Below are 55514 nucleotides of genomic sequence, written 5' to 3' on the forward strand. Positions count from 1 at the left end.
GGTCCCTATCTGCCGTGGGCGTAGGAAAATTGAGAGGAGCTGCTCCTAGTACGAGAGGACCGGAGTGGACGAACCTCTGGTGTACCGGTTGTCACGCCAGTGGCATTGCCGGGTAGCTAAGTTCGGACGGGATAACCGCTGAAAGCATCTAAGCGGGAAGCCTCCCTCAAGATGAGTTTTCCCATGAAGCCCGTTGAAGACTACGACGTTGATAGGCGAGGTGTGGAAGCGCAGTAATGTGTGAAGCTAACTCGTACTAATTGGCTGATTGTCTTGACCATATAACCTGAGTAACTTCAGGTTATCCTGAATGTAGATGATTGAATCGTGCTCTTTCTTTACCCGGTCTGTTTAATACAGACTATAACCGTTTTTCCTGGCGACCATAGCGGTCTGGAACCACCTGATACCTTACCGAACTCAGCAGTGAAACAGACTTGCGCCAATGATAGTGTGGGGTCTCCCCATGTGAAAGTAGGGCATCGCCAGGACTTTATTCATTACAAAGTAAAGTAAAATTATTGCCTTGTAATAATTTTGTAGCAATGAGTTATATGGCTCACTAGGGTTTTAAGAAACCCATTTAAAAAATAGTAATGCTGGCGTAGCTCAGTTGGTAGAGCAACTGACTTGTAATCAGTAGGTCCCGGGTTCGATTCCTGGTGCCAGCACCATCTAAATGCTAGTCCTCATACAAAGCTATTGACTTTAAGTATATCATGAAAGAAAATGGCGTTCTTTTGGGAGGGGTTCCCGAGCGGCCAAAGGGATCAGACTGTAAATCTGACGGCTCTGCCTTCGAAGGTTCGAATCCTTCCCCCTCCACCAGTACTATGCAGAAGATGTAATTAAGTAAGCGGGTGTAGTTCAATGGTAGAACTTCAGCCTTCCAAGCTGATAGCGTGGGTTCGATTCCCATCACCCGCTCCAACTTTGTATAGAAAGTTAAGGACGTAATGGTGTAGGTCTTAAGTAAGGCCCACATAGCTCAGGCGGTAGAGCACTTCCTTGGTAAGGAAGAGGTCGTTGGTTCGAGTCCAGTTGTGGGCACCACATAGTTATCAACTTTTAAATGGGGAGATTTTCCGATGGCGAAGGAAAAATTTGAGCGAAAGAAGCCACACGTAAACGTGGGGACGATAGGACACGTAGATCATGGAAAGACGACGCTAACGGCAGCAATAACGACGATTATGGCGAAGAAATTTGGTGGAGAGGCGAAAGCGTATGACCAAATTGATGCGGCACCGGAAGAGCGAGAGCGAGGAATAACGATATCGACGGCCCATGTTGAATATGAATCATCGAATCGCCACTATGCTCACGTTGACTGCCCTGGCCATGCGGACTATGTAAAGAACATGATTACAGGAGCCGCTCAAATGGATGGAGCCATTCTGGTAGTATCGGCAGCGGATGGCCCTATGCCTCAGACAAGAGAGCACATTCTGTTATCTCGCCAGGTTGGAGTTCCTTACATTGTAGTATTTCTTAATAAAGCAGACATGGTAGATGATGCGGAGCTTCTGGAGTTAGTAGAAATGGAAGTTCGAGATTTGTTAAGCAGTTATGAATTTCCTGGAGACGATATACCGATTATCACGGGTTCAGCATTAAAAGCGTTAGAAGGTGATACGAGTGAGATTGGTGTTCCAGCGATAGAGAAATTGGTTGAGACGATGGATTCTTACATTCCTGAGCCAGTTCGGAATATTGATAAAAGCTTCTTGTTGCCGATTGAAGATGTGTTTTCTATTTCAGGCCGAGGCACGGTAGTAACTGGGCGGGTTGAAAGCGGGATAGTCAAAGTTGGTGAAGAGGTAGAGATTGTAGGTATACGGGATACGCAGAAAACGACCTGTACAGGGGTTGAAATGTTCCGTAAGCTTCTTGACGAAGGTCGTGCGGGAGATAACGTTGGAGTCCTGTTACGAGGAACGAAGCGTGATGAGGTTGAACGAGGTCAGGTGTTAGCTAAACCTGGTACAATCAAGCCACATACGAAATTTGAAGCAGAAGTTTATGTTCTGTCTAAAGATGAGGGAGGTCGTCATACACCATTTTTTAATGGTTACCGCCCCCAGTTTTATTTCAGAACTACTGATGTAACAGGCTCCTGTGACTTGCCAGAAGGTATAGAGATGGTTATGCCCGGTGATAATGTTAAGATGGTAGTTAATCTGCATTCACCGATTGCTATGGATGAGGGGTTGCGTTTCGCGATTCGTGAAGGTGGTCGCACTGTCGGTGCTGGTGTAGTAGCTAAAATTATTGAGTAAAAATAATGAGCAACAATCAAAATATTAAAATTCGTCTTAAATCGTTTGATCACCGCTTAATTGATTTATCGATTCGTGAGATTGTCGAAACAGCAAAGCGAACGGGAGCACAAATTCGTGGTCCCATACCTTTGCCAATAAGAAAAGAAAAATTTACTGTATTGATATCACCGCATGTCAATAAAGATGCTCGTGATCAATATGAATTACGTACTCATATGCGCTTAGTCATTATTGTACATCCTACGGAAAAAACTGTAGATGCACTGATGAAACTTGATTTGGCTGCAGGGGTTGATGTACAGATTAGCCTTGATGACGACGAATAATAGTCTTAAGGTAAGGTTATTAACGAGGTGTTAGAATGACGATTGGGTTATTAGGCCGTAAAATCGGTATGACACGGGTATTTACTGACGATGGTATTTCTATACCTGTTTCAGTAATTGAAGTATTACCTAACCGTGTTTCACAGATAAAAACCATTGATGTTGATGGTTATACTGCAGTTCAGCTTACTGGTGGTGAAAAAAAAGCCAGTCATGTTAATAAACCACAGGCTGGGCATTTTGCTAAGGCGCAAATTGATGCAGGTGATGTGCTTTGTGAATTTCGTGTCGACTCCGTTGAAGCGTTCAGTGCAGGACAAGTCATTTCGGTCAGTGATGTGTTTAACGAAGGTGATCTGGTCGATGTTGCAGCCAATTCTAAAGGTAAAGGTTTTGCTGGTACTGTAAAACGTTATAATTTCCGGACACAGGATGCGACTCATGGTAACTCACGCTCACATCGCGTAGTAGGATCAATTGGGCAAAATCAAACGCCTGGACGTGTATTTAAAGGGAAAAAAATGGCGGGGCAGATGGGTAATGTACGATGTACAACTCAAAGTCTGGAATTAGTAAGGGTTGATAAAGAGCGTAATTTACTTTTAATTAAAGGTGCTGTGCCTGGTTACCCTGGTGCAAAAGTTGAAGTAAGGCCCGCTGTTAAAAAGAAAGTAGAGGGCAAATAATGGAACTTGTAATTAAAGATACTGAAGCTCAATTAAAAGTTAACCAAAATGTGTTTGGTTACGAATATAATGAGGGTCTTATTCATCAGGCCATTGTTACATTTATGAACAATGCTCGTAGTGGGAATAGTGCTCAAAAAACTCGCGCTGAAGTTAGAGGTGGCGGGAAAAAGCCTTGGCGGCAAAAAGGAACAGGTAGAGCTAGAGCTGGAACCATTCGTAGCCCAATCTGGCGTTCAGGAGGAGTTACTTTTGCTTCCAAGAAACGTGATTATAGCCAGAAAATTAACAAAAAAATGTACAAACGAGCATTACGTAGTATAATCTCTGAGCTTTATCGTACCGGAAATCTGGTTATAATAAGTAATTTTGAGTGTCAATCACATAAAACAAAAGATTTTCTCGCTAAAATGCATGAGTTTGAGTTACAAAATGCTCTGATTGTTATGAATGAAGTGGGAGAAAACGAGTATTTGGCCTCACGTAATTTGCACCAATATGATCTATGTGATGTGACTTGTTTAGATCCTGTTAGCTTACTCCGTTTTGAAAAGGTGCTTATGACGGAAGATGCCGTTAAGAATTTGGAGGAGCAGTTACAATGAATGCTGAACGTTTATTAATGATACTGCGTGAGCCGCATACTTCCGAAAAAACAACAGTTATGGCTGACAAGTTTAAGCAGTTTACATTTAAAGTATTAAAGACAGCTACTAAACAAGAAGTTAAGTTGGCTGTAGAGCAGATGTTCAATGTTAAAGTTAAAGGCGTGTCCATTGTAAATGTAAAAGGTAAAAGAAAACGTTTTAAACAGTTGAGTGGTAAACGCTCTGACTGGAAAAAAGCTTTCGTTTCTTTGCATGAAAATTATGACATCGACTTTAGCGTGACAGAATAAGGCAGATTAAGATGGCATTATTAAAATCGAAACCCACTTCACCTGGAAAACGTGGTGAAATACGTGTTATTCATCATCATATTCACAAAGGCAAACCACATGCTGCTTTGGTTGAAAAATTAAATAAAACAGGTGGAAGGAATAACCAAGGTCGAATTACTGTTCGTCATATTGGCGGTGGTGTTCGCTCTAAATATCGTTTAATTGATTTTAAACGTAATAAAGATGGTATAGAAGCCAAAGTTGAACGGATTGAATATGATCCAAATCGCTCTGCATTAATTGCATTGATAGTTTACAAAGATGGTGAACGGCGTTACATTATTGCACCTTCCGGCTTAGAAGCAGGTAACATTGTTATTAGTGGTGAAGACTCACCAATAAGTACTGGAAATTGTTTACCTTTAAGAAATATCCCTGTTGGTACAACTATTCATTGTGTTGAACTTAAACCTGGTAAAGGCGCTCAAATGCTGCGTAGTGCCGGATGTAGTGGACAAATTGTTGCAAAAGAAGGTGCCTACGCTACTTTAAAACTTCGTTCTGGTGAGATGCGTAAAGTTTTGACTGCCTGTAAAGCTGTTATTGGTGAAGTAAGTAACAGTGAACATAGTTTACGCGCTCTTGGAAAAGCGGGTGCGAAACGTTGGCGTGGTGTGAGGCCGACAGTTCGTGGTGTTGCGATGAATCCTGTCGATCATCCACATGGTGGAGGAGAAGGGCGAACGTCAGGCGGACGTCATCCGGTTTCCCCATGGGGCGTACCGACTAAAGGTTATAAAACAAGAAGTAATAAACGTACGGATCGTTTTATTGTCAGACGCCGTAAGAAAAAATAATTAGTTAGAGGATATTAAAGTGGCACGTTCTATTAGAAAAGGTCCTTTTATTGATCAGCATTTATTAAATAAAGTAGAAGCGGCGATCGAGACCAAATCCAAAAAACCAATTAAAACCTGGTCTAGGCGCTCAACAATTGTGCCTGAGATGATTGATCTCACAATTGCAGTCCATAATGGGAAAGACCATGTTCCAGTATATATTACTGACAATATGGTTGGCCATAAGTTAGGTGAGTTCGCTATGACTCGTACATTCAAAGGTCATTCTGGCGACAGAAAAGCCAAAGGTAAGTAGAGGCAATGATGGAAGTTACAGCAAAGTTAAGAAATGCACCACTTTCTGCTCAAAAAGGCAGGCTTGTTGCCAATATGATAAGAAAGATGGATGTTTCTAAGGCAATCGATGTCCTGAAGTATACTCCTAAAAAAGGTGCTCATCTGATGTTGAAGTTACTGGAGTCAGCTATTGCGAGTGCGGAAAATAATAATGGTGCTGATGTCGATGAATTGAAGGTGTGGATGGTTTGTGTCGATGAAGCAGCAACCTTAAAACGAATTAGTCCTCGAGCTAAAGGTCGTGCTAATCGCATTTGTAAACGCAATTGCCATATCACAATTAAAGTATCTGATGAGGAATAGCAATGGGACAGAAAGTAAACCCGATAGGCATACGATTAGGCATAACTCAGGATTGGAATTCGAAATGGTTTGCAAGCAAACATTATGCACAACTTTTAAATGAAGATATTAATCTGCGTAAAGATTTAAAAAAGAAATTATTTGCCGCAGCAATAAGTAAGATCAGGATTGAGCGTCCGGCAAATAACGCTGTTGTAACCATTCATACCGCGAGACCTGGTGTTATTATCGGAAAAAAAGGTGGCGGCATTGAAGCATTGAGAAATGAGATTGCAACTACTTTAGGTGTGCCGGTACATTTAAATATTGAAGAAGTTAGAAAACCTGAACTTGATTCAACGTTAGTTGCAGAAGGTATTGCTCAACAATTGGAACAGCGCGTTATGTTTCGAAGGGCAATGAAGCGCGCTGTTACATCTGCTATGAAAGCCGGCGCAAAAGGAATTAAAATTTGTGTTAGTGGCCGCTTGGGTGGTGCAGAAATCGCTCGTAGTGAATGGTATCGAGAAGGACGGGTTCCTTTACACACTTTCCGTGCTGATGTTGATTATGGTACTGCTGAAGCAAAAACAACCTATGGAATCATAGGAGTTAAAGTTTGGATTTTCAAAGGAGAAATTCTCCCTCAGAAAAGACGAAATACTGACAGCAGTAAGTGAGTGAGGAATTATCATGTTACAGCCAAAACGTACGAAATATCGTAAACAAATGAAAGGGCGAAACCGTGGTTTAGCTCAAAGAGGTTCAAAAATTAGCTTTGGTGAATTTGGTTTGAAAGCACTGGAACGGGGCCGTCTTACCGCTCGTCAAATTGAAGCGGCACGTCGTGCCATGACTCGACATATTAAACGTGGCGGAAAAATCTGGATCAGAGTTTTTCCTGATAAACCGATCACTCAAAAACCGCTTGAAGTCCGTCAAGGTAAAGGTAAGGGTAGTGTGGAATACTGGGTTGCACAAATTCAGCCAGGCAAAGTTCTGTTCGAAATGGAAGGTGTCAGTAGAGAGTTGGCAATAGAAGCATTTGACCTTGCCAAAGCGAAGTTACCTTTCAAAGTTATATTTGAAGAGCGCAAGGTGATGTGATGAAAGAGATTGATGAATTAAGAAATTTGACTCCAAAGGAGTTACAAACTAAGTTGCTTTCATTAAGAGATAAGCAATTCAAGTTGAGAATGAAAAGGGCAAATGGTTCTTTAGATAAGCCACACTCTATCCGTCATACCAGGAAGACTATCGCTCGGATTAAAACAATTATGTCTGAAAAAGTAGGAAAGAGCCATGTCGAATAATGAAACAAATGGTAGAACAGTAGTTGGTAAAGTTGTAAGTGATAAAATGCAGAAAACTATTGTTGTGATGGTTGAACGTACTGTTAAACATCCTAAATATGGAAAAATTATGAAGCGAAGGACAAAACTTCATGCTCATGATGAGAATCAAGTGGGTAAAATTGGGAATATGGTAAAAATACGTGAATCTCGTCCACTCTCCAAAATGAAAAGTTGGGTGTTAGTTGAAGTAATTTCCTAATGACCGTTAGATTTACTTTTAAAATTCCGAGAGGGCTGATATAATCAGCAGCCTTTTTCTGGTCGTATTTAGAGCTGGAGAATAGAATGATACAAATGCAGACTGTGCTCGATGTTGCAGATAATAGTGGAGCACGCAAAGTGATGTGTATCAAAGTGCTGGGCGGATCTCATAGACGTTACGCCCGCGTTGGTGATGTTATTAAAGTTAGTATTAAAGATGCAATACCGCGCAGTAAAGTAAAAAAAGGTGCTGTGATGAAAGCGGTTGTAGTCAGGACCAGTCAAGGTGTTCGTCGTGATGATGGTTCGCTGATTCGTTTTGATGGTAATGCAGCTGTACTTTTAAATAATCAAAATGAGCCTATAGGAACTCGTATATTTGGACCTGTAACTCGTGAGCTAAGAGAGCGGTTTATGAAAATTATTTCTCTAGCAGCTGAAGTATTGTGAGAAGGATTAGTTATGAAGCGCATAAAGTCAGGTGATACTGGTATAGTGATTACCGGAAAAAGTAAAGGTTTTGTCGGCAAAGTACTCCGAGTTGAAGGAGAAAGTGTGGTTATTGAAGGAGCAAATTTAATTAAGAAACACGTTAAGCCTAATCCACAATTGGAACAACGCGGCGGTATAATTAGCCGCGAAGCGCCTTTGCATGTTTCTAACGTTGCACTTTACGATCCAATAACAAAAAAAGCGGGTAAAGTTGGATTTAAATTTATTGAAAAAGATGGAAAAAAGCACAAGGTTAGATACTTTAAATCAAATAATGAAGTAATTGACTTGATCTAATTTAGGTGGCGGAAATGGCAAGACTTAAAGAGTTTTATAAGAAAGATGTAGTTGAAATGATGATGAAAAAATTCGGCTACAAAACTACAATGGAAGTCCCCAAAATTTTAAAGATTACTTTGAATATGGGTGTTGGGGAAGCTGTTGGTGATAAGAAAGTTATGAATCATGCTGTTGAAGATATGACTTTAATATCGGGGCAAAAGCCTATTATAACCAAAGCAAAAAAATCGATAGCGGGTTTTAAAATTCGTGAAGGTTGGCCTATTGGCTGTAAGGTAACCTTGAGACGTGAGCGTATGTATGAGTTTTTAGATAGACTTATTAATATTACTTTGCCACGAGTGAGAGATTTTCGTGGTTTGAATCCAAAATCTTTTGACGGCACAGGCAATTACAGTATGGGTATTCATGAGCAAATCGTGTTTCCTGAAATTGATTTTGATAAAACAGATGGTATTCGTGGTTTAGATATTTGTATTACTACCAGTGCCAAGACCAATGAAGAAGCAAAGGCTTTACTGGAAGCCTTTAACTTGCCTTTGAAAGATAGAGATAAACACTAAGAAGGGTAATATTGTGGCTAAAAAATCAATGCTTGCTCGCGAAGCAAAACGAGCAAATCTAGTTAAAAAGTATGCAGAGCGAAGAAAAGCGTTAAAGGTAATAATTAAGTCGTCCAATGATTTTGAAGCAATTATGGAAGCACAGGTAAAACTGGCTAAGTTACCAATCAATTCAAATCCTGTACGACATAGTACACGTTGCCAGCAATGTGGTCGACCCCATGCCGTTTATCGGAAATTTGGGCTTTGCAGGATTTGTTTAAGACAGCAACTAATGACTGGTAATGTCACTGGTGGCCGCAAGTCCAGCTGGTAAATTTTATTCTATGGAGAACAACTGTGAGTATGCATGATCCTGTTGCTGACATGTTGACTAGAATTCGTAATGGTCAGCAAGCTAAACATCAGAGTGTTACCCTGCATTCATCTAAATTAAAAGAAGAAATAGCAAGGGTATTAAAAGAAGAAGGTTATATATTAGATTATGATGTCCAACTTCTTGAAAATAATTTTAAATCGATCACGATAAATTTGAAATATTATCATGGTAGACCTGTTATTGAGCGTATTTTACGTATCAGCCGCCCAGGTTTAAGAGTATATAAATCATCCAAAGAACTACGTTCAATACCCGGTTTTGGCGTTGCTATTTTATCTACCTCAAAAGGGGTAATGACTCATATAGCTGCTAAATCAAACGGTATTGGTGGCGAAGTAATTTGTGAAGTAGCTTGATATTGGAGAGGAACAATATGTCTAGAGTAGCAAAAGCCCCTATCCGATTACCAGCTAATGTCGAGCTTAATGTTGGCAAAGAAGTATTAACGGTCAAAGGGCCAAAGGGTTCCTTGGAGCAACATTATAATAAACATGTCAGCATTAGTAAGAGCAAAGACGATGATAACGTAATATTGTTTAAGCCTGCTTCCAAGGAACCTAATGCCTGGGCTCATGCTGGAACTGTACGCGCGTTAGTTAACAACATGATTAAAGGTGTTACTAATGGTTTTGAGAGAACCTTGGAATTGGTGGGTGTTGGTTATAGAGCACAGACTGGTAATAAAGAATTGGTTTTGTCAGTAGGCTATTCTCATCCAATTCATTACCCCTTGCCTCAAGGTGTTACAGTTGAAACACCGAACAATACAACCGTTATCATTCGGAGTATTGATAAGCAGCTTTTAGGTCAGGTTGCATCTGAGATTCGTAGTTTCAGACCACCAGAACCTTATAAAGGCAAAGGTATAAAATATGCGGGCGAAGTTATTGCTCGTAAAGAAGCCAAAAAGAAATAAGGTGTAAATTATGAATAAACATAAGGCCCGTATTCGACGTGGTTTAAAAGCCAAGGCAAGATTGCGCCATTCAAATAGACCAAGATTAGTGGTTTATAGAAGTGGTGTGCATATATATTCCCAAATTACAATTAGTGGAGATAAAGGTGATATAGTTCTTGTTTCTTCATCTACCCTGGATAAGGAACTTAAACCTGGCTTAACAGGTACAAAAGTAGAGCAAGCTTACCAAGTAGGTAAATTACTTGGGGAACGAGCGAAGGCTAAAGAACTTGTCGATGTTTCCTTTGATCGTGCAGGTTACAAATATCATGGCCGTATTAAAGCTTTGGCAGATGGTGCACGTGAAGCTGGTTTGAATTTTTAAGGAACGGTTATGGCATTTGATGAATCTACAAAAAATGAAGGATACCAGGAAAAATTAGTATCCGTAACACGTACCGCCAAAGTGGTTAAAGGTGGACGTGTATTTGGTTTCGCAGTATTAGTAGTTATCGGAGATGGAAAAGGCAAGGTAGGTTATGGACGAGGTAAAGCTCGGGAAGTTCCTATTGCTATTCAAAAAGCTATGGAACAGGCAAGAAAAAATATGACTTATATTCCATTAGCAGGCACTACTATTCATCATGAAATTACTTGGAATTATGGTGCTTCGAAAGTCTTTATGAAGCCTGCAAGCGATGGTACCGGAATTATTGCAGGTGGCGCAATGCGTGCGGTACTGGAAGTGCTTGGGGTGCAAAATATTTTAGCAAAAAGTATTGGTTCAACTAATCCCAGTAATATCGTACGAGCTACTATTGGAGCATTGACTAATATTGGAACACCTGATTATGTTGCTGCCAAGCGTGGCAAGTCAGTTGAAGAAGTAATGGCGGGCGAATAATGAGTAAAAAATTAAAAATAACTTTGGTAAAAAGTACCATCGGTCGTAAGCCAAAACATATTGAAATTGCTAAACAGCTAGGTTTAGGTAAACTAAATTCCAGTGTTATTCATAATGACAATCCGGCTATCCGGGGTCTGATTAATACAATTGTTTACCTGTTACAAGTTGAGGAGTGTGCCTAATGAATTTAAATACGCTGTCTCCAGAGCCAGGTTCAAGACCCAATAAGAAACGTCTTGGAAGAGGTATCGGTTCTGGCTTAGGTAAAACAAGTGGTAAAGGTCATAAAGGACAAAAGGCCAGAGCTGGTGGTTACCACAAAATTAACTTTGAAGGCGGACAAATGCCTATTCAACGTCGTTTGCCAAAAATGGGTTTTAAATCTCGTGTTTGCAAAACGGTTGATCAGGTTACTTTAAGCGAATTAGCCAAATTAAATTCGGAAGAAGTTGATCTTGTCGCTTTAAAATCTGCAGGTTTAATTAATCATTCAATACGTGATGTTAAAGTTATTCTCTCTGGAGAAATTAACGTTCCACGAAAACTTAAAGGTTTACGTGTCACAAAAGGTGCTCGCTTGGCTATTGAGCAAGCAGGTGGCAGTGTTGAAGAGTAATTATGAATAATCAAAGGCACGCTACTGGCCAATCTAAAAGTGGATTGGCTGAACTTAAATCAAGGCTACTTTTTGTTATTTTGGGGATATTAGTTTATAGATTGGGTGCGCATATTCCTGTACCTGGCCTTGATCCTCAAAAACTGGCTAATTTTTTTGGCGAACAGCAAAACACTATATTTGGTCTTTTTAATATGTTTTCAGGCGGGGCCTTATCGCGGGTAACTGTTTTTGCTATAGGTATAATGCCCTACATTTCGGCATCTATTATCATACAGCTATTTTCAGTAGTATCACCCAAGTTAGAACAGCTGAAAAAAGAAGGTGAATCTGGCCGCAGAAAAATAAACCAATATACCCGTTATTTGACGTTGGTTCTTGCTGTTTTTCAATCGTTGGGAATGGCGAGGTGGTTGGCTGGTCAACAAATTGCTTTAAACTCAGATCTATTTTTCTATTTTACCGCAGTGGTTACCTTGGTTACCGGAACAATGTTTTTAATGTGGTTAGGTGAACAGATTACTGAGAAAGGCGTTGGTAATGGTATCTCACTAATTATTTTTTCTGGAATCGTGTCAAGCATGCCGAGTGCGATAGCGTCTGTCTTTCAACAAGTTAAGGAAGGTCAAATGCAAGCGCTTACTCTGATACTTGTTGCGGTTATCGTTGCGGTGGTTACTGGTTTTGTTGTATTTATGGAGCGAGCGCAACGTCGCATAAGAGTTAATTATGCCCAACGAACTCATGGACGAAAAGTTTATGCTGCTCAAACGAGCCATTTACCGTTAAAAATTAATATGTCTGGGGTGATACCGCCAATTTTTGCATCAAGTATTATTCTGTTGCCAGCAACATTAGCTCAGTTTTTTGGCAAGGGAAAAGGTATGGACTGGTTGGCAGATATTGGGATGGCTTTGTCTCCAGGGCAACCACTTTATTTGATTGTTTATGCTGCCTCTATACTGTTTTTTGCATTTTTTTATGCAGCTTTAGTGTTTAATCCTAAAGATACAGCGGACAATTTGAAAAAATCGGGTGCTTATATTCCAGGCATTCGACCCGGAGAACAAACGACCAAATACATTGATTCGGTAATGACCCGCTTAACTTTAGTTGGTGCTATTTATTTGGTGCTGGTTTGTTTACTACCACAAATTTTAATGTATACCTGGCATGTGCCTTTTTATTTTGGTGGAACTTCTTTGTTGATCATAGTGGTTGTAATTATGGATTTTGTAGCTCAGGTGCAAGCCCATTTTATGACGCAACAATATGATTCTTTGATGAAGAAAGCCAATTTTAAAGGGACTAAATTGCCTGGTCTTTTATGATTTATTAGCGGAGTTATTAATGAAAGTTAGAGCATCAGTAAAACGACTTTGTCGTAACTGCAAAATTATTAAGCGCAATGGAACCATTCGCGTTATATGTAAAGATGCAAGACATAAACAAAAACAAGGTTAGATCCCTGCTTGATTTTGGATCATTATAATAGTATTCTTCTGTCCCTTTCTGGCAGAGCAAAATAACGTTCGGAGAGAATATGGCTCGTATTGCAGGTGTTAATATCCCGGATCACAAACATATCGTGATTGCTTTGACGTCGATTTATGGAATTGGCAAAACAACATCTATTAAATTATGTAAGCTGGTTGGCATTGATACAACAACAAAAGTATCCCAGATATCTGAAGATAAACTGGAAGCTTTGCGTACAGAAATCGCCAAGATGACAGTTGAAGGCGATTTGCGTCGTGTTATTACTATGAATATTAAGCGGCTTATGGATCTTGGCTGTTATCGAGGTCTTAGACATCGTCGCGGCTTACCTTTGCGTGGTCAACGTACAAAGACGAATGCGCGTACTCGAAAAGGCCGCCGAAAAGGTAATAACTAATTTATACGTAGGAAAAGAAAATGGCTATAACTAAGGCAAAACAACAAAAAGTAAGAAAAAAGGTAAAACGTGTCGTCTCTGATGGGATAGTTCATGTTCATGCCTCTTTTAATAATACCATTGTTACCTTTACGGATCGTCAGGGTAATGCTTTGTGTTGGGCAACGGCAGGAGGTTCTGGTTTCCGAGGTTCCAGAAAAAGTACACCTTATGCTGCACAAATTGCTACTGAAAGAGCTTCCAGTGTTGCAAAAGAATATGGTATGAAATCTGTTGCTGTATTTGTTCATGGCCCTGGTCCAGGACGCGAATCAACTATTCGTGAATTGATATCACAGGATTTTAAGATTGTAGAAATAACCGATGTTACCGGTATACCTCACAATGGATGTAAACCACCTAAAAAACGTCGTGTTTAAGAGATTCAGGAGTATTTAATGGCTAGATATTTAGGTCCAAAGTGTAAATTGTCCCGCCGAGAAGGCACCGATCTGTATTTAAAAAGCGGGGTGCGTGATCATAAATCAAAATGTAAAGCTGAAAAATTACCTGGACAGCATGGTGATAAACGTCCCCGTCTAAGTGATTATGGTATACAGTTACGTGAAAAACAAAAAATTAAACGCCTTTATGGTGTACTGGAAAAACAATTTAGAAATTATTATAAAAAAGCTGCAAGACAGAAAGGTTCTACAGGTGAAAACCTGATGATATTGCTTGAGCGACGTCTGGATAATGTAGTCTACCGTATGGGGTTTGCCAGCACTCGTGCTGAAGCAAGGCAATTAGTAGCTCATAAAGCTATTTTAGTTAATGATAAAGTTGTTAATATATCTTCTTATCTGGTTAGCCCCGGTGATGTTGTATCTATTCGTCAAAAAGCAAAGGCACAAGGTCGTGTACAAGCTGCTATTGCTCTCTCTGAGCAACGTGCTGCTTGCGATTGGTTAACTGTTGACTCATCGTCTTTAAGAGGAACGTATACAACAGTGCCAACGCTAAATGATTTATCTTCGCTTTATAACGTTAATTTAGTTGTTGAACTTTACTCTAAGTAAGCTCGGAGACATAGCCGAATGTATACTGAAATAAATGAAATGTTGACACCGTCTGTACTCAAAGTACATGCTGAGACGCCTAATCACTCAAGAATTGTACTTGAGCCATTGGAGCGAGGGTATGGGCACACGCTAGGTAATGCATTAAGGCGGATTCTTTTATCGTCAATGCCGGGTTGTGCTATTACAGAAGTGTCTATTGATGGTGTTTTACATGAATATAGCACTATTGAAGGTGTACAGGAGGATGTTGTTGATATTCTCTTAAACCTTAAACAAGTTGCAATTAAGATAACTGCCGGCGAAGAAGCAGTTTTGACCTTGAGCAAACAGGGACCTTGTCAGGTGACAGCCGGAGATATTCAGTTAACTCACGGTCAGGAAATTATTAATCCCGAGTTGGTTATTGCAACTTTAAATGAAAATGGTAAGTTGAATATGACATTGAAAGTTGAAAAAGGCGTTGGGTTTCATTCAACTGATTCCTTTATTCGTGCTTTTGATGATGAGCTGGAGAAAAAGTCCGTTGGTAAACTGAAAATTGATAATACATTTTCACCGGTGATTAAAGTGGCTTATTCAGTAGATAGTGCTCGTGTTGAGAATCGTACCGATCTTGATAAGCTTACTATTGATTTACAAACGAATGGTACATTGGATCCAGAAGAGGCTATTCGGATCGCTGCTTCTATTTTGCAACGTCAGCTCCATGCTTTTGTTGATATGAAATTCGAAGAATCACGAGCTGATAATAAAGAGCGTAATGATTTTGATCCAGTTCTCTTAAGACCCGTTGATGATTTGGAGCTTACTGTTCGCTCAGCAAATTGTTTAAAAGCTGAAAATATTTACTATATTGGTGATTTGGTACAGAAATCTGAAAATGAATTGTTAAAAACACCCAATTTAGGTAAGAAATCGCTAACAGAAATTAAAGATGTATTAGCTTCACGTTCCTTATCTTTAGGAATGAAGCTTGAGAATTGGCCGCCTGCGAATCTAGGCGAGTAATATTAGGAGTTTTAATTATGCGTCACCGTAATACAGGCCGTAAATTGAGCCGTACTAGCAGCCATAGAAAAGCAATGTTTTCAAACATGTGTACTTCTCTTATTGAGCATGAGTTGATCAAAACAACTCTACCAAAAGCTAAAGAATTGCGTCGTTATATCGAGCCTCTAATTACTGTTAGTAAATCTGACTCGGTTGCTTCTCGTCGACATGTGTTTAATAAGCTACGCTCCAAGAGTGCAGTTGGTAAATTATTTACTACGCTTGGTCCTCGCTATGTTGAACGTCCTGGTGGTTACGTTCGTGTGTTAAAGTGTGGTTACCGTGCAGGAGATAATGCTCCTATGGCTATTATAGAGCTTGTTGATAGACCTATTGCAACAAATAATCAAGAATAATTGATACATGAAAACCCGCTATTAAGCGGGTTTGATTTAATTAAAGTGATAAATACTTCGGTTTTTCTCGTGAAGAGGAAGCACAATAAGCTGAACTTTCCAACCAATTAGAAATTCTTTCGATTTTCCATAAACGTTCTCTTAACTTTGCCTTAAATTCTTAAGCTTTCATCGTAATTCTTACTTTTTGAAATAAATTGGCATGGATATGTCGTACCATGACTCTTATGAATAATTGTTCTTAATTCGCATTTAAGTTGACGCCATTGCTTGAACATTTACAAAATGGCTAATAATTAGCCAGTTATAATTTAATAAGATTTCATTGTAATTTATTGTAATTTTTATTCCATTTTGTGTAAATATTGCTAGAATGAGCGGGATATGTCGAAACTTAAATTTAAAAAAGAGTTAAATAGTCCTTATTTCTAGACATAGAGGCAAAATGAGAGAAAAAATTGAAAATTTAGAAATAAATCAAACTATTCGCAGCATAGTTGATCTTGTTAGTTTTGGGAGTGATGAAGAGTCTTTCGATAAAATAGCAGTATCTGTTTGTAAAATTCTAAAATATAAGGTTGATAATTTTCCTACTGAAGAAAAAGTGCTTCTCTTAATACGAATTGGATTTATATTATTGATCCCGGGAATTAATTTTTTGCCTGAAATACAGGGGCATAAAACAGAAGCGCTTTATGAAAGAGCAACTTCTTATTTTAAAAAAGTAGAAACATTATTACCTTTACTGTCAGAAAATCTAGTTAGTTTATATACGGATTTAATAGAGGTTGCAAATTTTTTTATAAGCAGCACCGAGAAACAATATCATCTATTAATACAAGAAAAATATAAACAAGTAACTTCTCGATTACGAAAATCTGATTCGAAATATTCAAAATCTAATTTATTAGAAGAAACCTTAGATAAACTTATTGATAACCATCAAAAAATACTCCCTCAAGAAGTATTAATACCGACATTACTTTGGAATCATTACGCATGCAAAAAAATATTAAACCATAATAATATATTTAAAGATTACGATTTAACAAGTGAGATACTTAATATTCACTTTGAAATATTGGCTATTAAGGTATGTGACCACCACCAATTTATAGAGGGTAGTTTGCTTTCTGCTATAGAAAAACCCTTATCACCTGAAGCAACAAATTTAAAATGTTTTTTAAATTTTAGTATTGATGTTCTAGAAATAAGCTGGCATTTTCCCTCGAATTTAAAATCCGACCTGTATAAAGATAGCCTATTAAGGTTTATGGTAACGTATAAATTACAACAAGAATATTTGCAACAATTGAATGACGCCATAGAAAGTGCAAAATTACAAGCGGAACGTTTAAGTGAAGAATTATTGCGAATTGAACGAATCAAAGAGCAATGTTTAAAGCGACGTGCACCAGTAACACTTAAGAAGAACAATATAACTCAAAAAGGAAAAAAAGCATCCTCCAGCAAAAAAAGCTCAGTGAAATCTCATGAGAAGAAAGAGAAGAGCAAACTCACACCTATAGAAAAAAAAGACCTTGCTTATGCTTTGTATAAACAAGGTCAATTTCAGGAGGCTATCAAACTTTGTGAGGATGCGCGAATTCCTCAAGAAAAAATAAGTAAAAAAAACCGACTAGAGCAAGTTGAAATATTAGGATGTTTAGGTGATCAATATAAAGCCTGGTCTCAAAATCTAAAAAATAAAAATAATAAGTTAATTTCTACTTTAGAAAAGAAAGCCTTGTCTTATTATAATTTAGCAATTGAGCAAATCACGCTCGGTTTAGTTGAGCATCAAGATGATTCAAGTTTATATGAATGGTTAGCCTTATCAGACTTTTTTCAATTGGCAGTTAATTCTCTTCAATCCTGTCATTATATTCATAACTTAAAAAAAGAAGCAGAAGAGGATAAACCCGTTTATAACGAACCAGTAAAACTTGAATCAACTTCTCATGATGCTAATTTATTGAGAGAAATTAAAGTTAAAAACGATGTTAAAACTAAACTGGATCTACTCCTTACTGAAAAAAAACAGACTCTTCTAAAGGAGCTTTACGAGCATGGTCATGAGAGTTTTTTCATTGGTGGTGCAGTGAGAAATAGTTATCTCAATCAACCTAGTATAGGAGATACTGACATAGTTACCTCAGCTCACCCACAATTAGTTAAAGATATAGCAAAAAAAATATGGGGGGAAACAGCAACAATTATGTTAGTTGGGCTATATAATCCTGTCGTCCGTATAATAATACCATCATCCAATGAAGCATTAGATATTGCACCCTTGCAAGGTTTATCACCTTCAAATGTAGTACCAGTTCAACTCGACAATGGAACAATAGTTTATATTAACCAAACAAATTCTCTTATAGAGGATTGTCAGCGTAGGGATTTTAATTTTAATTGTGTGTACTATAATCCTCGAACCCAATCCATTATCGATCCAACAGGACGAGGTTTACACGAGCTAGATAAAAAAATATTAAATACCGTCATTAATCCGTATGATAGTTTTACAGAAGATGAACTAAGAAAGTATCGAGCAATCCGCTTTGCAATAAAATATAACTTTAAAATATCAGAAGGTACTGAGAGGGCATTACAACAACATGCTGCTCAATCAAAAGGAGCTGCTCCACCAAGGTTATTAATTGAACTTCATAAGTCATTATTTAATGACAAAGGATTAGAGGCTTTTTCTTTACTAGAGAGGTATGGTTTATTAGATTTATTTAAGAAAACTGAAAAGGAAAAAACAAATAAATCTTCTCATAATTTTGAGCTTGTGAGCTCTCTTTTAAAGATAATAATATCCAATAAAAAACTTTCGGAAAATAATGCTTGGTTATTATTTCTTGCTGGTTTATTATGGCCTCATATTCAATACGCCTCTCAAAATAAAGAAGTAATAAAATCAAATATTAATAATACCATTTTACTGTTTTATCCTTTTTTACGGTTTGATAATATTCACTTGAAAATTAAACAAATTTGGTTACAAACTGTAGATAATAACTTGCCTATTACAGATTTAGCTGTGGAGGAGGTTGAACTTATTGATATTTTCAAACAAGCTGTGCAACCTTTATCTGCACAGGCTTTAAAGTTTTTTACTCACCAAAAAACTATAGCTGAAAATACAATACTGGAAGCATGTAGCCCTTTTACATTGTAATATAGGAGAGCAAACTCACTTGATTTGTGTGCTATTATCATTAATGTATACGAAATAATTGAATTTCTTCAAAGCTTTCTATATTACAAAACCCCTTTATTATTAAAGGGGTTTTATTTACAAAATGTCTGAGGTGATCTCTAAAAAGGAATGTCATCATCCAATTCTTCAAAAGCATCTTGTGCTGATTGAACAGGCTGGGCTTTACGTGTCTGATGTTGCTGTGGTGGCTGGTGTTGAGAAGAGGAAGGCATTTCTTCGTAATTCGATGAGCTTCCTTTGCTATCCAGCATCTGTATGTCATTCGCCACAATTTCTGTAGTATAGCGGTCTTGTCCCTGCTGATCCTGCCACTTACGTGTACGTAAACTACCTTCAACATAGAGTTTGGACCCTTTACGAACATATTCACCGGCAATTTCTCCAAGACGGTTAAAACATACAACACGGTGCCATTCTGTACGTTCCTGCTTGTCACCGGTTTGCTTGTCCTTCCATGTTTCACTGGTAGCAATTGATAGCGTAGTTACAGCGTTACCATTAGGCAGGTACCTTACGTCAGGATCAACACCAACGTTACCTACCAGGATAACTTTATTAATTCCACGAGCCATTTTATTCTCCTGCATGCGAAAGTTAGGGCTGAATTATAACGAATTTAAACGTCATTGCGTAGCCATATTCTAATGATTACCCTGCCGTAGAGCAAATACTGAAAACTACCCTGTCCAATGCTCATTTTCCGGGTTAAGTGTTTGTAATACCTGTGTCATGTGTTTGTGCTCTATTGATCTAAAATATTACAGGTTGTTTTGACAAATACAGAGTATTGACTATACTAAGGATGTAGGGTGTCACTCGGTATACTTACCGTAGAGAACCCACAACAGAAGCCACTTCAGGTGGCTTCTGGCATTTTACTACTCCTGTTTCTGTCTATATTGTTCTATTATTTTTTGGGCACTACCTGGTTCATACTTTGCTTTGTCTATACGAATATAGATAACCTTTTCTTCAGAAGCAATAAAAACATCCTTAATACCTGTAAGCGCTTTGAGGTTTTTTAATAAAGGCTTGTTATTTTTTAAATCCCATGAATAACTTATTAGCAGACTAGTCAGGTAAGATTCAGGTTTCATATAAAATACAATAAGCAGCCAGATGACGCTTATTAAGGCATTTCCCAAAAAAATACCATAATGACCTGCCATCTGATACAACAAACCAGCGGCTACCCCACCACTGAAAATGCCTAAAAACTGGCTGCTGGAGTATATTCCCATTGCTGTCCCCTTGGACGTTGGCGCTGCCTGTTTGGATACCAGAGAAGGTAAAATAGCCTCCAGGATATTAAAAGCAACAAAATAGAATAACATCAACACCCCGAGGCTACGCCAATTTTGACTTACCCAAGCCAACAATAACTGGCTGAGGCAAGTAATTAGAACAGCCATAAAAAAGACCGTTTTCATCCGTTGTTTTCTTTCCGCCATGATAATAAAAGGCAGCATGAGAAGGAAAGACAGCAGCATCAATGGTAAGTAAAAATGCCATTGTTGGGTTAAATGAGATTGCTTGATTTGTTGCTGTAAAAGAAGAGGAATCACATAAAAAGTAGAGGTCAGAATAAAATGTTGAAAGAAAATACCAATATTTAAGCGTTGCAAGTGCCTATTACGAATCACTGTTTTAAAAAGAGAGGTTTTTGACTCACTATCTGCATGAAAACACTCTTTTTGCGGTGTAGGGATAACAAGATGCAGCAATAGCAGGCCAGTGAAAGCCAACAAAGCTGTCAAGTAAAAAATACCGGCCAAACCATAATGAGCGGTAATAAAGGGACTTAAAACCATCGCCAGGCTAAACGATAAACCAATCGTCATGCCGATTACCGCCATGGCCTTGGTACGTTCCTCATCAGGAGTAAGATCAGCAAGAAGTGCTATCAGCACACTGCCAATAGCACCAGTGCCTTGCAGCGTCCGCGCCAGGATCATAGTATAAATCGAATGGCTTAAAGCGCCCAGTAAGGAACCACAGGCAAAAAGCAGCAAACCAATGGTGAGCATCGATTTTCTGCCAAAACGATCAGACAACAGGCCGAAAGGAATTTGTAAAATGCCTTGACTTAGGCCATAACCACCCAATGCTATCCCTATCAGAGTGGGAGTAGCACCATCAAGATGGCCTGCAAAAACGGTGAACACGGGGATTAACATAAATAATCCCAGCATACGAAAAGAAAAAATAGCAGCAATCGGAAAGACGCTGTTAAACCAGGAGTGTTTCATCAGCAATCGCGTACTTCTTGAGGTGGTATGTAATGGTACAAAGTTAGAGGTTAATAGACAAGCAAATCGTTTAGATCTGTTAAGTTTACAGTGTATATATCCTAAAATCAGATAGTATAAAATAGAAACCTCTGGGTGCTGTCATTGACAGGATCTGCGATTCACTGTAGTTTTGATGCTTTTTTATCGAGAAGGATCAGTGAATGGTTTTGCAATTTGCTAATAAAGTGGCCTTAATTACAGGTGGTGCTCGTGGCATTGGCAAGGCTACGGCGTTAAAACTAGCTCGCGCAGGATGCGATATAGCCATTGTTTATTATAACAGTTCGGATGAAGCACAAACGTTAGTTGCAGAGATTCAACATTCAGGACGCGAGGCTGTCGCTATACAGGCTAACGTTGCGGATCAGCAATCTGTCAAAGAAATGTATGAGCGATTTCGCGAAAAATTTGACAGACTTGATTTTCTCATTAGTAATGCGGCAAGTGGTGTGTTGAAACCTGCCTTAAAAATGACGACCAAACACTGGCGCTGGTGTATGGAAACTAATGCCCTGGCTTTGAATCATCTTGCTTCTCAAGGTCTTGACGTGATGAAAGCAGGTGGTCGTGTAATTGCCTTGTCAAGTCTGGGGGCGCATAGGGCAATTCCTAATTACGGCTTTATTGGTGCTTCAAAAGCGGCGCTGGAAGCTTTGGTACGTTCTTTGAGTCTTGAATTAGCAGAATATGATATTACCGTAAATACGGTCTCAGCAGGTGTTGTTGATACGGATGCGCTTAAATATTTCCCCAATCGTGAGCAATTACTTACCGAGTATCAGGCTCACGCCTTGTCGGCTCAGCCTTTAACTCCAGAAGATGTTGCAGATACCATTTATCTGCTTTGTTTGCCTGAAGCTAAAATGATTAATGCGCATACGTTGTTTGTAGATGCTGGTTATAGTCGGGTAGGTTGATGTTCTTTAAGAGTCTTTGCTTAAAGAAGCAAAGACTTTTGCCAAATCCTGTGTCAGATGAGTTAAATTTGCGTTCATACTCGTCACTAATGCTGCTATAGTCGCGTGAGGAACGTGGAGATGATAATAAAGAGTTCCCTTTCTCTTTAAATGGTTTGCAGAATAAATCAGATAATCGGCGCGCAATATACTATTGCCATCAATATCGACATCAAATTGAGAAATATTGAGCTGTAACTGGTAATTGGGCTTGAACAAAAGATCCCACGGTTTGGTTGCAATAGCAGCACCCGGTAACAATGTGATCAGATTGGCTTCAATAACACGTTGGATGTTTTTATCTAATGATTCTGCCCAGCGATGAAATTCTTCTAATTTAACCTGATGGGCATTGCAGTGGATAATGACTTGTGGTTTTAAAGTGTAATCCGGGCTTGTTATACTGACAATCCCTATACGTAACTGATTATAATGCTTAATGGTTTTGGATGATAAAGGAATGGGATTAAGCACATAAAACTGTGAGTCAGGACTACGGCCACAGCCAGTAGAAATTAATCCCATCACGAGCAGAACTGTAATTTTACTTAAGCTCACTTTTTTCCTCGTAATAATGATTCTGGATAGCGTGATAAATAATCTGCCAAATTTTGCGTTGCATTAGCAGCACTTGAGACCTGTTTAAATCCCTGATTTACAGCAGCAATCATGGGTGGTACTTGCTCATTAAGGTCATGAGTTAAATGTTCAAAGCCTTTTAAACTGTCACTAAACTTAATTAACATGGGGGGCATTTCATGGTTTAAGTTGTTTGCCAGGCGATCAAAATTCTTTAAGCTCACATTAAATGCAGTGAGGGTAGGGGGAATTTGTTGACCAAGATTGCTAGCCAGGTGCTCAAAGCTATCAGCCATTGTTTTCATTGCATTAATGGTTTCATTTATTTTGGGCGCCCGGAAAAAATCACTTATATCTTGAAAGGCTTGTTTTGCAGTTTGTAATGTTTCTTGAAAACTCATTGGGTTTTCACTTTGAGCATTGGTAGGAAAAACAGGATAACCATGATAACTTTGTTGTTGGAATTCTATCGGTGTCGTAGAGGGGATGAGTTCAATTGAAGCAATGCCTGTAAGAAAATTGGGATTTTTTATATTGGCAACAAATCCTTTATTAATTAGTTGCTGGATAGGATTGTGTTTGATGCCATATTTTTTTTCAACGAAAAACTGAGTATAGACAGGGATTTTTATGTTGTTTTCTTCATCTTCAGTGACTTCAATGAGTTTCACTTCTCCGATTTTAACGCCACGGTAAGTCACTGCTGAGGTAATATCCAGACCTGTTAAAGAACCTTTAAAGAACATCACATACGTTTCTACTTTTTCACGTGCGTATTCGTCATAAAAAAAGAGAGCGGTAAGAACCGTCAGGCAGACTGCGCCACCTACAAACAACCCAACTAAGGTATAAAGTCGCTCTTGACGCATATCTATCCTTAATAGTCGAGAAATTTAAAATAAATACTACTTACTATTAATACCATGAAGCTGCGCGTCATGATACGTGATATTGCCTGCTTTAAAGAAAGATAACCTTCGGTTGCCTCATAATAGTAATAGCCTACGATGAGACTCACCATAGTACAATAGACAAAGGTTTTTAAAATCGAATAAAGGATCGCTGTACCGGAGATTGTGTTGGTTAAATGAAAAATGTATTCGTGAAGATCAAAACTGAAAAAGTAACGGAAGCAGAAATAAATACTGATAAGAACGGTATTAAGCGCATAAGCATACAGAATTAGACCATTAAAGTTCGTGCCAATCATTATGGGAATGATATGCACTACAATAACATCTTGCGGTGTTTTCTGATGTTCCTTAATGCGCGCGGTAATTAGATTTAAAGCAGATTGAACTGATAACATCAGACCAATTAAAAAAGGGAGCAAATCATAAAATAAAACATATTGTGCGATAATTAGTACATTATGTTGTAAATTATAACGACTTAAAATGTGAAAAATATTCAAGACTAATGATATTCCTATTAAGGAACTAAGTAGTATGAGGGGAATGGCGATCTTCGCCCCTGAATGGAAAACCGTATCCAGGAGATGAGACCAGGAAAGTGTCAGGCGTCGTAAGAAAATTTCCTTAAGGCTATAAAATACATGGCCTATAAAGCGAAAGAATAAAATAACAGATTCAATACGGCGTTTTCCATAGAAATGGAACCGTCGTGATAGATGCATACTCTAGTCCTCATGACTTTAATGCAGTTAATCCATTCCATGCTTAAACAGCCTAACATTAGTTATTATTCGAAGCCAGTTTTAATCAAGAAGCTACTTCGAATACAAAGAATTAGCTGGCTGCTGGGGTGGCATTTTTATTTTTGACAGGCGTGTACCCAGTAAATTAATACCAAGCCCGATCAAGACTAATAAGCAGGCGATAATTTTCCAGGGTTGCAAGGGCTCTTCCAATATTAAGACGGAGCTTAACAGACCAACCACAGGAACCAGCAAGGTAAATGGAACAATGGTTCCTACCGAATGGTGGCTAAGAAGCCAGTTCCATACGCCGTAACCGACCCAGGTTGAAGCGTATACAATATAAAATAAGGCAGTAATACCTTGCCCACTTAGGTGATGATAACTGGCAACCATACGGCTTGGGCCTTCAAAAAGTAAAGAGAGCAGAAGCATGGGGAAAGCTGCGATAAAACTTCCCCAGACAACAAGGGCTATCATATTAGCCCCACGAGTTTTTTTAGTAATCAGATTACCCAGTCCCCAGCTTGCTGCTGCAGCAAGAATAAAGATAAAACCCATAAGGGATATATTTTTATCCACATGAAGACCTACCAGACCAATACCGGCAAAGGAGACTAAAGCGCCTGTAATTTGCCAGATACTAGGTGGTTCATTTAATAATAATGCTGTAAAAAGCATGCTAAAAAATACTTGTACTTGCATGATAAGAGAAGCCATGCCGGGAGTCATACCGACGTCCATGCCAATAAAAAAGAAAGAAAACTGTAAAGCAAAGGTAACAAAGCCATATAACGCGACCAGTTTAAAAGGAACAGCGGGCGGTTTAATAAAGAAAATGGCTGGTATACTGGCCAGGATAAAGCGCATGGCACCCAGTAAAAGGGGCGAAATTTCTTCTAGTCCCAATTTGACAAAAAGAAAATTTGTGCCCCAGATAACTGCAACTAAAATAGCTAGTAGCATATGAGAAATTGGCATTTTTACAGGATTAATGGGTAATTGGGAAAGATAGCTATTTTATCTTAAAATTATCCGCATAGCTTGCAAAAATTGCAGTTAAAAGTGTAAATTTTACGCAAAACCGATGTTATCCTGGCTCTGCCGCCCCTATACGCAATAAACCTATCGTCTCGGCAAAAGGTCTTTCTGCCAAAGTGACGAGTGATTGGTAGTCAGGCCCTAAAATTGTCATTAAATTGACTAAACTGTTTACACCATGGCAAACGGCATCAGTACGTACTGATTGGCTAAGGAAATTGCGCATAAAGCCACCAATGGCCTGCGAGGGATTTTTAAGGTCATAACTATTTGTTGTCGTATAGGCATTTTGTAATAGCCAGCGACTAGTTAAAATAATAGCTTCGCGATATTTAGTGCAGCCTGACCTATTTTGGCTTTTACAAAATGGGTAAAGTTCACTCAGAACCTCATTAATCCAGCCATTACCACTCGTCGTCATTGTGTCGAGATAACGACCGTGGTTATAGGCATCCTCCGGATTAGTAATTTGCCTTGCTAAAATTTCTGCAGCGGCTTTATTAATTACATCCTTATAAAGTGGTGCTTTGTTAACCTTGGCGTAGTCTATTAAAGCCATAGTAACCCAACTTGTCGAGATAGTATTTGGCGCTCGAAAATCATCGCCTACAAAATAATTTTGCCGCGTGGTTTCTTTAACTATACGCCGGGCAATTAAACTTGCCGTTTTATAGTATCGCGGCTCTTTTGTTACCAAAGCTAAACGAGATAAGGCGGAAAGTACCTGTCCTGAATAAAGAAAAGATTGATTATGGTTGTATTGCCAATGATCTTTACTATAAATTGCTTCCGATGTTACTCGCCCATCAGATTTTACCATAGTGATTAGCCAGTCACCGGCTCGTTTGGCCGCAGTTAAATAGAGTTGTTCACCGGAGAAACGGTGTAATTCAAGCAAGGTAAAAATTGTTTTGGATGCAGTGCCTACCACTGCACGCAAGGTTTTTTTATGGGTTTTAACGTGATAAGCATAATAAAAACCCCCGGTGTTTTCACCATCAGGAATTTGCATGGATAACAAAAATTGAGCAATAGGTTTAAAATGTTTCTTTAACTCAGGATCTTTATTAAATTGATAGAGTTTTAATAGACTATATAAGCTGGAAGCGCTGTAAATGGTACGAAGATTATCACTGCGTTCATCTCGGGAGGCATCATATCGTTTAAAAAAGCCATGAATTTCCGGATGCATGACGCCTAGTAAATAATATTGGCTTGCCGTAATTTGTTTTTTAATTGAGTCAGTATCCATCTGTCTTAAGGCAGCGCGATTTCCCAAAAGTTCCACACCCTTATTACCTTCCTCGATGAAAGTATAATAGCTGTTGGGTGGATAATTAAACGTGATATGAAATCTGAAAGTAGACAGTTCGTTTGCTGTTATTTCAGGAAGCGTGGTATGGCTTAAAGCCTGTTCAGTCGCTTGCTGGATTGTTTTTGCCAGACTGGATTGATTCTTCGTTTGTCCCTGACCAATTTTCTTGCCTTGATAATAAATCGAAATAATAGCAGACCAGTAAGTATGACTATACTGATTATTCCATGATGTATCTAACAGTTCCAATTGAGGTGAAGGAGTATGTAAAACAAGGTGTTCTGCCAGATGGCGCACATAAGAAGTAACCGTGTTGCGAAATTCGTTGTTCTGTTGTATTGATTCAGTGTTTACAGAGGCGCAGGAGCTTTGAAGCGGCAAAAAAGCCAGGCAGAGCAGAGAGATTATTATTTTATGCATTAATACCAGATCCTTTAAAATAATATTATATGTTTTAAAAAGCGCGAACGAATTATGCGCTATTACCTGAGTTTTTGCATACTCTTTTTTTGTATATTTTTTTGCACAAATTTAACGTGGATCCTTCTTTATGGTGGTTGCCTCGATAGGCGTTATTGTTAAAAATAACTGTCGATCATTTGTTTTTCTTTAGTGATGTTAACGTAGCTGAGCGTCAGAACTTTGTGATATAATCTGAAGTTTTGTGAATCAGGTGAGTTCTAAGGATAAAAAACATGAATGTAGATAGCGTTTACCCTAAGGTAAGGGAGATTATCGCTGATGTATTGGTTATTGATGAAGAAGAAGTTTCTTTAAATAGTCGTTTGATTAGTGATTTAGGGGCTGAATCAATTGATTTTCTTGATTTGGTTTTCCAATTGGAAAAGGAATTCAGTATTAAAATTCCTCGTGGTCAATTAGAAAAAAATGCACGTGGCGATTTGGCGGAAGATGAGTTTGAAAAAGGGGGCGTATTGACTACGAAGGGAATGCAAGCCCTTAAAGCCTATTTATGCGAAGTGCCTGCAGAATATTTCAAATCTAACATGAAGGTCAATGAAATTCCGATGCTATTTACAGTGGAAACCTTTTGCAAACTGGTTATTACTGCGGTTAGTGAACAAAAAGTCTGTGAAATTGTGGCCTGATGCGGTTTTTATTTGTAGACAGAATATTGGAGCTGGTTCCCAATAAGTTGATTCGGGGGCTAAAACATATCACGAGTGAGGATGTTTATCTCTGTTATGATGAGACAGGAAAGCCCTGCTTTATTCCTTCGTTGATAGGTGAGACTTTGGGTCAATTAGCAGCCTGGAATGTCATGGTTGTTAATGATTTCACTTTAAGACCTGTCGCCGGCGTGGTTGCCAGTGCGCGATTACACAGGCCAGCGTATGTAGGTGAGACGCTATTGCTGGAGTCTGTCATTGAAGTACTTGATGAGAGGGCCGTACAGTATCGTAGCGTTGCTCATGTGCAGGGAGAAGTGGTGTTTACTATTGATGGCGCTTTAGGCCCTTTGCTGCCGATGGATGATTTCATCAATGAACAAGAGGTGCGGAGCCAGTTTGCTGAAATAAATCGGCCGGGTGACTGGCCACAAGACCTGCGTGCGACAACTCAGGATTATGAATTGATCATCCAGCCTGAATCCTTTGCTCGTGTTTCTATGTTTTCTTTTGATCGTATTCTTGCTTTTCAACCTGGTTGTAGTTTAATTGCAGAGAAGTGTATTACTCGGGCAGCACCTTATTTCCCTGATCATTTTCCGAACAAGCCTGTTTTACCAATGACTGTTTTATTGGAGTGCAAGCTAAATCTGGCGCGAGAGTTTTTGGCACGTTCTGCATTAGAGTTCCATTATCAAATCAGTGAATTGCGTAAAATCAAAATGAGTGAATTTGTATACCCCGGTGATGTGATTACCTGTTATGTTAAGGTCAAACAGCGGGATGCACAGCAATTGATTTTAAGTTATCGCAGTGAGGTCGATGGCAAACGGGTGTGTGTGTTAGACATAGTAATGATTGCACAAGGTAACTCAATATGAAAAAAAGACGAATTGCAATTACTGGCCTGGGTGTTGTGTCTCCTTTGGGCAATAATGTTCAGTCTACCTGGCATAATTTATTGGCAGGTCAATCCGGTATTGCAGAAATAGCCCATTTTGATGCAAGCGCTTTCCCTGCGCGCATTGCAGCAGAAATTAAAAATTTTATACCTGATCCTTTAATTACCTCTGGGAAACAGAGTCGTTTTGCCATGCCTTTTACCCATTACGCTCTTGATGCTGCCCACCAGGCTTTTCAGGATGCGGGAGTCAGACCTGATAAACAAACTGCGGCGCGCTGGGGTGTGGTCGCGGGTAGCGGAATGATGACTGCTGAATTTGATTATTTATATCGGTTTCAACAAAACTGTACTACTGATGGGCATCCCGATTGGCAAAAATTGCAAGCTAAAGCTCAGGAATTTTATAAATTGTCCGATTTTGGTAAAACCACATCAAATTCAGGGCTATCCTTACTGATTCAGCAATTTGGTATTGAGGGCTATGCTTCTTCAGTACATACTGCCTGTGCATCGGGGGGGCAGGCTTTAGGTTTGGCCATGCAGGTTATCCGCCGTAATGAAGCTGATTTTATGCTGGCGGGCGGTTTTGATTCAATGATAAATCCGCTGGGTTTATCGAGTTTTTGTCTCTTGGGCGCTTTATCGACATATAATGAAACGCCCTCAACGGCGAGTAGACCTTTTGATGGTACCCGAAATGGTTTTGTTCTTGGTGAAGGGGCTGCTTTTTTAATTCTTGAAGAATGGACAAAAGCCCAGGCCCGAGGCGCCCGGATTTATGCAGAACTTGCAGGAGAGGGTAATTCACTCAGTTCGTATCGCATTACTGATTCTCACCCAAATGGTGATGGGGCTATTCAGGCAATCGAAGGTGCTTTGCGAAGCGCAGGACTTAAGGCAAGTGATGTTGATTATATTAATGCGCATGGAACTTCAACAAAAATGAATGATCTGAGCGAGACGAATGCCATTAAAGCAGTTTTTGGCAAACAAGCTTATCAACTTCCTGTAAGCTCAACAAAAAGCCAAACTGGCCATTTAATCGCAGCAGCAGGCGCACTTGAAGCAGTATTATCCGTTCTTTCTATTCACCATGCGCAAGTGCCGGGAACGGCTAATTTAATAACCCCGGATCCTGAATGTGATTTGGATTATGTGACGGATGGGCCACGGGAAAAATCGCTTGGTGTCGTTTTATCAAATTCGTTTGGTTTCGGGGGCAGTAATAGCTGCTTACTTTTTAAGCATCCTGAATTAGGAGATCGAGACGAATGAGTAACGCCAATCGTGTTTTTATTACCGGGTTAGGTGCCTTAACGGCTTGTGGCGAGACCTCGCTACAAACCTGGGATGCCCTGCTCGCCGGTCGAAGCGGGCTTGCTGAAATCAATCAATGGGATTTGTCTTCCTGGCCCCATCGTTCAGGCGGGGAGCTTAAAAACTTTCAGCCCGCAAAAATGTTGCCTGACCGTAAATTGATAAAAGTAATTTCCCGTCAGGATGTAATGGGTATTAATGCCGCAATGCAGGCAGTCAATCATAGTCAGTTACTTCCTTATCGGGAAACGCTGGATAATGCAGTCGCTTTTAATGAGCAAACAGCGATTTATGTGGGTTCTCCTGGTAACAAGTATTTTCAACAAGACGATTTTTTACCTCTTATTAATAAAACTGGCGATGATATGCAGGCTTTTGCCAGTCATTTATTTAGCGAAGTACATCCTATGTGGTTGTTACGTATTTTACCTAATAATGTATTGGCTTACACGGGTATTCATTATGGATTTAAAGGGCTAAACCACAATATTGTTAATCATGCGGTGGGTGGGATGCAAGCTATTATCGAAGCTTTTCATGCCATCAAAGAAGGTCTGGCTGAGCGTGCTATTGTGGTAGCTTATGATGTCATTGAGCCGCAATCGTTATTTTACTACGATAAAATCGGAGTACTTGCTTCGCGTCATTTAAAGCCTTTTGACAAAGACCATGATGGGACTCTTCTTGCAGACGGCGCTGCGGCGCTGGTTCTGGAAAGCGAAGCAAGTGTACAAGCACGTTCCGCATCCTGTTATGGTGAAATTTTAGGCGGAAGGTCTGCTACAGAGTCATCGGGCTTATTTTCAATTGAAGCGGAAGGTGAGCATTTGACTTCCTTATTAGATGAGACACTTGGCGCTCAGCAAATACACCCCTCTGAGATAGGGTTATTGGTGGCTCATGGAAACGGAAATAGCAAATCAGATGACAGTGAGGCTCATGCGATTCAAACTGTTTTTGCTGATCATAAGGTTCCAGTAACTGCGTTTAAATGGGCCATGGGACATACCATATGTGCTTCTGGTATTCTCGATACGGTTCTGGCCTCTTATGCTTTATCAAATAAATGTATTCCTGGTATTGCCAATTTTAATCAGGCCGCTTCCGCCTGTGCAGGTTTAAATCTGAGCGCTGAGCACTGCTCCTTAGAGTCAGGTAAAAAGACTGCCGTAGTCATTAATCGAGGATTTGCCAGCATGAATGCCTGTTTGGTGATGAAAGCCTGTGATTAAGTTAAATGAGCAAATCAATAATATGCGAGTGTCCTTTATGGGACGCTTTTTATATCACTGTTTACCTTATCGGCGCGCTGTTGTCAGAGCTAATATCAATCAGGTTTTTGGTGAGAAGCTCTCTGTAAAGCAAAAAATTCGCTTGACTAAAGCATTTTACTCCCACCTGGTAACGTCACTTAAAGAAACTGTTCAATTGCGGTTTATGAGTGAGAAAACCCTCTGTGAGAAAGTAGAGGTGCGTGGTTATGAACGTTTGTTGGCGGTTGCGGCTAATAATCGTGGCGTGTTGGTGTTGACGGGGCATTTTGGTAATTGGGAGTTTGCTCCTCTTGGCGGTATTTTAAATTTTAAACAGTTTCAAGGACAATTTCATTTTATTCGCCGCACATTAGGCAATAAAACAATCGAAAGGATTTTATTTAAACGTTACTACCAGGCTGGTTTGAACGTTATTCCGAAGAAAAATTCTCTGGATAAAGTTTGTGCTGCTTTGGAGCAAAATCATGCTGTAGTTTTTGTTTTGGATCAGCATGCTTCACTTGCCAATAGAGATGGCGTTGCGGTTGAATTTTTTGGCAGGAAAGCAGGTACTTATCGCAGCCTGGCAAGTTTAGCCCGTCATACGGGGGTGCCTGTGGTTCCCGCAGCAGGCTATCGATTGCCTGATGGACGTCATGTTCTGGAGTTCTATGAACCTATTTTTTGGCAGGAATATGAGAGTGTTCAGGAGTCAATTTATCGTAACACGCTGGCTTATAATCAAGCCCTGGAGCAAATCATTCTGGCTCATCCAGAGCAATGGTCCTGGTTACATAAGCGTTGGAAATTGAAAAAATAAAGTTAAAAAATCGAATAGTACATTTTTTTTGCCTAATTTAGTCTAAAATTAATCCAGAATGTATTGTTAATTTTTACCAAAAGTTGTGCTGATAGCTAGTAAGATGTCATGAAAGCTTTTCTACATAGAAATATCAGCATTCTGAATGCTCTATTATGGAGTAGTTATATGGAAGGGCATAAGCTGGGTTTGAGGTTTTTTCAGCAAATGGTTCTCTCTGTGGAGGAAATAAGTTTTACCAGGCTTGTGCTCGGTTTAATCGACGAAATAAGATTTTTCAAATCTGCTTTTGAAGATGAATTAGAGCGGGCGCTGTCGGATGATGATAAAAAGAAGTTACAGACCACTATTGAAGAGCACACTTCACGTTTAAAAACCTTGGAGAAAATTAAAAATAGCGCTCCCATTTCTTCAGACGACCTCGATTTATTATTACAATATGGAAATAATAAGAAGCATCCAGAATTGGTAAATTATCCTAATGTGTTGAATTTCTCTAAAAACCAGACTCCTTAGTCAATTAGATTATAAAAAATCCAGTTTTGCCAATAAAATACGTTGTGCCGGCCAAAAAATAGCTATTAACGCGAATTGCCGACGAAAGGCGGGGATCTGCTCTTAAGCAAAGTGATGAGGCAAGTGGAGAATGGATTTTCTCAGGAGCAAGCCGCAGTATGTAGGCATCAATTGGAAGTGCCGATTTTCGTTGGTAATTCAATACATTTGAATTTTTTGTCCGATACAAAAGGTAGTTGTTCATCTACTCTTAACGTAAGTACCTCATGCCCATCATCGGTTACTAAAATGGTATGCTCCCATTGCGCTGATAATTTGTGATCTTTCGTGACAACAGTCCAACCATCGCCTAACGTTTTAACTTCTCTACTACCCAAATTAAGCATTGGTTCAATAGTAAAAGTCATTCCTGCTTGTAATTGTAATCCGGTATTGGGTTTGCCAAAATGCATAATGTCAGGTTTCTCCCACATTGATTGCCCAATTCCATGACCACCATACTCTCGTACGATTGAATATCCATGCTGCTCTGCATGATTTTGAATTATGCTTCCTATGTCTCCCAGATAAACCCCTGGACGAACTATTGAAATGGCTTTATATAGGCATTGTTGGGCTATATCCACTAATTTTTTGGCAAAGGGCTTTACATTACCAACGAGAAACATTTTGCTTGTATCTCCAATGAAACCGTCTTTTTTTATAGTTACATCGATATTAATGATATCGCCGTTTTTAAGCTTTTTATCGGAAGGTATACCATGACAGACCACATGATTGATGGATGTGCAAATACAGGCCGGGAACCCGTAATGGTTTAATGTGGAGGGAATGGCCTCTAAGTCTTTGAGAATATACTGACGGCAAATTTGTTCAAGCTCATTGGTACTTGTACCTTCAGTCACATAAGGTTCTATCATTTGAAGGACTGAGGCTGCTAAATGACCAGCAACTCGCATTTTTTCTATTTCTTCAGAAGTCTTCACTAACATCCCGTATTTCTCCTTGTGAGGCTTGATTGACCAGAATTTTGAGAATTTCGGAGTAAGTAATTGATGGATTTTCTTCTGCCAGTTTTCCTATCCTGATCCAATATTCTGCCTGCGAATTGATTGAACGACTCATTGCTCTTGCCATTAATTTAGTGGCTTCGTGCAATTCGTCAGAAATTTTTACTATGCCCATATTTTCTCCAAAACACAAATAATATAGCATTATGATATAAAATGCTATATTTTGTTGTTATTCATATGAAGGCGTCTGCATTTGTCTGGTAAAAAACGCGTATCGGCTTTATCGATAGGGCTTTCATTATAATTTTGGGAGAGGAGTCCTGTCTTGTGAGAGAAGGCATTTTTTATGTAGAATCTCTCCTATATTCGGAGAGATTCTTTATTTTTTGATAACAACAGAAGCGCTATTTTCATGAATGGTTTGTTTCGGGTGAATTACCGGGGTTTTCAGTCGTATTAATTTCCTGATTTTCTAAGACTTTCTTCCCTTTTTCGTTCAATTTCTGGAAAAAATTATTATGGGAGATTTCCGCTTTTACGCTTTTTGAACCCGGTACCCAAGTCTTGTGTTTTGATTTTAATTCTAACAGCATTTTTTCTTTAACGTTTTCTGTCAGACTATTGGATTTTTCTTTTTTAGAGCCATGGAGTCTTGATAAGGTATTGTGCATAAATAATGTTAATTGCCCTTGTTTGTGATAATTTAATCCTAATTTATTTAATTCTTCTTCCTTTAATATTTTTAATGCTTGATCCCAGCTATAATCCAGGGCGCTTTTCACTACCTGTTTTTTATTTTTATTTTTAATACCTTGTTTTAACTTTATTAATTGATTTATTTCTCCTTGGTTTAATCGGTTTAATATGGAAAATGCTTCTTTAATACGATCACTATATTTTTCGAGTAAATCATTAACGTAATTTTTATTTTCTATAATCTCTTTAAATGCCTCATAATCCTCCTTGAGTTCTTCCGTATGTTCTAGCCATTCGAGGTTTTTTATTTTGGACAAGTCGTTAATCGCCCTCTGCATTTGGCTTAGTGCAGCAGCTATTTCAAGTTTTGTGTGCGATGATTTGGAAGCGGTAATAAATTTCTGAGCATCTTTATAGAAGTGTATGTTTTCTTTGATATCCATGAATGTAGCGACTTGTTGCTCGGTAAGATTTTTTATTTTATCAAATTGTGGTTTATATTCTTTTTTAATTCTACCACAAAAAAGATGACTATCAGGGTCGCTATCTCGTAATTTTATAAACCTTTCATAATCAAAATGATATTGATAAGAATCAGATAATTTAATGATGTCAGTTAAAGTTAAATTGGCGGGTATTTCTACTTGTTTTAAAGAATCAATAAGGCGCTCTCTTTTATTTATTTGTTTTATTATGGTACCTAATTGCTGCTCTTTAGGGTTATTACAAAAGCTCAGAGCATTTTTCTCTATAGTACTGCACTCATCAATGGCATTTGTTATTTTTAAAACAATGTCTTTTGCTTGTTTTGCGTTTAAACAGTCACTTTTATTAAAATCATACTTTTCCATTAACTTCTCACAGAGCGTACTATCTTCTTCAGCAGACCCACCCGTTCTTATCTTCTGAACTTCAGAATGAATACCGTTAGCTATCAAGTCTTTTTCCTCAGCCTCTGAAATTTCCATCTTTTTTAAGTGCTCAACAGCGTCTTGCATGATGTTTATTTTGCGCATTATTAATAGTTTATTTAATCGTTCATTTCCGATGGCCAGATCGGTAGCTAAAGACTCTCGTGCCTTGTTATAACTATTAAGGTAATCTCTAATGAATGACATGGGTTTTACTCTAAATGATAAATTTATTAATAATTATATAACAAATTGTTCGTTATATGAAGACCATGTTAAAATTTTAACTAAATTGGCGTTTGTATTGACCCTGTATGATCAATTGAGAATGATGTCATTCTTTTTTTGCCCGATGGTGGCCAGCGCCCCTGGCGTGTTTTCGGAGTAACTAATCCCCTGTCATTAATATTCCCTCATATACAAAACTGGCGGGGCCGGTAAGAAAAATGGATTGGGTGGTATCAGGCCAATCAATAATTAATTCACCACCAATCAAACCGACATGTATCCGTGCTGCCAGGTGATGAAAAAGCCGTCCTGCCGCAGCAGCTGCTACTGCACCACTGCCACAAGCGTTGGTTTCACCGCAACCGCGTTCATAAACACGTAAACGGATGTGATTTGCATCAATAAGCTGCATGAAGCCTACGTTGGTTTGTTCAGGAAAAAGAGGGTGTTCACTGATTTGCCGACCCAGAGTTGTTACAGGTACAGTAGCCAGATCTTTAACAATTAAAACAGCGTGAGGGTTTCCCACGTTTAAGGCGTGAATTTCACAATGAGAGCCATCCTTTAAAGGGAGGCTATAGAGACTCGTTAGAGAATTAACAAGGAAAGGAATTTCGGATGGATTGAAAACAGGATGCTCCAGTTCTACGGTGACTGTGTGATCGTCATTAAGCGTTAGTTGCATTTTGGTGGTGCGGGTGGCAACAGAAATCGTTTTTTTAGTGCTTAAACCATAATGATGGATGAAGCGGGCAAGGCAGCGAGCGCCATTACCACATTGCCCTACTTCCTGCCCGTCTGCATTAAAGATACGATAAAAAAAATCAACTTCCGGTTCTTTACTGGCTTCAATAAGCAAACATTGATCAAAACCTATTCCTGTGCCTCGTTGGGCGAGGGCTTTAATTTGACTGGGGGAGAAATGAATTTGCTGATGAAGGCCATCAATCACTATAAAATCATTTCCTAATCCATGCATCTTTGTAAATCGAATTGTCATACGCGCTCATTTTAAAGTTTTTGGTACGGTTTGTTTGGCTTCAGGAAGATAAAGAGGTCCTTTTTGTCCACAGGCTGATAAAACTATAGCCATACTCAGAGCCAGCATAAAAAGAAGTAAACGCATTATGAAACCACATTAAACAGTAAAATCATTAGTATAATAAACTTCTCTTAAGACTGCTATGAGACGGGGAATCAGGGTAGAGTGCTTGCTAATGATTAAAAATAGATTGAGGATACGCTTTCACAACTAAACGATGATATTTAGGTGTTCTACCTTGCCTTCCCTGAATGCTTTAGTAATAATTCAGGTTTTTTGTTGGAGGCGTAAGGTTGAACGTTTATATAAAAGAGCCATCACAGCAGGCTCAAGCCTGCGTAATCTGGATGCATGGTTTGGGTGCGGATGCCTCGGATATGGCCGGCCTGGCAGATCAGTTGCCATTGAATGGCGTGAATTTACGCCATGTATTTATAGAAGCGCCATTACGCAGTATTACTTTGAATAACGGTATGACAATGCGTGCGTGGTACGATATTCTTGGTATGAAGTTAACAGACAGGGAAGACAAAGAAGGAATTTCGGCTTCGCAATTGTTAATTCATCAGGCTATTCATCAACAATTACAAGAAGGATTTATTCCACAACAGATTTTTTTGGCAGGATTTTCTCAAGGCGGTGCAATGGCTTTATATACCGCATTACATACTTCAATGCCGCTTGGCGGTGTCATTGCCTTATCGGCTTATTTACCATTAGCTGCTGAATGCAAGGCAGAGCTTCCTAAACAAACACCTCTATTTATCGCCAGCGGGCATTACGATACAATTGTCTTACCGATTTGGACTCAACAAAGCGCTGATTACCTGAAAGCGGCAGGTTATCATGAATTAACTTTTCGTACTTATACTATGGAGCATTCTATCTGTGCAGAAGAAATTGTGGATCTCTGTAACTGGCTTACTGGTCAGGTGAAAGGAGATCGTTGATGACTATTGTTAAAAAATCCCGTGTTGTTCCTTTTTCTTGCGAACAAATGTATAGCCTGGTTAACGGTGTTGAACATTATGCTGAATTCTTGCCTTACTGTTCGCAAAGTCTGGTTCATCACCGAAATGACGACGAAGTGCAGGCTACATTAGTGATTGCTGCGGCCGGTATGAGCAAGTCTTTTACCACTCGTAATCTTTTACAGGCTAATAAAATGATAGAGATTCGCCTGATTGATGGTCCTTTTAGTCATTTAGAAGGGTTTTGGCGTTTTGACGAACAGCCAGAGGGATGTATAGTTTCTTTCGATTTGGAATTCGAGTTTGCCGGTCGTATGTTCTCTATGCTTTTAGGTCCTGTTTTTGAACAGGTTACTGATAAAATGGTCGATGCTTTTTGTGATCGGGCAGGAATTTTATATGCTCAAGGTTGAACTGGTTTATATACCCTTTGACCAATCTCTGATTCATTTATCGCTGGAATTAAACCCCGGGGCTACAGTTGCTGATGCAATAGAGGAATCGGGTTTACTATTAACCCATCCAGAGATAAAAGAGTTACCCGTTGGCATTTTTTCCAGGCAGGTAAATCGAGATACGCTGTTAACATCAGGAGATCGTATTGAATTCTATCGCCCATTAACGCTTGATCCTAAAGAGAAAAGGCGGGAGCGCGCAAAAACGGGTCGTAATTAAATACGCCATTCAACATATCGGAAGCCGGAAGCAATTAACGATGACGCTCGATACGAACCAGATGATTGTGAGAAAAATATAGACTTACACTGCGGACGAGCAAAGGACCATTGCCTTTACGGTAAGTATAGGCGTAGTCCCAACGATCATTATTAAAAACAGGATTTAGTAAACTGGTTCCCATTAAAATAGCAGCATCGTTTTTGCTCATTCCTGTTTTTAAACGCTCAATTTTGGATTCGGGTAAAAGATTTCCCTGCCGTACAACCCGCCTTGAAAAATCATAAGAGGCACAATGGGTAAGGGTCAAAGTAAAAATAATACTAATCAACAGATTTATTATACGCATTGTTTTGCCTGTTCTGAAAAATTTCGCCATAATAACACGGCATTTATAGAAAGACACCTGCTAAAGCGAGAAGGTATAACCGAAAGGAGTGTTTGTGGAAGAAAGCAAGCAATTAAAAGACGCTGGCTTGAAAATTACTATACCACGTTTAAAAATATTACAGATTCTGGAACAATCACTTGCCCATCATTTAAGTGCCGAAGGTGTTTATAAAGCATTATTGGAGATGGGAGAGGATGTAGGATTGGCCACAGTTTATCGCGTTCTGACTCAATTTGAAGCAGCTGGTTTGGTAAATCGTCATAATTTTGAAGGCGGTTATTCTGTATTTGAACTGAGTCAAGGCGAACATCATGATCATCTGGTTTGTGTTAAATGTGGCAAAGTAGAAGAGTTTGTTGATGAAATCATCGAACAGCGCCAACAAATGATAGCAAAACGGGCTTGTTTTAAGATGACCGATCATGCGTTGAATATTTATGGTGTTTGTCCCCAATGCCAGGATAATAATCCATCAGAGGGAGGTTTGTAATCACTGGAACGGTTGTATTATGTCTTGCAAAAAATCCAGGTTTTGATAGATGATACGAATAGGATACCTTAAATGCTTTGTCTATCTATGAGTTATAATTAATTCATTACTTCTCAGCAAGGATGTGTTATGCATGATGATTTGCGTATTCCCTACCAGGAAAGAGATTTACCTGTAGTACAATTGGGGGGAATTTTATTAGATGATCATTTACTTCCTGATTCGCCCGTCAATCTGGTCTTAAAATCCTTCAATCGTCATGGTTTGATCGCAGGTGCTACAGGGAGCGGTAAAACTAAAACGATCCAGGTCTTAAGTGAACAGCTTTCCTTATTGGGTGTTCCTAGTCTGGTAATGGATATTAAAGGCGATATTTCAGGTCTGGCGCGTCCCGGTGAAGCAACGCCTGCTTTGCTTGAGCGAACTCAGTCACTGGGTTTAAATTACACACCTCGTGCTTTCCCGGTTGAGTTCCTGACTCTCAACGGCTCCCCGCAGGAGGGTGTTCCACTTCGTTCAACTGTAAAGGATTTTGGTGCGATTCTTTTTTCGCGCATGCTTGATATTAACGAAACACAGGCTGGCGTAGTGACAATCCTTTTTGAGTTTGCCAAAGAGAGTAATCTTCCCCTTAACGATTTGGCTGATATCAAAGCGCTATTACAATTTGTCCAAACAGCCGAAGGGAAAAAAAACATTGAAGCTCGTTTTGGGGGAGTTGCCACCGCCTCCGTAGGTACTATTGTTCGTAAAATTATTGAGCTTGAGGCGCAAGGTGGTGCTCAGTTTTTTGGTGAACCTGCTTTTAATGTAATGGATTTGGTAAGAACCAATGCTGAGGGGCAAGGTATTATTTCTATTTTGCGTCTTTTGGACATGCAGGATAAACCGAAAGTATTTTCAACCTTTATGCTTAAATTATTATCAGATGTTTATCGACAAATGCCAGAGTTAGGCGATCCAGCCAAGCCCAGACTGGTATTCTTTATCGATGAAGCGCATTTAATTTTTAGTAATGCAAGTAAGGCTTTGCTCAATTTATTAAACACCATCGTCAAATTAATTCGCTCCAAAGGTATTGGCTTAATTTTTTGCACGCAAACACCCAATGACATTCCTGATTCAGTATTAAGCCAACTGGGTTTGAAAATACAACATGCTTTACGCGCGTTTACTGCCAAAGATCGTAAAGCGATGAAATTGATTGCGCAAAATTTTCCAGCTTCAAAATATTATGATACCGAGCAATTGTTGACCTCATTAGGAATAGGCGAAGGTCTTGTAAGTGGTCTGGATGCTGAAGGAGAGCCAACACCGCTTGTCGAGTGTCTGGTGCGTGCGCCAGAGTCTCGAATGGGTATTTTAAGTCAACAGGAACTTGCTGCTGTGGTGGCCGAATCAACTCTTATTCCTCGCTACGGGCAGCGAATACAGCAGAAATCTGCTCAGGAATTATTGGCGCAAATGCCAGGTTCTAAAGATAAATCAGATAACACCACCAAATCTCGTCGCGCTTCAAACGAAGAAGGCATGATAGAAAAAATCAGTAAAAGTACGTTATTTCGTCAGATAATGCGCCAAACAATGCGTGATTTATTTCGTGCTTTACTGTCTGCGTTAGGTGTGAGAAGACGTTAGAAAGATCGTTGGTACAATCTCTATCATCATTTCAGATGGACGATTTAAATACAGTCTCTCTCTCTGGTTTCACTACTTTTTATGCACTATGTGTAATTGTATCATAAGAAGTGGTTATTTTTTAATCTTTTCAAGGTGACCTTGGTTCTCAAGTTATCGAAGAGTTAAAGCCCGTATTTATAAATTTTTATACATTAGTCAGGCTTGGTGCGAACGTAAGCCATAATAATGCAGGATAATTAAAGAGTCATTTCATTCAGTAAGGAGGTCAGGGTGGAGGTTAAAGTGTGTGCTAAAATAACGCAAGTGTTATTATCCATCACCGTTATTTGATTGGATTCCACTTCAATCCCTGCATACAAATCATTATTAAACTGCTTGCGTAATGTGGTTGTAAAACCATCATTGATACCAAGATAGGGGTAATTTAAACGGACTCGCAGTTCTTTGTTGTGTTGCCTGATCTTTTTTTGCCATTGTCTGGCTACCCATTTTTCATCCGGTCTTTTGGGATCATAAAGCAAACCCAGATCCGCGGCGCGGGGAATATTGTTTAAAACAGGGGTAAAACTATGGATAGATAAATGTAAGACGCTATAACCGCTGTCAGTGTGTTGAGTTATCCATTGTTCTACCTGCTGACGAAAAGGCAAGTAATATTGTTTAATAATCTGATTTTTCTCATTAGAAGACAATGATTTGGTAATTTCTGAAAAGCAGTGACGATGAGAGAGGCTGCGGTTACAGTCGATAACTAAACGGCTTATGGTAGCCTCTATCAGTTCACAGGAAAAATAGTGTTTTAAATGAGTAGCGAGGGTTAATGCGCCCAAATCAACGCCTCTATGAGTAAGTAATAATTGTTGGTACGGCGCAAAAAGAGATTGGTAAGCCTCAGGGATCGTATTAACGGCATGTTCACAGGTTAAAAGAAGTATCGTTGGTTTCACGATGGATTAAATAGTTGATTGGTTAAAAGACAATGCCCAAGTTGGCGGTAAATTCGTGTGAGCGTTGATTTACCGTAGTCGGCACCACAGGCTCGTAGAAGCCGTTCACTTAGATTACCTTGGCTTAACAGGTATTCTAATGTTCGCTGGGAAGCGTTATCCAAATCGGTGCTTACTCGCTCAATAAGTTGTGCCCAAATATCACGACCAGTCATTTGCCGCTTAGGTAGTTGCCATTGGGCACATAATTCAGAATCATCCACCTGAAGGGTAAGCCCCTCTTTTATTGCCTGTTCATAGACGGCACGCAAACGTCCTGTTGCACAAGGATGAATTAAATAATAGTCTGAATTGCAGTACCAATATTTTAAGAGGGCATGAATAAGTAGCGCGATAGCAATATCTGCCTGAACACATTCTTGTGAATCCAAAATGCGGATTTCAATGGCTTTATGGCTAAACTTGGGTATAGCGGCTCGCGAATTAAGCCATTCATGTTGCAGGATCCCTTCCGGATCAAAAGGTTTAATAGCATCGTACATAGGGACTAAAATATCTTGACGATATTGGGCTTCATTACTTATAAAATCAGGAATAATTTCACCGCTAATTGCTGGAATACGTTGCTGATTTTTCCCATAAAAATAAAGTCGGGAATCTTTTAATCCTGTTTTTTGTCCTTCCAGAAAAGGCGTGCTGGCGGCTAAAGCGGGTAACAAAGGAAGAAGTAATCGAATTGCATTATGAAGTCGACAAAACTCATCGTCATTGGTAAACGGTAAATTAACATGCATGCTCTGTAAATTGGCCCATCCGTGGCCTTTACAGTTAAAGACACTATCAAATTGACGGTAAATTGCAGTGTTGTCGTGAGGCCAGCGTCTGGTTTCTTTAAGAGGATCCATCCAGGGATGAGCACCTGTAGGAAGTAGCTGTAAGTGATGTTGATCTAATGAAGGTTGCAGTGTCTGAATAGTATGTTGAAATTGATCAATTATTTTTGCATTGGGCGGTTTGGGGCCATTATTTTTTAATTCCACTACATGCATAACCAGTTCATTACTTAATGCAGTGTCCCCTAATTTTACTTCATTAACCAATTCGCCTGCTAAAGCAGTGAGAATAACGTCACTTTGTGGCCTAATATCCAAACTGGTTTTATCAACCAGCATGTATTCAATTTCTATCCCTAAAACAGAAAAAAGTGGATAATCAGACATAACCATGTTTCCTGCGTATACGTTGTAAAAAGACATTCATTATACTTTCATAAAGCGATTCGCCCAAAAGTCTGTCCTCATTGCCAAAATCAATATTAGGATTGTCATTGACTTCAATCACGTAATGTTTATCGTCCTGACTCTTCATATCAACCCCATATAATCCGTCTCCTATCAGACGAGTGCATTTTAGTGCCGTTTTGATCACGCCTTCAGGCACTTCATGCAAAGGAATTGTTTCAGTTGCTCCTTCTATTTTTTCATTTCTGGCTCCCCAATTGTAAATTTGCCAATGGTTTTTAGCCATGTAGTAGCGGCAGGCAAAAAGAGGTTTATTATCCAATATACCAATACGCCAGTCATATTCAGTCGGGATAAAGGGTTGAACCAGAACCAGGTCGGATGTTTTGAAAAATTGTGTCAACGATTTTTGCAGTGATTTCATATCATCAAGCTTAATGACTCCATGAGAGAAGGCGCTGTCTGGTCTTTTTAATACACAGGGAAATTCAACGGGAGGGATTTTTTCCTCGTATTTGCTGATAAAAACAGTTTCAGGTGTCAAAATTTGATGGCTACGCATAAGTTCAGCCAAATAGACTTTATTCCCACATTTGACAATGGATTGCGGATCATCGATAACGACCAGATTTTCTTGCGCCGCTCGTCTTGCCAGACGGTAAGTGTAATGATTGACAGCAGTTGTGGCCCGAATAAATAGCGCGTCATATTCGGCTATCGTTTTAAAATCATTTTTTTCAATAAAATCAACGTTTAAACCCAATTCTTCGCCTATATTGGCAAAAATATCCAGGGCTTTCTTGTTAGAAGGCGCATTGGGTTCACCAGGGTCAACCAAAATAGCCAAATCGTGATAGCGTTGTTTTTTTCGCCATTGATGGAAGCGTTTTTTTGACAGATAAGCCTCAGCAGCCTGCTGCATGAATTCAAGATGATGAGCAGGGATATCGTTGAATGACAAGCTTTGTACTCCCTTAATACGCCATTGTTTCTTTTTTTCGAAAGAAAAACGAAGCATGGGTAAAGGAAATAAACCGTGCAGTTTTTTGGCGATTGTTGCATGGCATTTAGCCATATTTTGCCCAAAATAAAGACTTAAAATAAATTCATCGGTTTTAATATCCTGCAAGCTATGTTGAATTTCTTCATCGACATCCTGCGAAATAAAGATGGAAAGACTAGGGCTTAAAACATCCTGAATACTATCCACCGACGGAATAACTTTATGATCTCGAGCGTGAGCAAGCAAAGACACATAATAACCTATGGTTTGATGACTATAAGAGCGACAAAGATTAATCACGCGCAGTGATTTGCTCTGGTGATAATTTTCATTGGATAAATAGTCTGAAGCATGGATAATGGCAGCATGAGGACTTAAAAAACTCCAATTGGCATCGTCATCCGTTACTATTATAGTCTGCATTTAATGCTCTTTAGGTTGAATTATCAGTAAATTGGCATCATAAGTGAAGACGCCCAGTAAAATTGCATTAATTAACCGATTTGAACTTACTTTGTAATAGTTGTCATGCGAAATCGGGTTTTCCCTATGAGGGTCAGCAACTACCACCAGCCTTTTTCTATCATCATAACCGCACAGGACAACAAAATGACCACACGGTGTGCCTCGAATGTCATCATAAATGCTTTCGCCTTTTATAAAACGTTCGCGTGAGCTTCGATAGAGATAAGTTGCGCTCAACCCGGTTAGAATAGGTACATTCTTCTGAAAATATTGTTTAAGTAATTGCACACTTAAAGTGCGGAAACGGACTTGGCCTCCTAACGCCAGATACTCCAGATACGCTTTACTGGCTTGCACGCTGGCTTTGTCTTTTTTGTGCTTCATTTGAGTTTTTAATTTTGCAGTCAGAATGGATTGGCAGGAGTCTCCCTGATCGGTGTCAAACCATGTAGGATCAAAAACATCAAGATTATTAATATAGATGATGGCCTCGAAATTATGCTGCAAAGCATGTTTACCTAACATAGGTGCCAGAGTGCCTCCGGAATGAGAACGTTCTACGCTTTTAACTACGTCATCCAGTTTTATATTTCGGCCATAATAACAATAGATAGCATGTAAGCTGGTAGGGCCGCAACTTTCATCATCAGGTTGAGTGTGAATGGTTAAATCAATCATTAGCGAATTGTCCAGTTTCTATCAGTTAACGTTAGACGCCACCGCCTGGTTTGTCAATTATTCTTCAGCTATTGAGATAAGTGCATCAAGAAACTATGAATCGGAAGGATTAAGCCGAGGGTTAAAATAATCAATAGAATGGGTACAAAAGCATGCACTGTTCTTTCGTTAATTATTACCTCCTGAGCCGCGGTTCTTTTATTTTGAACGATAAGATGCATTAATAATAACAGGCCATAAAAATGAAACGAGAAAACACTGATTTGGCTGAGGATACCGGACATATTGTTAGCGCTAATAGATGTTAAAGGAAAATTAATTAAAAAAAGACATAAAGACCAAAGCAATATTCCTTTGAGGCTTTTTTCTTCATTAAGTCCAGAGAGCCAACTTAAACTCAAGGGTGAAATTAATAGTGGAAAATAGTATAGCCAACCAAAAGGGCTTAAGACTAACATCATAACCAGTGTTAAACAAAAGAATTGATAATTGGGTTGCTTGTTATTATCCAGATTCAAAGTGTTCAAATACCAGAAAAGAGCGATTAAAAATAATAGACTGTAAAGGAATTTAATTAACAACGAATAGTGCGTAATATTTTTAGCGAAGAAACGAAAAATAAAACCATAAAGCGAAGCATTCCAACTTTCTCCATACCAAAAAACATGGGTCATCATTAAATAATATTGTTTATAAACAGTGAAGCCATAAGTAAGAAGAGGAATAAAACAGGATAGTAAAAAAACAATCAGCATTATTATAAATACTTTAAAGCGCTGTTCTTTTAATACATAAAAAAATAACAGACCGGGGAATAACTTGATTGCAATAATGAGTCCCCATAAAGTGCCTGCCAGGAAATGACGCTTTTTATGATAAAAATGATAACCCAGCATAATAAAAAATAATAAAATTGATCCTAATTGTACGACAGCAGTATTGGTTAATGTTGAAAAAAGAGCCAAATAAATCAGATATAAATTGACCCTGTTTTTTTTCAGAAAGGCAGCTGAAAAAGTATAATTAAAAGCAATTTCGGCACCAATTAATCCTGAAATAAAGGAAATAGCAGACCAGATTATTAATGCTGAATGATAGTCAAAATGCATGATAGGGGTAAGTAACCATAACACAAAAGGAGGATTTAAGTTAATGGGTAAGAGTTCCATTTGGGGCAGGTAAGTGGCAACCAAATATTGATAAGGATTATCTCCTCTTTTAAGTGCAGAAATAGCCGAGTAAAGCGATGAAAAATCGATTTTATATTGATCAGTTAAAATGAAATAAAAAAGTAACCAATAAATACAAAAGAGAAGACTTCCGAAAAGTATCTGCCAATAGTATGGCCTCATTACTATAAGACCTTAATAGAGAGTTCAAGAGAAAAGGTGGCTACTTGTACCGGGTTTTCCGGATAAGAAGTAAATGCATTGATTATCATAAGCTTGTTAATACGTTCTTTGGTTTTTTCTGACTCTTCAATCATTATTTTAACATCATCACCCATGTCACAAACGAAATAAACATCGGATTCTGCGCGACTTAAGAACTGTGCCTGAAACGATTTAAAAACAATGGAAGTTTTGATCTTGTCTGATTTTGAATAATAAAAACTATGCAAACCGCCCGCTAAATCCGCACCTACGGCCAATGCACCAAAATACATGGAATTGAGGTGATTTTTACTGCGCCTGAAAAGGGGTAATTTAACGATCACCTGTTTTTCATTAAAACTGATAATTTTAGGCTTTAAATAACCTATTAAGGGTATTTTAAAGCGACTAAAAGACCAAAGAAACCATTTAAAACGAGTCAAAGATTTCATGATATATCCTTGTCAACCTGTAATTGTGAAATAATTTTTTTAACCCCACGAATAGCACTAACCCGTTTTATAATCGCAATGATTGATTTATCCTGTTTTACCTTTCCTGACAGGGTAACAGCACCATTAATAGTGCTGGCATTAATACCAACAAGAGGAATGGATTCATCGTCAAAAACTTTAGCTTTTAATATGGCAGCCTCCACTTTAGCAGTAATGTAAGTATCTGTTAAGGCTGTATTAACCTGTTTAATGAGCAAATCGTCAGCTTCTACGCGTTTTACTCCGGCGGTAACCTTAGCCAATTTTAAGGCGTCAACCAAGGCTTGTTTATTTTTCACATAGCCTTTTAAAGTAACAACCCCGTCTTTAGTCGAAACCGAAATTTTCAAAGGATTCAAGTCTCTTTTTTTAGTATATTTAGCTTTAATTTTTGTGGTAATAACCGAGTCGCTTAGCTGTTGTTCCAGTTCTTGCATCGTATTCTCAGCATGGGCAAAGCCTACACATAAAAGAAGCAAGGAACTGATAAAAAAATGAGAAAATGCACGCATGATTTTAGCCTGGATTAGAGCAAGATAAGCAATTATATCATCTTTGGATTACATTTGGCTAAAAGGCGCTTTTGTCATATCTATACTTTGAATAACATAAGGAGGCGTTCCATTTCTCTTAATAACGATTACGGAAAAGGCAATTGCCAAGGAGAGTTCGGGCAGGCTAATGGTTTGGTTCACCCGCCAAAAGTGAATCCCGCTAACATAACCGGAGTTAACAACTTGCGCCTGCTCGATAGCGGCTGGGTGTAGAGTCAATTGCTGATCGCGAAGGGTTTCCAATTCTTCACTAAGAAAATTGCTTAACGCAAGCCAGGCATTATTAAGGAAGTTTTGTTTGAGCAATGCAAAATCGTCCGGTGTTGTTTGGTAACTAATGGACAATGTTTTTAAGAGCACCTGCTCAGTCCAGTTGGCCACTTGAAGATCATCCGAATCAGAGTAGCTGAAAGGAGAAAAAAGGAGAGCAAAAAACAACAATAAACAGGAAAGTTGTCTGTTTTTCACGGTAAATTCCTTCAAATTTGCTATTATTAAGCATTATATCGATAATGCACATTCGAATGCTTACTTATTTTTCTTTATTTAGGTAGTATAGCAGAGATATAATTTGATTTTTTTTAAAGCAAATGGCTTAATCCTATGCATTTCATTAGCATTCGTGGGGCAAGAACGCACAATCTTAAAAATATTGACGTGAATTTGCCGCGTAATCAATTAATTGTAATTACTGGTCTCTCCGGTTCAGGGAAATCGTCTTTAGCTTTCGATACGCTCTATGCAGAAGGGCAGCGCCGTTATGTGGAATCGCTTTCAGCATATGCCCGACAGTTTTTGTCCATGATGGAAAAGCCGGATGTTGATGCTATTGAAGGGTTATCTCCCGCTATTTCCATTGAACAGAAAGCAACCTCGCATAACCCGCGCTCAACCGTAGGCACTATTACTGAAATCTATGATTATTTGCGTCTGATGTTTGCTCGCGTCGGGGAGCCTCGCTGCCCCACTCATGGTGTAAGCTTGCACGCCCAAACGATTAGTCAGATGGTGGATCAGGTTCTATCCATGCCTGAAGGTTGTAAAGCAATGATTCTGGCCCCTGTGATTCGGGAACGGAAAGGGGAATACGTGCAATTATTACAGCAACTGCAAGCCCAGGGGTATGTGCGAGCTCGTATTGATGGTGAACTCTATGAGTTGGACGACCCACCCAAATTAGCCTTGAGGCAAAAACATACCATCGAGGTGGTGGTGGACCGCTTTAAGGTACGTCCCGATTTGGGGCAACGTTTAAGTGAATCGTTTGAAAATGCCCTTAATCTTGCTGAAGGTTTGGCATTGGTAGCTCCGGTAGATAATGAATTTACCGAGATTGTTTTTTCTTCCAGATTTGCCTGCCCTGAATGTGGTTATAGCTTGAGTGAACTGGAACCAAGGCTTTTTTCATTTAATAATCCGGTAGGCGCTTGCCCCACCTGTGATGGACTGGGAGTTGATCAGTTTTTTGATCCGGAGCGCGTGATTCATGATGCGGGGATCAGTTTAGCGGAAGGGGCTATTCGTGGTTGGGATAAGAAAACAACCTACTATTATCCTATGCTGGAAGGGTTGGCGCGGCATTATCATTTTGACATCGAAAACGCGTTTTGCGATTTGCCAGAGAAAATACGTGATGTGGTACTTTATGGCAGTGGTAAAGAAGTGATTGAATTTCATTATCAGCGTGCTCATGGTGATTACATGGTAAGAACACACGTGTTTGAGGGAATTATTCCAAATATGCAACGTCGCTATCGAGAATCTGAGTCAGCACTTATTCGTGAGGAGTTAGCCAAATATTTATCGTCCCGTCCTTGTGAGACTTGTAAAGGTGCTCGCTTACGAGAAGAAGCGCGGCATGTCTTTGTAGACAATAAAAACCTGCCAGAAATTACAGGTTATTCTATCGAGAAAGCGTATGAATTCTTTAGTAAACTTGAATTGACTGGTTATCGTGGAGAAATTGCAGCAAAAATCAATAAAGAAATTGTTGAGCGTTTGGGATTTTTGGTCAATGTCGGTTTGGATTATTTATCGCTCGCGCGCAGCGCTGAAACGTTATCGGGTGGAGAGGCCCAACGCATTCGTTTAGCGAGTCAGATTGGTTCGGGTTTGGTCGGTGTAATGTATATTCTGGACGAACCCTCTATTGGTTTGCATCAACGTGATAATGAACGCTTATTAAAAACACTGATTCATTTACGTGATTTAGGTAACACGGTTATTGTTGTTGAACATGATGAAGATGCAATTCGCTCAGCGGATTACGTTCTTGATGTTGGCCCGGGGGCAGGTATTCATGGGGGTAAAATTGTTGCTTGTGGTACTCCGGCCGAGGTGATGGCTAATGCTGCCTCGTTAACAGGTCAGTATCTCACCGGGAAGCAATCGATAACAGTCCCTTCGACTAGAAAACCCATTGACGAAAAACGAATATTGCATTTGACCGGGGTGAATTGTAATAATTTAAAAAATGTTTCTGTCGATATCCCGCTTGGGCTGATTACTTGCGTAACAGGTGTTTCAGGTTCAGGTAAATCCAGTTTAATTAATGACACACTTTATCCAATTGCAGCCAATAAATTAAATCGTGCCAACCTTTTAACGCCTGGATCACTTACTGGTATTCAGGGTTTGGAGCTTTGTGATAAGGTTATTGATATCGATCAAAGCCCAATTGGTCGCACACCTCGTTCAAACCCTGCTACTTATACCGGCATATTTACACCTGTTCGCGAACTGTTTTCTGGTACGCCAGAAGCGAGGGCAAGAGGTTATCAACCCGGCCGTTTCAGTTTTAATGTGCGTGGGGGGCGTTGTGAAGCTTGTCAGGGTGATGGATTGATCAAAGTCGAGATGCACTTTTTACCCGATATTTATGTAGCCTGTGATGTATGCAAGGGCAAACGTTACAATAGAGAAACGCTTGAAATTCAATACAAGGGTAAAACGATTCATGAGATTCTGGAGTTGACCGTAGAAGATGCCCGTCATTTTTTTGATGCTATCCCTGCGGTCGCCAGAAAATGTCAAACCTTAATTGATGTGGGGTTGTCTTATATCCGTTTAGGACAAAGTGCCACTACATTGTCAGGTGGTGAAGCACAGCGTATTAAACTTGCACGAGAATTATCAAAACGCGACACGGGGAATACGTTGTATATTCTTGATGAACCAACAACGGGTCTTCATTTTCATGATACCCGGCAGTTGTTGAGTGTGTTATTTCGCCTGCGTGAACAAGGAAATACCATTATTATTATCGAGCACAACCTTGATGTCATCAAAACAGCGGATTGGATTATTGATTTAGGTCCTGAAGGCGGTAGCAAAGGCGGGCAAATCATCGCCACGGGAACACCGGAAATGGTCGCTAAAAATAAACGGTCCTATACAGGGCAATTCCTGCGTCCATTATTGATGAGATAAGGGGCAGTGTAATAAAAGGCAATTGGCCAAATATAGATTGGGTAGTACTACCCAATCTATTCCGGTAAACTCACAGCGCTTTCATGAATTCTGTTAAATCCTGTTTTTCCTGTTCGTTTAAATGCAGTTCTAAAACCAGATTAAAAAATTCCACCGTATCCGCTAATGTCAAGAGACGGCCATCGTGTAAATACGGTGGAGAATCTTTAATACCGCGGAGAGGAAATGTTTTAATAGGACCATCACCCACTGCTTTAAGTCCATTAATTAATTGGGGATTAAAGAAGCGCTCAGTCTGCAAATTATGCATCATATTGTCAGTATAGTAGGGTGCGGTATGACAGGTTGCGCATTGAGCCTTGCCAAAGAATAATTCCTGCCCGCGCAGTTCCGCCGGGGTTGCTTTGGCAGGGTCTAACTTGCCATCCCATTTTAATTTTGGTGCGGGAGGGAAATCCAGTATTTCCTGGAATTCGGCCATAAAATGCACCTGTGACCCCCGCTCAAGGATATTCACGCCTTTTTTAGTCGCAATGACTGGATCACCATCAAAATAAGCAGCCCGTTGTTCAAATTCTGTGAAGTCCTCTATCGTTTTAAGCGCGCGTTGGGAACCAAACAAGCGTTGAATGTTAACGCCTCGCAAGCTGGGGGTGTTAATGCGGTGGCGAAATTCTTGCGGTCTTATGTCTCCCACTAAATGGGTTGCTTTATTAGTATGTCCGTTGATATGACAATCAAGACAAGTAACACCACGGCTTGGTGTAATTGTGCGACGATCGGCAGTTTGGTTAAATTGCTGCTGAGGAAAAGGAGTAACCAGTAATCTTAAGCCTTCCAGTTGCTTCGGATTAAGTATGCCATTAAATAATTCAAAATAATTTTCAATAGTCACCAGCTTGCCTTGAGACACATCGCCAAGATCAGGGCGAGTTGTCAGATAAATGGGTGCAGGAAAGGGTGGTAAAAAATGATCAGGAATATCGTAATCCAGATCAAAACGGGTTAAATCCCGGTTTTCCTGTTTTTTAATTTCATCAATGGTAAATTGAGGAAAAAGCATACCACCTTCTGCATGATTAGGGTGAGGTAAGGGTAAAAATCCCTGGGGAAACAGTCCTTTTTCTTTAATTTGTTCAGGCGTCATTTTTGCCAGACTATCCCAGGTAGTGCCGGCAGGAAGTTTGACTCGCACCCCCTCTTGCAAAGGTTTACCATTCGTCATGGTTGCATTTTTTGAAGGGTTATTGCTTAAATCGTATCGCTGATTAAGTAATGCTTTTTGTTTTTCATTCAGAGCCTGCTTTGCTGCGGACATTCGTTCCATGACAGCCTGGAAGGTTTCCTTATCAACAACCGGCATGTAGCTTGAAGAAGGGGGAGGACTGGCAGCATAGCTTGATGATAAGACACCGGAAGCGAATAGGGCTAGCCATAGCGTTTTTTTTATCATAGTAAAGTCCATTTAAGAATAATATTTTTCCATCATAGGATAGTAGAAGTATCATTACAATATGGAATGTTATAAAGGGAAACTCCTGAAAGCGTCACGCAGCCTGATTACGATTGATTATGTACTATTTTCTACCTTTGCCAGTATAATACTGCTAAAGCTGGTAAGTGAGACACAACGCGTTGTCTATGTTAATTAAGAGATTATGATTGCCCAATTTTATAAATTGATCCTGGTTACTCATCGTCAGGATATGTCGGTTGCTGATTATCTGGCTTTTGTCGAAAAATGCCTTGTTGGTGGTGTTACCAGTGTACAGCTACGTGAAAAAAATGCTACGCCTGCCTTTTTGCTGGATTATGCTTATCGATTAAAAACACTCCTGGATACCTACAGGATTCCTCTTATCATTAACGACAACCTTGACCTTGCTTTAGAGATTGACGCTCATGGCGTGCATTTGGGACAAACAGATGGTTCACCTTGTTGGGCAAGGGAGCGTTTAGGAGCTCATCAATGCATCGGTTTATCGTTAGAAACAGAAGAGGATTTACAGCGAGCTAATGAGGTTCAAGTGACTTATGTTGCAGCCAGTGCTGTTTTTCCTACCTCCAATAAGCATAATATTCGAACGACCTGGGGTCTTAAGGGGGTAGAGTATTTAGCCAAACGCTCTAAACATCCTTTGATAGCGATCGGCGGTATTAATCAGGAGAACGTACAAGATGTTGTAGCTGCCGGGGCACAGGGTATTGCTATTATTGGTGCATTGCATGATGCTCCTGATCCCACCCGCACAGCCTTTAACCTGCGGCAATTAATTGAAAGGAGTGAAGATGGTACCTCTACTTAAAGAATTGGATGCCACATTGGCTTATTTGCGCAAAGCCAAGCCTTTAGTCTTATGTTTAACCAATGTTGTCACCATGGATTTTATGGCGAATAGTTTGTTAGCTTTAGGGGCGGCTCCTTTAATGACGCAATCTTTTGAGGAACTTGAAGAGTTGGTTGCTCTTAGTCAGGCAATTACTATTAATCTCGGCACTTTGGAGCGCGATTTTTGTGAAAGAGCTATTCGTGCGACACATTTGGCCAATATACAAAAGAAGCCTGTAGTTCTTGATCCGGTTGGGGCTGGAGCAAGTCATCTTAGAACTTCTGCGGCAAAGATTTTATTACCGGGGGTGAATATTCTGCGAGGTAATGCGAGTGAAATCCTGGCTTTAGTGGATGAAAAGAGCAATACAAAAGGAGTAGAAACGTCCCGTAGTGTCAGCCACGCTATGAAAGCAGCAAAAGAGTTGGCGTTTTCACCTCATAAAACGGTGGTTGTGAGCGGTCCTGTTGATTTCATCACGGATGGTTTACAGACCATTAATCTTCCCTTTGGTTCTCCTCTGATGCCTTTGGTGACAGGAATGGGTTGCACTTTAACGGCGGTTATTGCTGCATTTGCAACGACAGGTTTAACCAATTACAAGGCGTCCTTACTGGCAACCGCTTACTTTGGTCTATGTGGTCAATCAGCGTATGAGAAGGTACAGGAACCTGGTTCTTATAAACAGGTTTTTATTGATAGTTTGTATAAGCCAGATTGGCGACTTTTTAGCAAATTTATCTCGGCCAGCGAAGAAACGTTAGAGGATTTATTGATATGACGATGCAATACAAAGCCTTATCGATAGCAGGTTTTGATGGGTCCGGGGGCGCCGGAATTCAAGCTGATCTAAAGACTTTCTCTGCGTTTGGCTGTTACGGGATGACGGTGTTAACTGCTTTGCCTGTTCAAAATACATGCGGAGTCAGATCGTGTTATGAAATTCCTGTGCGGGCTGTTGAAGAACAATTAGAGGCTATTTTCGACGATATTAAACCCAACAGTATTAAAATTGGCATGTTGTTTAAAAAAGAAATTATTGCATGTGTTGCCGCTTTTCTTAAAAAATATGGAGCAGGAATTCCTGTCGTTCTTGATCCGGTGATTGTTGCTAAAAGCGGCGATCCGTTATTACAGCCTGACGCATTAGAGCTATTAAAAGAAGAGCTGTTCCCACTAACGACGTTGATTACTCCCAATTTACCAGAAGCTGAAGCATTAACCGGTTTTTCTGTAAATTCGATGGAAGAAATGGTAGACGCCGCGAAAAAATTAAGTGATTTGGGGGCAAAACAGGTGTTATTAAAAGGAGGACATTTAAGTGAGGAGTATTCCAACGATCTTTTATTTAACGTTCAAGGGGATAAGCATTGGTTCACTGGTTCAAGGATTATTTCCCGCAATACTCACGGTACGGGTTGTACTTTATCGGCAGCAATTGCTGCTTGCCTGGCAATGGGGTTTGATTTAATTCAATCGTGTCAGCTTGCGAAACATTATATTTTTCAGGCCATTAAGGCGGCAAAAAATGAAAAAACAGGGAGAGGGCACGGTCCTGTTCATCATTTTTATCATTTATGGCCGACTATCGACAAGCTAAATAATTAATTGCAGTCCACCAAGCTGTTCTTTATCAACAAGTGTTAAAATTTCTTCTCTGGTGTCAATCTGGCTATCGCAGGACACTGACTTATTCTTATTGGTCAGCGTTTTATTTTTTTAATTCATCGTTTTGGCAATCAGGTCATCCAATATCAAAAACCGACCATTTCACTTGTCAGGTTGCTTTTTTCTTAAGTTTAGGACTATAACTAAGAAAGATGAACTGAAAAGGATATAATAATGGGTACCTTCCTGATTGTAATTTTAGTGATCGCTGCTCTTTTAATCTTTTGGGCCGTGGGTATCTTCAATAACCTGATTGGTTTAATTGAAGCAATTAATAATAATAAACGGCAGATTGATATCCAGTTAGACCGACGTTACAAGGTCTTTGAGTCTCTCATTGAAACCGTAAAAAAATACATGGATTATGAGCAAACCACTTTAAAAGATGTGGTTGCGCTCAGAAATCAGGCACAGGCTGCTAAAGCGGCTGGTGATGAAAAAGCGCGCATGGCGGCAGAGAATGGTATATCGCAAATTGCTGCTGGCTTAAATGTTGTCTTTGAACAATATCCCGACTTGAAAGCGAGTCAAAATGTGTTACA

At 39.4% G+C, this 55514-nt stretch carries 69 protein-coding genes, 4 tRNA genes, 2 rRNA genes and 1 pseudogene (1 of these 76 running past the window's edge); 53 read left to right on the forward strand and 23 right to left on the reverse strand.

Features of this window, described 5'->3' with window-relative positions; genetic code table 11:
- The 35 genes from T345_RS0105760 to rplQ form a co-directional block, all read left to right on the forward strand.
- A 23S ribosomal RNA gene (locus tag T345_RS0105760) occupies positions 1-281 on the forward strand; the annotation flags it as partial.
- A gap of 94 nt (positions 282-375) precedes the next feature.
- A 5S ribosomal RNA gene (rrf, locus tag T345_RS0105765) occupies positions 376-491 on the forward strand.
- Positions 492-598: 107 nt separating this feature from the next.
- Positions 599-674, forward strand: a tRNA-Thr gene (locus T345_RS0105770).
- A 69-nt stretch (positions 675-743) separates the two neighbouring features.
- Positions 744-828: transfer RNA gene (locus tag T345_RS0105775), tRNA-Tyr, on the forward strand.
- A 28-nt stretch (positions 829-856) separates the two neighbouring features.
- Positions 857-930: transfer RNA gene (locus tag T345_RS0105780), tRNA-Gly, on the forward strand.
- A gap of 47 nt (positions 931-977) precedes the next feature.
- A tRNA-Thr gene (locus tag T345_RS0105785) sits at positions 978-1053 on the forward strand.
- 35 nt (positions 1054-1088) lie between these two features.
- Positions 1089-2279: an elongation factor Tu gene (gene tuf / locus T345_RS0105790; RefSeq protein ID WP_028388505.1), complete on the forward strand. Its 1191-nt coding sequence runs from the start codon at positions 1089-1091 to the stop codon at positions 2277-2279.
- A 5-nt stretch (positions 2280-2284) separates the two neighbouring features.
- Complete coding sequence (gene rpsJ, locus T345_RS0105795) at positions 2285-2608, forward strand: 30S ribosomal protein S10 (protein ID WP_028388506.1); 324 nt, start codon at positions 2285-2287, stop codon at positions 2606-2608.
- A 35-nt stretch (positions 2609-2643) separates the two neighbouring features.
- Entirely contained in the window at positions 2644-3294 is a 651-nt protein-coding gene (gene rplC, locus T345_RS0105800) for a 50S ribosomal protein L3 (protein WP_028388507.1), read from the forward strand.
- Complete coding sequence (gene rplD / locus T345_RS0105805; RefSeq protein WP_028388508.1) at positions 3294-3899, forward strand: 50S ribosomal protein L4; 606 nt, start codon at positions 3294-3296, stop codon at positions 3897-3899. Before rplC ends, rplD begins: the two co-directional genes overlap by 1 nt.
- Positions 3896-4192, forward strand: a complete 297-nt coding sequence (rplW, locus tag T345_RS0105810; RefSeq protein WP_028388509.1) for a 50S ribosomal protein L23 — start codon at positions 3896-3898, stop codon at positions 4190-4192. Before rplD ends, rplW begins: the two co-directional genes overlap by 4 nt.
- An 11-nt stretch (positions 4193-4203) precedes the next feature.
- Positions 4204-5031, forward strand: coding sequence for a 50S ribosomal protein L2 (rplB, locus tag T345_RS0105815; RefSeq protein WP_028388510.1), 828 nt, complete (start codon positions 4204-4206; stop codon positions 5029-5031).
- 19 nt (positions 5032-5050) lie between these two features.
- Positions 5051-5329, forward strand: coding sequence for a 30S ribosomal protein S19 (gene rpsS / locus T345_RS0105820; RefSeq protein ID WP_028388511.1), 279 nt, complete (start codon positions 5051-5053; stop codon positions 5327-5329).
- A gap of 8 nt (positions 5330-5337) precedes the next feature.
- Entirely contained in the window at positions 5338-5673 is a 336-nt protein-coding gene (rplV, locus tag T345_RS0105825; protein ID WP_028388512.1) for a 50S ribosomal protein L22, read from the forward strand.
- Positions 5674-5675: 2 nt separating this feature from the next.
- Positions 5676-6332 (forward strand): 30S ribosomal protein S3, encoded by a 657-nt coding sequence (gene rpsC / locus T345_RS0105830; RefSeq protein ID WP_028388513.1) that lies wholly within the window; start codon positions 5676-5678, stop codon positions 6330-6332.
- Between the two features lie 13 nt (positions 6333-6345).
- Positions 6346-6759: a 50S ribosomal protein L16 gene (gene rplP / locus T345_RS0105835; protein WP_028388514.1), complete on the forward strand. Its 414-nt coding sequence runs from the start codon at positions 6346-6348 to the stop codon at positions 6757-6759.
- Positions 6759-6965 (forward strand): 50S ribosomal protein L29, encoded by a 207-nt coding sequence (rpmC, locus tag T345_RS0105840; protein WP_028388515.1) that lies wholly within the window; start codon positions 6759-6761, stop codon positions 6963-6965. The genes rplP and rpmC overlap by 1 nt, the downstream gene beginning before the upstream one ends.
- Entirely contained in the window at positions 6955-7206 is a 252-nt protein-coding gene (gene rpsQ / locus T345_RS0105845) for a 30S ribosomal protein S17 (RefSeq protein WP_028388516.1), read from the forward strand. Before rpmC ends, rpsQ begins: the two co-directional genes overlap by 11 nt.
- An 86-nt stretch (positions 7207-7292) precedes the next feature.
- A complete protein-coding gene (rplN, locus tag T345_RS0105850) occupies positions 7293-7658 on the forward strand; it encodes a 50S ribosomal protein L14 (protein ID WP_028388517.1) in 366 nt (121 codons plus the stop codon).
- A gap of 12 nt (positions 7659-7670) precedes the next feature.
- Positions 7671-7997 carry a 50S ribosomal protein L24 gene (gene rplX / locus T345_RS0105855; RefSeq protein ID WP_028388518.1) on the forward strand — a complete coding sequence of 109 codons (327 nt, stop codon included), beginning with the start codon at positions 7671-7673 and terminating at the stop codon, positions 7995-7997.
- A 14-nt stretch (positions 7998-8011) separates the two neighbouring features.
- Positions 8012-8563 (forward strand): 50S ribosomal protein L5, encoded by a 552-nt coding sequence (gene rplE, locus T345_RS0105860; protein ID WP_028388519.1) that lies wholly within the window; start codon positions 8012-8014, stop codon positions 8561-8563.
- 13 nt (positions 8564-8576) lie between these two features.
- Entirely contained in the window at positions 8577-8879 is a 303-nt protein-coding gene (gene rpsN / locus T345_RS0105865) for a 30S ribosomal protein S14 (RefSeq protein WP_028388520.1), read from the forward strand.
- Between the two features lie 29 nt (positions 8880-8908).
- Positions 8909-9298 (forward strand): 30S ribosomal protein S8, encoded by a 390-nt coding sequence (gene rpsH / locus T345_RS0105870; protein WP_207385054.1) that lies wholly within the window; start codon positions 8909-8911, stop codon positions 9296-9298.
- A 17-nt stretch (positions 9299-9315) separates the two neighbouring features.
- On the forward strand, positions 9316-9858 hold the full coding sequence (gene rplF, locus T345_RS0105875) for a 50S ribosomal protein L6 (protein WP_028388522.1): 543 nt from the start codon (positions 9316-9318) through the stop codon (positions 9856-9858).
- 10 nt (positions 9859-9868) lie between these two features.
- Entirely contained in the window at positions 9869-10225 is a 357-nt protein-coding gene (rplR, locus tag T345_RS0105880) for a 50S ribosomal protein L18 (protein ID WP_028388523.1), read from the forward strand.
- A gap of 9 nt (positions 10226-10234) precedes the next feature.
- A complete protein-coding gene (gene rpsE, locus T345_RS0105885) occupies positions 10235-10744 on the forward strand; it encodes a 30S ribosomal protein S5 (RefSeq protein WP_028388524.1) in 510 nt (169 codons plus the stop codon).
- On the forward strand, positions 10744-10929 hold the full coding sequence (rpmD, locus tag T345_RS0105890; RefSeq protein WP_028388525.1) for a 50S ribosomal protein L30: 186 nt from the start codon (positions 10744-10746) through the stop codon (positions 10927-10929). Before rpsE ends, rpmD begins: the two co-directional genes overlap by 1 nt.
- Complete coding sequence (rplO, locus tag T345_RS0105895) at positions 10929-11363, forward strand: 50S ribosomal protein L15 (protein WP_028388526.1); 435 nt, start codon at positions 10929-10931, stop codon at positions 11361-11363. The genes rpmD and rplO overlap by 1 nt, the downstream gene beginning before the upstream one ends.
- A 2-nt stretch (positions 11364-11365) precedes the next feature.
- Positions 11366-12694, forward strand: a complete 1329-nt coding sequence (gene secY / locus T345_RS0105900; RefSeq protein WP_028388527.1) for a preprotein translocase subunit SecY — start codon at positions 11366-11368, stop codon at positions 12692-12694.
- A 19-nt stretch (positions 12695-12713) separates the two neighbouring features.
- Positions 12714-12827 (forward strand): 50S ribosomal protein L36, encoded by a 114-nt coding sequence (gene rpmJ, locus T345_RS14760; protein WP_081778074.1) that lies wholly within the window; start codon positions 12714-12716, stop codon positions 12825-12827.
- 79 nt (positions 12828-12906) lie between these two features.
- The gene (rpsM, locus tag T345_RS0105905; protein WP_028388528.1) at positions 12907-13260 is read left to right on the forward strand and encodes a 30S ribosomal protein S13; all 354 of its coding nucleotides are present in this window, start codon (positions 12907-12909) and stop codon (positions 13258-13260) included.
- A 20-nt stretch (positions 13261-13280) separates the two neighbouring features.
- Positions 13281-13679, forward strand: coding sequence for a 30S ribosomal protein S11 (gene rpsK, locus T345_RS0105910; protein ID WP_035918297.1), 399 nt, complete (start codon positions 13281-13283; stop codon positions 13677-13679).
- An 18-nt stretch (positions 13680-13697) separates the two neighbouring features.
- The gene (rpsD, locus tag T345_RS0105915) at positions 13698-14318 is read left to right on the forward strand and encodes a 30S ribosomal protein S4 (protein WP_028388530.1); all 621 of its coding nucleotides are present in this window, start codon (positions 13698-13700) and stop codon (positions 14316-14318) included.
- Between the two features lie 18 nt (positions 14319-14336).
- Complete coding sequence (locus T345_RS0105920) at positions 14337-15329, forward strand: DNA-directed RNA polymerase subunit alpha (RefSeq protein WP_028388531.1); 993 nt, start codon at positions 14337-14339, stop codon at positions 15327-15329.
- A gap of 17 nt (positions 15330-15346) precedes the next feature.
- Positions 15347-15727: a 50S ribosomal protein L17 gene (gene rplQ, locus T345_RS0105925; RefSeq protein WP_028388532.1), complete on the forward strand. Its 381-nt coding sequence runs from the start codon at positions 15347-15349 to the stop codon at positions 15725-15727.
- A 67-nt stretch (positions 15728-15794) separates the two neighbouring features.
- Here the strand turns inward: rplQ and T345_RS15590 are convergent.
- Positions 15795-15956, reverse strand: a pseudogene (locus T345_RS15590) (IS1182-like element ISLlo2 family transposase); the annotation flags it as partial.
- 216 nt (positions 15957-16172) lie between these two features.
- Between T345_RS15590 and T345_RS0105930 the strand changes: the two are divergent.
- Positions 16173-18911, forward strand: coding sequence for a tRNA nucleotidyltransferase/poly(A) polymerase-related protein (locus tag T345_RS0105930; protein ID WP_028388533.1), 2739 nt, complete (start codon positions 16173-16175; stop codon positions 18909-18911).
- Positions 18912-19051: 140 nt separating this feature from the next.
- On the opposite strand, the gene ssb is transcribed toward T345_RS0105930, so the two are convergent.
- Both ssb and T345_RS0105940 read right to left on the reverse strand, forming a co-directional pair.
- Positions 19052-19525 (reverse strand): single-stranded DNA-binding protein, encoded by a 474-nt coding sequence (ssb, locus tag T345_RS0105935; protein ID WP_028388534.1) that lies wholly within the window; start codon positions 19523-19525, stop codon positions 19052-19054.
- Between the two features lie 306 nt (positions 19526-19831).
- Complete coding sequence (locus T345_RS0105940) at positions 19832-21202, reverse strand: MFS transporter (RefSeq protein ID WP_028388535.1); 1371 nt, start codon at positions 21200-21202, stop codon at positions 19832-19834.
- Between the two features lie 203 nt (positions 21203-21405).
- Here T345_RS0105940 and fabL point away from each other — a divergent pair, with 203 nt between their 5' ends.
- A complete protein-coding gene (fabL, locus tag T345_RS0105945; RefSeq protein ID WP_028388536.1) occupies positions 21406-22161 on the forward strand; it encodes an enoyl-[acyl-carrier-protein] reductase FabL in 756 nt (251 codons plus the stop codon).
- A gap of 6 nt (positions 22162-22167) precedes the next feature.
- Here the strand turns inward: fabL and T345_RS13690 are convergent, their stop codons facing one another.
- The 5 genes from T345_RS13690 to T345_RS15400 all read right to left on the reverse strand — a co-directional run bounded on the left by T345_RS13690 (position 22168) and on the right by T345_RS15400 (position 27212).
- Positions 22168-22758: a PqiC family protein gene (locus T345_RS13690; protein WP_242604582.1), complete on the reverse strand. Its 591-nt coding sequence runs from the start codon at positions 22756-22758 to the stop codon at positions 22168-22170.
- On the reverse strand, positions 22755-23648 hold the full coding sequence (locus T345_RS0105955; protein ID WP_028388537.1) for an MlaD family protein: 894 nt from the start codon (positions 23646-23648) through the stop codon (positions 22755-22757). Before T345_RS0105955 ends, T345_RS13690 begins: the two co-directional genes overlap by 4 nt.
- An 8-nt stretch (positions 23649-23656) precedes the next feature.
- Positions 23657-24415, reverse strand: coding sequence for an ABC transporter permease (locus T345_RS0105960; RefSeq protein WP_028388538.1), 759 nt, complete (start codon positions 24413-24415; stop codon positions 23657-23659).
- Between the two features lie 93 nt (positions 24416-24508).
- Entirely contained in the window at positions 24509-25417 is a 909-nt protein-coding gene (locus tag T345_RS0105965; RefSeq protein ID WP_028388539.1) for an EamA family transporter, read from the reverse strand.
- A 109-nt stretch (positions 25418-25526) separates the two neighbouring features.
- Positions 25527-27212 (reverse strand): glycoside hydrolase family protein, encoded by a 1686-nt coding sequence (locus T345_RS15400; RefSeq protein WP_028388540.1) that lies wholly within the window; start codon positions 27210-27212, stop codon positions 25527-25529.
- Between the two features lie 275 nt (positions 27213-27487).
- Here T345_RS15400 and T345_RS0105975 point away from each other — a divergent pair, with 275 nt between their 5' ends.
- The 6 genes from T345_RS0105975 to T345_RS0106000 all read left to right on the forward strand — a co-directional run bounded on the left by T345_RS0105975 (position 27488) and on the right by T345_RS0106000 (position 32732).
- Positions 27488-27901 (forward strand): acyl carrier protein, encoded by a 414-nt coding sequence (locus T345_RS0105975; protein WP_028388541.1) that lies wholly within the window; start codon positions 27488-27490, stop codon positions 27899-27901.
- On the forward strand, positions 27901-28803 hold the full coding sequence (locus T345_RS0105980; protein ID WP_028388542.1) for an ApeI family dehydratase: 903 nt from the start codon (positions 27901-27903) through the stop codon (positions 28801-28803). The genes T345_RS0105975 and T345_RS0105980 overlap by 1 nt, the downstream gene beginning before the upstream one ends.
- Positions 28800-30101, forward strand: coding sequence for a beta-ketoacyl-[acyl-carrier-protein] synthase family protein (locus T345_RS0105985; RefSeq protein WP_028388543.1), 1302 nt, complete (start codon positions 28800-28802; stop codon positions 30099-30101). Before T345_RS0105980 ends, T345_RS0105985 begins: the two co-directional genes overlap by 4 nt.
- The gene (locus tag T345_RS0105990) at positions 30098-31375 is read left to right on the forward strand and encodes a beta-ketoacyl-[acyl-carrier-protein] synthase family protein (RefSeq protein WP_028388544.1); all 1278 of its coding nucleotides are present in this window, start codon (positions 30098-30100) and stop codon (positions 31373-31375) included. Before T345_RS0105985 ends, T345_RS0105990 begins: the two co-directional genes overlap by 4 nt.
- The gene (locus T345_RS0105995) at positions 31368-32216 is read left to right on the forward strand and encodes a lysophospholipid acyltransferase family protein (RefSeq protein ID WP_028388545.1); all 849 of its coding nucleotides are present in this window, start codon (positions 31368-31370) and stop codon (positions 32214-32216) included. Before T345_RS0105990 ends, T345_RS0105995 begins: the two co-directional genes overlap by 8 nt.
- A 168-nt stretch (positions 32217-32384) precedes the next feature.
- The gene (locus T345_RS0106000) at positions 32385-32732 is read left to right on the forward strand and encodes a hypothetical protein (RefSeq protein ID WP_028388546.1); all 348 of its coding nucleotides are present in this window, start codon (positions 32385-32387) and stop codon (positions 32730-32732) included.
- A gap of 167 nt (positions 32733-32899) precedes the next feature.
- On the opposite strand, the gene map is transcribed toward T345_RS0106000, so the two are convergent.
- The 5 genes from map to lptM all read right to left on the reverse strand — a co-directional run bounded on the left by map (position 32900) and on the right by lptM (position 36706).
- Positions 32900-33724, reverse strand: a complete 825-nt coding sequence (gene map, locus T345_RS13695) for a type I methionyl aminopeptidase (RefSeq protein WP_051555157.1) — start codon at positions 33722-33724, stop codon at positions 32900-32902.
- A complete protein-coding gene (locus T345_RS0106010) occupies positions 33705-33917 on the reverse strand; it encodes a ParD-like family protein (protein WP_028388547.1) in 213 nt (70 codons plus the stop codon). The genes map and T345_RS0106010 overlap by 20 nt, the downstream gene beginning before the upstream one ends.
- Before the next feature lie 238 nt (positions 33918-34155).
- Positions 34156-35559, reverse strand: coding sequence for a hypothetical protein (locus tag T345_RS0106015; RefSeq protein ID WP_028388548.1), 1404 nt, complete (start codon positions 35557-35559; stop codon positions 34156-34158).
- 181 nt (positions 35560-35740) lie between these two features.
- Positions 35741-36580 (reverse strand): diaminopimelate epimerase, encoded by an 840-nt coding sequence (gene dapF / locus T345_RS0106025; RefSeq protein ID WP_028388550.1) that lies wholly within the window; start codon positions 36578-36580, stop codon positions 35741-35743.
- Positions 36581-36586: 6 nt separating this feature from the next.
- Positions 36587-36706 (reverse strand): LPS translocon maturation chaperone LptM, encoded by a 120-nt coding sequence (lptM, locus tag T345_RS14770; RefSeq protein WP_084273748.1) that lies wholly within the window; start codon positions 36704-36706, stop codon positions 36587-36589.
- 209 nt (positions 36707-36915) lie between these two features.
- Here lptM and T345_RS0106035 point away from each other — a divergent pair, with 209 nt between their 5' ends.
- The 3 genes from T345_RS0106035 to T345_RS0106045 are packed head-to-tail and all read left to right on the forward strand — an operon-like array spanning position 36916 to position 38268.
- Positions 36916-37572: an alpha/beta hydrolase gene (locus T345_RS0106035; RefSeq protein ID WP_035918301.1), complete on the forward strand. Its 657-nt coding sequence runs from the start codon at positions 36916-36918 to the stop codon at positions 37570-37572.
- Positions 37572-38006: a type II toxin-antitoxin system RatA family toxin gene (locus T345_RS0106040; protein ID WP_028388552.1), complete on the forward strand. Its 435-nt coding sequence runs from the start codon at positions 37572-37574 to the stop codon at positions 38004-38006. The genes T345_RS0106035 and T345_RS0106040 overlap by 1 nt, the downstream gene beginning before the upstream one ends.
- Entirely contained in the window at positions 37993-38268 is a 276-nt protein-coding gene (locus tag T345_RS0106045; protein ID WP_028388553.1) for an RnfH family protein, read from the forward strand. The genes T345_RS0106040 and T345_RS0106045 overlap by 14 nt, the downstream gene beginning before the upstream one ends.
- Before the next feature lie 34 nt (positions 38269-38302).
- Here T345_RS0106045 and T345_RS0106050 read toward each other — a convergent pair whose 3' ends face one another.
- Entirely contained in the window at positions 38303-38647 is a 345-nt protein-coding gene (locus T345_RS0106050; protein ID WP_028388554.1) for an outer membrane protein assembly factor BamE, read from the reverse strand.
- A 64-nt stretch (positions 38648-38711) separates the two neighbouring features.
- On the opposite strand from T345_RS0106050, the gene fur reads away from it, so the two are divergent.
- Together fur and T345_RS0106060 are read left to right on the forward strand one after the other, a co-directional pair.
- A complete protein-coding gene (fur, locus tag T345_RS0106055; protein WP_028388555.1) occupies positions 38712-39149 on the forward strand; it encodes a ferric iron uptake transcriptional regulator in 438 nt (145 codons plus the stop codon).
- Positions 39150-39278: 129 nt separating this feature from the next.
- Complete coding sequence (locus T345_RS0106060; protein WP_028388556.1) at positions 39279-40787, forward strand: helicase HerA-like domain-containing protein; 1509 nt, start codon at positions 39279-39281, stop codon at positions 40785-40787.
- Between the two features lie 239 nt (positions 40788-41026).
- Here the strand turns inward: T345_RS0106060 and T345_RS0106065 are convergent, their stop codons facing one another.
- The 8 genes from T345_RS0106065 to T345_RS0106100 form a co-directional block, all read right to left on the reverse strand.
- Positions 41027-41737, reverse strand: coding sequence for an N-formylglutamate amidohydrolase (locus tag T345_RS0106065; RefSeq protein WP_028388557.1), 711 nt, complete (start codon positions 41735-41737; stop codon positions 41027-41029).
- A complete protein-coding gene (locus T345_RS0106070; protein WP_028388558.1) occupies positions 41734-42957 on the reverse strand; it encodes a carboxylate-amine ligase in 1224 nt (407 codons plus the stop codon). The genes T345_RS0106065 and T345_RS0106070 overlap by 4 nt, the downstream gene beginning before the upstream one ends.
- Positions 42950-44404 carry a RimK family protein gene (locus tag T345_RS0106075; protein ID WP_028388559.1) on the reverse strand — a complete coding sequence of 485 codons (1455 nt, stop codon included), beginning with the start codon at positions 44402-44404 and terminating at the stop codon, positions 42950-42952. Before T345_RS0106075 ends, T345_RS0106070 begins: the two co-directional genes overlap by 8 nt.
- Positions 44405-45124 carry a C39 family peptidase gene (locus tag T345_RS0106080; protein WP_028388560.1) on the reverse strand — a complete coding sequence of 240 codons (720 nt, stop codon included), beginning with the start codon at positions 45122-45124 and terminating at the stop codon, positions 44405-44407. It lies immediately after the preceding gene.
- 68 nt (positions 45125-45192) lie between these two features.
- Entirely contained in the window at positions 45193-46476 is a 1284-nt protein-coding gene (locus T345_RS0106085) for a glycosyltransferase family 87 protein (RefSeq protein ID WP_028388561.1), read from the reverse strand.
- A gap of 2 nt (positions 46477-46478) precedes the next feature.
- Positions 46479-46949, reverse strand: coding sequence for a hotdog family protein (locus T345_RS0106090; protein WP_028388562.1), 471 nt, complete (start codon positions 46947-46949; stop codon positions 46479-46481).
- Complete coding sequence (locus tag T345_RS0106095) at positions 46946-47503, reverse strand: BON domain-containing protein (protein ID WP_028388563.1); 558 nt, start codon at positions 47501-47503, stop codon at positions 46946-46948. Before T345_RS0106095 ends, T345_RS0106090 begins: the two co-directional genes overlap by 4 nt.
- A 48-nt stretch (positions 47504-47551) precedes the next feature.
- On the reverse strand, positions 47552-48013 hold the full coding sequence (locus tag T345_RS0106100) for a hypothetical protein (protein WP_051555158.1): 462 nt from the start codon (positions 48011-48013) through the stop codon (positions 47552-47554).
- A 135-nt stretch (positions 48014-48148) separates the two neighbouring features.
- Between T345_RS0106100 and uvrA the strand changes: the two genes are divergently transcribed.
- Positions 48149-50974, forward strand: coding sequence for an excinuclease ABC subunit UvrA (gene uvrA / locus T345_RS0106105; RefSeq protein ID WP_028388565.1), 2826 nt, complete (start codon positions 48149-48151; stop codon positions 50972-50974).
- Positions 50975-51044: 70 nt separating this feature from the next.
- Here the strand turns inward: uvrA and T345_RS0106110 are convergent, their stop codons facing one another.
- Positions 51045-52427, reverse strand: a complete 1383-nt coding sequence (locus T345_RS0106110) for a cytochrome b6 (RefSeq protein ID WP_028388566.1) — start codon at positions 52425-52427, stop codon at positions 51045-51047.
- Between the two features lie 205 nt (positions 52428-52632).
- On the opposite strand from T345_RS0106110, the gene thiE reads away from it, so the two are divergent.
- From thiE to T345_RS0106135, 4 genes are all read left to right on the forward strand, one after another.
- On the forward strand, positions 52633-53280 hold the full coding sequence (thiE, locus tag T345_RS0106115) for a thiamine phosphate synthase (protein WP_028388567.1): 648 nt from the start codon (positions 52633-52635) through the stop codon (positions 53278-53280).
- The gene (gene thiM / locus T345_RS0106120; RefSeq protein WP_035918305.1) at positions 53264-54085 is read left to right on the forward strand and encodes a hydroxyethylthiazole kinase; all 822 of its coding nucleotides are present in this window, start codon (positions 53264-53266) and stop codon (positions 54083-54085) included. The genes thiE and thiM overlap by 17 nt, the downstream gene beginning before the upstream one ends.
- On the forward strand, positions 54082-54912 hold the full coding sequence (gene thiD, locus T345_RS0106125; RefSeq protein ID WP_341272468.1) for a bifunctional hydroxymethylpyrimidine kinase/phosphomethylpyrimidine kinase: 831 nt from the start codon (positions 54082-54084) through the stop codon (positions 54910-54912). The genes thiM and thiD overlap by 4 nt, the downstream gene beginning before the upstream one ends.
- Before the next feature lie 234 nt (positions 54913-55146).
- On the forward strand, positions 55147-55514 hold the 5' portion of the coding sequence (locus tag T345_RS0106135; RefSeq protein ID WP_035918307.1) for a LemA family protein. The gene runs 214 nt beyond the window's last position; the window shows 368 of its 582 coding nt (coding positions 1-368); it begins with the start codon at positions 55147-55149; its stop codon lies off the right edge, out of view.

The sequence above is a fragment of the Legionella fairfieldensis ATCC 49588 genome (assembly GCF_000621525.1).
Classification (GTDB): Bacteria; Pseudomonadota; Gammaproteobacteria; order Legionellales; family Legionellaceae; genus Tatlockia; species Tatlockia fairfieldensis.

Excerpts from the sequence above, each read along its gene's own strand:
- rpmJ (WP_081778074.1), top strand. The coding sequence starts at position 12,714 with ATGAAAGTTAGAGCATCAGTAAAACGACTTTGTCGTAACTGCAAAATT.
- rplC (WP_028388507.1), top strand. The coding sequence starts at position 2,644 with ATGACGATTGGGTTATTAGGCCGTAAAATCGGTATGACACGGGTATTT.
- T345_RS0106050 (WP_028388554.1), bottom strand. The coding sequence starts at position 38,647 with ATGGCGAAATTTTTCAGAACAGGCAAAACAATGCGTATAATAAATCTG.
- T345_RS0105955 (WP_028388537.1), bottom strand. The coding sequence starts at position 23,648 with ATGCGTCAAGAGCGACTTTATACCTTAGTTGGGTTGTTTGTAGGTGGC.
- rplV (WP_028388512.1), top strand. The coding sequence starts at position 5,338 with ATGGAAGTTACAGCAAAGTTAAGAAATGCACCACTTTCTGCTCAAAAA.
- T345_RS0105975 (WP_028388541.1), top strand. The coding sequence starts at position 27,488 with ATGAATGTAGATAGCGTTTACCCTAAGGTAAGGGAGATTATCGCTGAT.
- T345_RS0106040 (WP_028388552.1), top strand. The coding sequence starts at position 37,572 with ATGACTATTGTTAAAAAATCCCGTGTTGTTCCTTTTTCTTGCGAACAA.
- uvrA (WP_028388565.1), top strand. The coding sequence starts at position 48,149 with ATGCATTTCATTAGCATTCGTGGGGCAAGAACGCACAATCTTAAAAAT.
- T345_RS0106110 (WP_028388566.1), bottom strand. The coding sequence starts at position 52,427 with ATGATAAAAAAAACGCTATGGCTAGCCCTATTCGCTTCCGGTGTCTTA.
- dapF (WP_028388550.1), bottom strand. The coding sequence starts at position 36,580 with ATGACAATTCGATTTACAAAGATGCATGGATTAGGAAATGATTTTATA.
- T345_RS0106045 (WP_028388553.1), top strand. The coding sequence starts at position 37,993 with ATGCTCAAGGTTGAACTGGTTTATATACCCTTTGACCAATCTCTGATT.
- secY (WP_028388527.1), top strand. The coding sequence starts at position 11,366 with ATGAATAATCAAAGGCACGCTACTGGCCAATCTAAAAGTGGATTGGCT.
- rpsK (WP_035918297.1), top strand. The coding sequence starts at position 13,281 with ATGGCTATAACTAAGGCAAAACAACAAAAAGTAAGAAAAAAGGTAAAA.
- rpsH (WP_207385054.1), top strand. The coding sequence starts at position 8,909 with ATGCATGATCCTGTTGCTGACATGTTGACTAGAATTCGTAATGGTCAG.
- rpsD (WP_028388530.1), top strand. The coding sequence starts at position 13,698 with ATGGCTAGATATTTAGGTCCAAAGTGTAAATTGTCCCGCCGAGAAGGC.
- T345_RS0106070 (WP_028388558.1), bottom strand. The coding sequence starts at position 42,957 with ATGTCTGATTATCCACTTTTTTCTGTTTTAGGGATAGAAATTGAATAC.
- T345_RS0106085 (WP_028388561.1), bottom strand. The coding sequence starts at position 46,476 with ATGAGGCCATACTATTGGCAGATACTTTTCGGAAGTCTTCTCTTTTGT.
- T345_RS15400 (WP_028388540.1), bottom strand. The coding sequence starts at position 27,212 with ATGCATAAAATAATAATCTCTCTGCTCTGCCTGGCTTTTTTGCCGCTT.
- T345_RS0105965 (WP_028388539.1), bottom strand. The coding sequence starts at position 25,417 with ATGCCAATTTCTCATATGCTACTAGCTATTTTAGTTGCAGTTATCTGG.
- T345_RS0106075 (WP_028388559.1), bottom strand. The coding sequence starts at position 44,404 with ATGCAGACTATAATAGTAACGGATGACGATGCCAATTGGAGTTTTTTA.
- T345_RS0105980 (WP_028388542.1), top strand. The coding sequence starts at position 27,901 with ATGCGGTTTTTATTTGTAGACAGAATATTGGAGCTGGTTCCCAATAAG.
- lptM (WP_084273748.1), bottom strand. The coding sequence starts at position 36,706 with ATGCGTTTACTTCTTTTTATGCTGGCTCTGAGTATGGCTATAGTTTTA.
- thiD (WP_341272468.1), top strand. The coding sequence starts at position 54,082 with ATGACGATGCAATACAAAGCCTTATCGATAGCAGGTTTTGATGGGTCC.
- T345_RS0106015 (WP_028388548.1), bottom strand. The coding sequence starts at position 35,559 with ATGTCATTCATTAGAGATTACCTTAATAGTTATAACAAGGCACGAGAG.
- rplF (WP_028388522.1), top strand. The coding sequence starts at position 9,316 with ATGTCTAGAGTAGCAAAAGCCCCTATCCGATTACCAGCTAATGTCGAG.
- rplP (WP_028388514.1), top strand. The coding sequence starts at position 6,346 with ATGTTACAGCCAAAACGTACGAAATATCGTAAACAAATGAAAGGGCGA.
- thiM (WP_035918305.1), top strand. The coding sequence starts at position 53,264 with ATGGTACCTCTACTTAAAGAATTGGATGCCACATTGGCTTATTTGCGC.
- T345_RS0105985 (WP_028388543.1), top strand. The coding sequence starts at position 28,800 with ATGAAAAAAAGACGAATTGCAATTACTGGCCTGGGTGTTGTGTCTCCT.
- rplE (WP_028388519.1), top strand. The coding sequence starts at position 8,012 with ATGGCAAGACTTAAAGAGTTTTATAAGAAAGATGTAGTTGAAATGATG.
- fabL (WP_028388536.1), top strand. The coding sequence starts at position 21,406 with ATGGTTTTGCAATTTGCTAATAAAGTGGCCTTAATTACAGGTGGTGCT.
- rpmC (WP_028388515.1), top strand. The coding sequence starts at position 6,759 with ATGAAAGAGATTGATGAATTAAGAAATTTGACTCCAAAGGAGTTACAA.
- tuf (WP_028388505.1), top strand. The coding sequence starts at position 1,089 with ATGGCGAAGGAAAAATTTGAGCGAAAGAAGCCACACGTAAACGTGGGG.
- T345_RS0106000 (WP_028388546.1), top strand. The coding sequence starts at position 32,385 with ATGGAAGGGCATAAGCTGGGTTTGAGGTTTTTTCAGCAAATGGTTCTC.
- rplD (WP_028388508.1), top strand. The coding sequence starts at position 3,294 with ATGGAACTTGTAATTAAAGATACTGAAGCTCAATTAAAAGTTAACCAA.
- T345_RS0105960 (WP_028388538.1), bottom strand. The coding sequence starts at position 24,415 with ATGCATCTATCACGACGGTTCCATTTCTATGGAAAACGCCGTATTGAA.
- T345_RS0106060 (WP_028388556.1), top strand. The coding sequence starts at position 39,279 with ATGCATGATGATTTGCGTATTCCCTACCAGGAAAGAGATTTACCTGTA.
- T345_RS0105930 (WP_028388533.1), top strand. The coding sequence starts at position 16,173 with ATGAGAGAAAAAATTGAAAATTTAGAAATAAATCAAACTATTCGCAGC.
- T345_RS0105920 (WP_028388531.1), top strand. The coding sequence starts at position 14,337 with ATGTATACTGAAATAAATGAAATGTTGACACCGTCTGTACTCAAAGTA.
- rpsC (WP_028388513.1), top strand. The coding sequence starts at position 5,676 with ATGGGACAGAAAGTAAACCCGATAGGCATACGATTAGGCATAACTCAG.
- rplX (WP_028388518.1), top strand. The coding sequence starts at position 7,671 with ATGAAGCGCATAAAGTCAGGTGATACTGGTATAGTGATTACCGGAAAA.
- rplN (WP_028388517.1), top strand. The coding sequence starts at position 7,293 with ATGATACAAATGCAGACTGTGCTCGATGTTGCAGATAATAGTGGAGCA.
- T345_RS0106010 (WP_028388547.1), bottom strand. The coding sequence starts at position 33,917 with ATGGGCATAGTAAAAATTTCTGACGAATTGCACGAAGCCACTAAATTA.
- T345_RS0106090 (WP_028388562.1), bottom strand. The coding sequence starts at position 46,949 with ATGAAATCTTTGACTCGTTTTAAATGGTTTCTTTGGTCTTTTAGTCGC.
- T345_RS0106080 (WP_028388560.1), bottom strand. The coding sequence starts at position 45,124 with ATGATTGATTTAACCATTCACACTCAACCTGATGATGAAAGTTGCGGC.
- rplR (WP_028388523.1), top strand. The coding sequence starts at position 9,869 with ATGAATAAACATAAGGCCCGTATTCGACGTGGTTTAAAAGCCAAGGCA.
- T345_RS0106095 (WP_028388563.1), bottom strand. The coding sequence starts at position 47,503 with ATGCGTGCATTTTCTCATTTTTTTATCAGTTCCTTGCTTCTTTTATGT.
- rpsM (WP_028388528.1), top strand. The coding sequence starts at position 12,907 with ATGGCTCGTATTGCAGGTGTTAATATCCCGGATCACAAACATATCGTG.
- T345_RS0105990 (WP_028388544.1), top strand. The coding sequence starts at position 30,098 with ATGAGTAACGCCAATCGTGTTTTTATTACCGGGTTAGGTGCCTTAACG.
- thiE (WP_028388567.1), top strand. The coding sequence starts at position 52,633 with ATGATTGCCCAATTTTATAAATTGATCCTGGTTACTCATCGTCAGGAT.
- rplO (WP_028388526.1), top strand. The coding sequence starts at position 10,929 with ATGAATTTAAATACGCTGTCTCCAGAGCCAGGTTCAAGACCCAATAAG.
- rpsJ (WP_028388506.1), top strand. The coding sequence starts at position 2,285 with ATGAGCAACAATCAAAATATTAAAATTCGTCTTAAATCGTTTGATCAC.
- rpsQ (WP_028388516.1), top strand. The coding sequence starts at position 6,955 with ATGTCGAATAATGAAACAAATGGTAGAACAGTAGTTGGTAAAGTTGTA.
- rplW (WP_028388509.1), top strand. The coding sequence starts at position 3,896 with ATGAATGCTGAACGTTTATTAATGATACTGCGTGAGCCGCATACTTCC.
- rplB (WP_028388510.1), top strand. The coding sequence starts at position 4,204 with ATGGCATTATTAAAATCGAAACCCACTTCACCTGGAAAACGTGGTGAA.
- ssb (WP_028388534.1), bottom strand. The coding sequence starts at position 19,525 with ATGGCTCGTGGAATTAATAAAGTTATCCTGGTAGGTAACGTTGGTGTT.
- rpsE (WP_028388524.1), top strand. The coding sequence starts at position 10,235 with ATGGCATTTGATGAATCTACAAAAAATGAAGGATACCAGGAAAAATTA.
- map (WP_051555157.1), bottom strand. The coding sequence starts at position 33,724 with ATGTTAGTGAAGACTTCTGAAGAAATAGAAAAAATGCGAGTTGCTGGT.
- rpmD (WP_028388525.1), top strand. The coding sequence starts at position 10,744 with ATGAGTAAAAAATTAAAAATAACTTTGGTAAAAAGTACCATCGGTCGT.
- T345_RS0105940 (WP_028388535.1), bottom strand. The coding sequence starts at position 21,202 with ATGAAACACTCCTGGTTTAACAGCGTCTTTCCGATTGCTGCTATTTTT.
- rplQ (WP_028388532.1), top strand. The coding sequence starts at position 15,347 with ATGCGTCACCGTAATACAGGCCGTAAATTGAGCCGTACTAGCAGCCAT.